This is a genomic window from Streptomyces sp. NPDC048718, assembly GCF_043198875.1.
GTDB lineage: Bacteria > Actinomycetota > Actinomycetes > Streptomycetales > Streptomycetaceae > Streptomyces.
Genome location: NZ_JBICVG010000009.1, coordinates 249,213 through 306,492 on the forward strand (window position 1 = coordinate 249,213; position 57,280 = coordinate 306,492).

49 protein-coding genes (1 of these 49 running past the window's edge) are annotated in these 57,280 nt (G+C 71.5%); 24 read left to right on the top strand and 25 right to left on the bottom strand.

The window, feature by feature from the left end; translation table 11 throughout:
• Window positions 1-683, bottom strand: partial view of an MFS transporter gene (locus tag ACGFRB_RS19390; RefSeq protein ID WP_393244438.1) — the 5' end (the start) only. The gene continues 1,279 nt to the left of window position 1, outside the view; the window shows 683 of its 1,962 coding nt (coding positions 1-683); its start codon is at window positions 681-683; the stop codon falls past the left edge of the window.
• A 136-nt stretch (window positions 684-819) separates the two neighbouring features.
• Entirely contained in the window at window positions 820-3,312 is a 2,493-nt protein-coding gene (locus ACGFRB_RS19395; protein WP_393244440.1) for a D-alanyl-D-alanine carboxypeptidase, read from the bottom strand.
• A gap of 219 nt (window positions 3,313-3,531) precedes the next feature.
• On the opposite strand from ACGFRB_RS19395, the gene ACGFRB_RS19400 reads away from it, so the two are divergent.
• From ACGFRB_RS19400 to ACGFRB_RS19410, 3 genes are all read left to right on the top strand, one after another.
• A complete protein-coding gene (locus ACGFRB_RS19400) occupies window positions 3,532-4,239 on the top strand; it encodes a GPP34 family phosphoprotein (RefSeq protein WP_363002834.1) in 708 nt (235 codons plus the stop codon).
• Between the two features lie 448 nt (window positions 4,240-4,687).
• Entirely contained in the window at window positions 4,688-5,560 is an 873-nt protein-coding gene (locus ACGFRB_RS19405) for a helix-turn-helix transcriptional regulator (RefSeq protein WP_363002832.1), read from the top strand.
• Between the two features lie 232 nt (window positions 5,561-5,792).
• A complete protein-coding gene (locus tag ACGFRB_RS19410) occupies window positions 5,793-5,993 on the top strand; it encodes a DUF397 domain-containing protein (RefSeq protein WP_363002830.1) in 201 nt (66 codons plus the stop codon).
• 303 nt (window positions 5,994-6,296) lie between these two features.
• Here ACGFRB_RS19410 and ACGFRB_RS19415 read toward each other — a convergent pair whose 3' ends face one another.
• Both ACGFRB_RS19415 and ACGFRB_RS19420 read right to left on the bottom strand, forming a co-directional pair.
• On the bottom strand, window positions 6,297-7,415 hold the full coding sequence (locus tag ACGFRB_RS19415; protein ID WP_363002828.1) for an ADP-ribosylglycohydrolase family protein: 1,119 nt from the start codon (window positions 7,413-7,415) through the stop codon (window positions 6,297-6,299).
• Between the two features lie 408 nt (window positions 7,416-7,823).
• The gene (locus tag ACGFRB_RS19420) at window positions 7,824-11,645 is read right to left on the bottom strand and encodes a S8 family peptidase (RefSeq protein ID WP_393244442.1); all 3,822 of its coding nucleotides are present in this window, start codon (window positions 11,643-11,645) and stop codon (window positions 7,824-7,826) included.
• Between the two features lie 270 nt (window positions 11,646-11,915).
• Here ACGFRB_RS19420 and ACGFRB_RS19425 point away from each other — a divergent pair, with 270 nt between their 5' ends.
• A complete protein-coding gene (locus ACGFRB_RS19425; RefSeq protein ID WP_393244637.1) occupies window positions 11,916-13,052 on the top strand; it encodes a helix-turn-helix domain-containing protein in 1,137 nt (378 codons plus the stop codon).
• Between the two features lie 169 nt (window positions 13,053-13,221).
• Here the strand turns inward: ACGFRB_RS19425 and ACGFRB_RS19430 are convergent, their stop codons facing one another.
• From ACGFRB_RS19430 to ACGFRB_RS19440, 3 genes are all read right to left on the bottom strand, one after another.
• Window positions 13,222-15,873 carry a bifunctional FO biosynthesis protein CofGH gene (locus tag ACGFRB_RS19430; RefSeq protein WP_393244444.1) on the bottom strand — a complete coding sequence of 884 codons (2,652 nt, stop codon included), beginning with the start codon at window positions 15,871-15,873 and terminating at the stop codon, window positions 13,222-13,224.
• A 128-nt stretch (window positions 15,874-16,001) separates the two neighbouring features.
• Entirely contained in the window at window positions 16,002-16,832 is an 831-nt protein-coding gene (locus tag ACGFRB_RS19435) for an LLM class F420-dependent oxidoreductase (protein WP_393244446.1), read from the bottom strand.
• 135 nt (window positions 16,833-16,967) lie between these two features.
• A complete protein-coding gene (locus ACGFRB_RS19440; RefSeq protein WP_393244448.1) occupies window positions 16,968-17,564 on the bottom strand; it encodes a hypothetical protein in 597 nt (198 codons plus the stop codon).
• A gap of 97 nt (window positions 17,565-17,661) precedes the next feature.
• Between ACGFRB_RS19440 and ACGFRB_RS19445 the strand changes: the two genes are divergently transcribed.
• Window positions 17,662-18,405: a GNAT family N-acetyltransferase gene (locus ACGFRB_RS19445; protein WP_393244450.1), complete on the top strand. Its 744-nt coding sequence runs from the start codon at window positions 17,662-17,664 to the stop codon at window positions 18,403-18,405.
• Between the two features lie 643 nt (window positions 18,406-19,048).
• Here ACGFRB_RS19445 and ACGFRB_RS19450 read toward each other — a convergent pair.
• The 6 genes from ACGFRB_RS19450 to ACGFRB_RS19475 form a co-directional block, all read right to left on the bottom strand.
• Window positions 19,049-20,614 (bottom strand): APC family permease, encoded by a 1,566-nt coding sequence (locus ACGFRB_RS19450; RefSeq protein ID WP_393244452.1) that lies wholly within the window; start codon window positions 20,612-20,614, stop codon window positions 19,049-19,051.
• Between the two features lie 287 nt (window positions 20,615-20,901).
• Window positions 20,902-22,392 carry an aldehyde dehydrogenase family protein gene (locus ACGFRB_RS19455; protein ID WP_393244454.1) on the bottom strand — a complete coding sequence of 497 codons (1,491 nt, stop codon included), beginning with the start codon at window positions 22,390-22,392 and terminating at the stop codon, window positions 20,902-20,904.
• A complete protein-coding gene (locus ACGFRB_RS19460) occupies window positions 22,389-24,134 on the bottom strand; it encodes an amidohydrolase family protein (protein ID WP_393244455.1) in 1,746 nt (581 codons plus the stop codon). Before ACGFRB_RS19460 ends, ACGFRB_RS19455 begins: the two co-directional genes overlap by 4 nt.
• A gap of 470 nt (window positions 24,135-24,604) precedes the next feature.
• Entirely contained in the window at window positions 24,605-25,729 is a 1,125-nt protein-coding gene (locus ACGFRB_RS19465; RefSeq protein ID WP_363002808.1) for an LLM class flavin-dependent oxidoreductase, read from the bottom strand.
• Window positions 25,730-25,879: 150 nt separating this feature from the next.
• Complete coding sequence (locus tag ACGFRB_RS19470; RefSeq protein ID WP_363002806.1) at window positions 25,880-26,641, bottom strand: SDR family NAD(P)-dependent oxidoreductase; 762 nt, start codon at window positions 26,639-26,641, stop codon at window positions 25,880-25,882.
• A gap of 13 nt (window positions 26,642-26,654) precedes the next feature.
• Window positions 26,655-27,575, bottom strand: a complete 921-nt coding sequence (locus ACGFRB_RS19475; protein ID WP_393244457.1) for an LLM class F420-dependent oxidoreductase — start codon at window positions 27,573-27,575, stop codon at window positions 26,655-26,657.
• 560 nt (window positions 27,576-28,135) lie between these two features.
• Between ACGFRB_RS19475 and ACGFRB_RS19480 the strand changes: the two genes are divergently transcribed.
• Complete coding sequence (locus ACGFRB_RS19480; RefSeq protein WP_393244459.1) at window positions 28,136-28,786, top strand: hypothetical protein; 651 nt, start codon at window positions 28,136-28,138, stop codon at window positions 28,784-28,786.
• Between the two features lie 22 nt (window positions 28,787-28,808).
• Here ACGFRB_RS19480 and ACGFRB_RS19485 read toward each other — a convergent pair whose 3' ends face one another.
• Window positions 28,809-30,026 carry an amidohydrolase family protein gene (locus tag ACGFRB_RS19485; RefSeq protein ID WP_393244461.1) on the bottom strand — a complete coding sequence of 406 codons (1,218 nt, stop codon included), beginning with the start codon at window positions 30,024-30,026 and terminating at the stop codon, window positions 28,809-28,811.
• A gap of 282 nt (window positions 30,027-30,308) precedes the next feature.
• Between ACGFRB_RS19485 and ACGFRB_RS19490 the strand changes: the two genes are divergently transcribed.
• The 3 genes from ACGFRB_RS19490 to ACGFRB_RS19500 all read left to right on the top strand — a co-directional run bounded on the left by ACGFRB_RS19490 (window position 30,309) and on the right by ACGFRB_RS19500 (window position 34,740).
• Window positions 30,309-33,479, top strand: a complete 3,171-nt coding sequence (locus ACGFRB_RS19490; RefSeq protein ID WP_393244463.1) for a BTAD domain-containing putative transcriptional regulator — start codon at window positions 30,309-30,311, stop codon at window positions 33,477-33,479.
• Between the two features lie 358 nt (window positions 33,480-33,837).
• Complete coding sequence (locus ACGFRB_RS19495; RefSeq protein ID WP_393244465.1) at window positions 33,838-34,131, top strand: hypothetical protein; 294 nt, start codon at window positions 33,838-33,840, stop codon at window positions 34,129-34,131.
• A 447-nt stretch (window positions 34,132-34,578) separates the two neighbouring features.
• Window positions 34,579-34,740 carry a hypothetical protein gene (locus ACGFRB_RS19500; RefSeq protein ID WP_363002792.1) on the top strand — a complete coding sequence of 54 codons (162 nt, stop codon included), beginning with the start codon at window positions 34,579-34,581 and terminating at the stop codon, window positions 34,738-34,740.
• 276 nt (window positions 34,741-35,016) lie between these two features.
• Here the strand turns inward: ACGFRB_RS19500 and ACGFRB_RS19505 are convergent, their stop codons facing one another.
• Genes ACGFRB_RS19505 through ACGFRB_RS19515 form a run of 3 tightly spaced genes read right to left on the bottom strand, consistent with a single transcriptional unit; the run spans window position 35,017 to window position 37,309 of the window.
• A complete protein-coding gene (locus ACGFRB_RS19505; protein ID WP_393244467.1) occupies window positions 35,017-35,412 on the bottom strand; it encodes a type II toxin-antitoxin system VapC family toxin in 396 nt (131 codons plus the stop codon).
• On the bottom strand, window positions 35,409-35,717 hold the full coding sequence (locus ACGFRB_RS19510) for a hypothetical protein (protein ID WP_393244469.1): 309 nt from the start codon (window positions 35,715-35,717) through the stop codon (window positions 35,409-35,411). Before ACGFRB_RS19510 ends, ACGFRB_RS19505 begins: the two co-directional genes overlap by 4 nt.
• Before the next feature lie 44 nt (window positions 35,718-35,761).
• Window positions 35,762-37,309, bottom strand: coding sequence for a FadD3 family acyl-CoA ligase (locus ACGFRB_RS19515; RefSeq protein ID WP_393244471.1), 1,548 nt, complete (start codon window positions 37,307-37,309; stop codon window positions 35,762-35,764).
• A gap of 145 nt (window positions 37,310-37,454) precedes the next feature.
• Between ACGFRB_RS19515 and ACGFRB_RS19520 the strand changes: the two genes are divergently transcribed.
• The 3 genes from ACGFRB_RS19520 (at window position 37,455) to ACGFRB_RS19530 (ending at window position 39,979) form a co-directional block, all read left to right on the top strand.
• Window positions 37,455-38,609 carry a lipid-transfer protein gene (locus ACGFRB_RS19520; protein ID WP_393244473.1) on the top strand — a complete coding sequence of 385 codons (1,155 nt, stop codon included), beginning with the start codon at window positions 37,455-37,457 and terminating at the stop codon, window positions 38,607-38,609.
• A gap of 117 nt (window positions 38,610-38,726) precedes the next feature.
• Window positions 38,727-39,152, top strand: coding sequence for a Zn-ribbon domain-containing OB-fold protein (locus ACGFRB_RS19525; RefSeq protein WP_393244475.1), 426 nt, complete (start codon window positions 38,727-38,729; stop codon window positions 39,150-39,152).
• Window positions 39,149-39,979, top strand: a complete 831-nt coding sequence (locus ACGFRB_RS19530; protein ID WP_393244477.1) for an enoyl-CoA hydratase/isomerase family protein — start codon at window positions 39,149-39,151, stop codon at window positions 39,977-39,979. Before ACGFRB_RS19525 ends, ACGFRB_RS19530 begins: the two co-directional genes overlap by 4 nt.
• Here the strand turns inward: ACGFRB_RS19530 and ACGFRB_RS19535 are convergent.
• Window positions 39,976-40,611, bottom strand: coding sequence for a hypothetical protein (locus ACGFRB_RS19535; protein WP_393244479.1), 636 nt, complete (start codon window positions 40,609-40,611; stop codon window positions 39,976-39,978). The two genes, ACGFRB_RS19530 and ACGFRB_RS19535, sit on opposite strands and share 4 nt — an antisense overlap.
• Window positions 40,612-40,739: 128 nt before the next feature.
• On the opposite strand from ACGFRB_RS19535, the gene ACGFRB_RS19540 reads away from it, so the two are divergent.
• The 5 genes from ACGFRB_RS19540 (at window position 40,740) to ACGFRB_RS19560 (ending at window position 44,577) form a co-directional block, all read left to right on the top strand.
• Window positions 40,740-41,306 (top strand): hypothetical protein, encoded by a 567-nt coding sequence (locus tag ACGFRB_RS19540; RefSeq protein ID WP_393244481.1) that lies wholly within the window; start codon window positions 40,740-40,742, stop codon window positions 41,304-41,306.
• Between the two features lie 66 nt (window positions 41,307-41,372).
• Window positions 41,373-41,951, top strand: coding sequence for an RNA polymerase sigma factor (locus tag ACGFRB_RS19545; RefSeq protein ID WP_393244483.1), 579 nt, complete (start codon window positions 41,373-41,375; stop codon window positions 41,949-41,951).
• Entirely contained in the window at window positions 41,948-42,667 is a 720-nt protein-coding gene (locus ACGFRB_RS19550; RefSeq protein ID WP_393244485.1) for a hypothetical protein, read from the top strand. Before ACGFRB_RS19545 ends, ACGFRB_RS19550 begins: the two co-directional genes overlap by 4 nt.
• A 363-nt stretch (window positions 42,668-43,030) precedes the next feature.
• Complete coding sequence (locus ACGFRB_RS19555) at window positions 43,031-43,993, top strand: helix-turn-helix domain-containing protein (protein WP_393244487.1); 963 nt, start codon at window positions 43,031-43,033, stop codon at window positions 43,991-43,993.
• Between the two features lie 224 nt (window positions 43,994-44,217).
• The gene (locus ACGFRB_RS19560) at window positions 44,218-44,577 is read left to right on the top strand and encodes a hypothetical protein (protein ID WP_393244488.1); all 360 of its coding nucleotides are present in this window, start codon (window positions 44,218-44,220) and stop codon (window positions 44,575-44,577) included.
• Between the two features lie 177 nt (window positions 44,578-44,754).
• On the opposite strand, the gene ACGFRB_RS19565 is transcribed toward ACGFRB_RS19560, so the two are convergent.
• On the bottom strand, window positions 44,755-45,117 hold the full coding sequence (locus ACGFRB_RS19565; RefSeq protein ID WP_393244490.1) for a hypothetical protein: 363 nt from the start codon (window positions 45,115-45,117) through the stop codon (window positions 44,755-44,757).
• 892 nt (window positions 45,118-46,009) lie between these two features.
• Between ACGFRB_RS19565 and ACGFRB_RS19570 the strand changes: the two genes are divergently transcribed.
• The 4 genes from ACGFRB_RS19570 to ACGFRB_RS19585 all read left to right on the top strand — a co-directional run bounded on the left by ACGFRB_RS19570 (window position 46,010) and on the right by ACGFRB_RS19585 (window position 49,873).
• Window positions 46,010-46,438: a hypothetical protein gene (locus ACGFRB_RS19570; protein WP_393244492.1), complete on the top strand. Its 429-nt coding sequence runs from the start codon at window positions 46,010-46,012 to the stop codon at window positions 46,436-46,438.
• A gap of 67 nt (window positions 46,439-46,505) precedes the next feature.
• Window positions 46,506-48,764 (top strand): hypothetical protein, encoded by a 2,259-nt coding sequence (locus ACGFRB_RS19575; RefSeq protein WP_393244494.1) that lies wholly within the window; start codon window positions 46,506-46,508, stop codon window positions 48,762-48,764.
• Window positions 48,764-49,288 carry a hypothetical protein gene (locus ACGFRB_RS19580; protein WP_393244496.1) on the top strand — a complete coding sequence of 175 codons (525 nt, stop codon included), beginning with the start codon at window positions 48,764-48,766 and terminating at the stop codon, window positions 49,286-49,288. The genes ACGFRB_RS19575 and ACGFRB_RS19580 overlap by 1 nt, the downstream gene beginning before the upstream one ends.
• A gap of 60 nt (window positions 49,289-49,348) precedes the next feature.
• Complete coding sequence (locus ACGFRB_RS19585) at window positions 49,349-49,873, top strand: hypothetical protein (RefSeq protein ID WP_393244498.1); 525 nt, start codon at window positions 49,349-49,351, stop codon at window positions 49,871-49,873.
• Between the two features lie 26 nt (window positions 49,874-49,899).
• Here the strand turns inward: ACGFRB_RS19585 and ACGFRB_RS19590 are convergent, their stop codons facing one another.
• The 4 genes from ACGFRB_RS19590 to ACGFRB_RS19605 all read right to left on the bottom strand — a co-directional run bounded on the left by ACGFRB_RS19590 (window position 49,900) and on the right by ACGFRB_RS19605 (window position 51,622).
• Window positions 49,900-50,100, bottom strand: a complete 201-nt coding sequence (locus tag ACGFRB_RS19590; RefSeq protein WP_393244500.1) for a DUF397 domain-containing protein — start codon at window positions 50,098-50,100, stop codon at window positions 49,900-49,902.
• Window positions 50,097-50,351: a DUF397 domain-containing protein gene (locus tag ACGFRB_RS19595; RefSeq protein WP_393244502.1), complete on the bottom strand. Its 255-nt coding sequence runs from the start codon at window positions 50,349-50,351 to the stop codon at window positions 50,097-50,099. Before ACGFRB_RS19595 ends, ACGFRB_RS19590 begins: the two co-directional genes overlap by 4 nt.
• A gap of 165 nt (window positions 50,352-50,516) precedes the next feature.
• A complete protein-coding gene (locus tag ACGFRB_RS19600) occupies window positions 50,517-50,717 on the bottom strand; it encodes a DUF397 domain-containing protein (protein WP_393244504.1) in 201 nt (66 codons plus the stop codon).
• Entirely contained in the window at window positions 50,714-51,622 is a 909-nt protein-coding gene (locus ACGFRB_RS19605) for a helix-turn-helix domain-containing protein (RefSeq protein ID WP_393244506.1), read from the bottom strand. Before ACGFRB_RS19605 ends, ACGFRB_RS19600 begins: the two co-directional genes overlap by 4 nt.
• 287 nt (window positions 51,623-51,909) lie before the next feature.
• Here ACGFRB_RS19605 and ACGFRB_RS19610 point away from each other — a divergent pair, with 287 nt between their 5' ends.
• From ACGFRB_RS19610 to ACGFRB_RS19620, 3 genes are all read left to right on the top strand, one after another.
• Complete coding sequence (locus ACGFRB_RS19610; RefSeq protein WP_393244508.1) at window positions 51,910-52,449, top strand: hypothetical protein; 540 nt, start codon at window positions 51,910-51,912, stop codon at window positions 52,447-52,449.
• Window positions 52,446-53,042, top strand: a complete 597-nt coding sequence (locus ACGFRB_RS19615; protein WP_393244510.1) for a hypothetical protein — start codon at window positions 52,446-52,448, stop codon at window positions 53,040-53,042. The genes ACGFRB_RS19610 and ACGFRB_RS19615 overlap by 4 nt, the downstream gene beginning before the upstream one ends.
• Before the next feature lie 79 nt (window positions 53,043-53,121).
• Entirely contained in the window at window positions 53,122-53,595 is a 474-nt protein-coding gene (locus ACGFRB_RS19620) for an ATP-binding protein (protein ID WP_393244512.1), read from the top strand.
• A 16-nt stretch (window positions 53,596-53,611) separates the two neighbouring features.
• On the opposite strand, the gene ACGFRB_RS19625 is transcribed toward ACGFRB_RS19620, so the two are convergent.
• Both ACGFRB_RS19625 and ACGFRB_RS19630 read right to left on the bottom strand, forming a co-directional pair.
• A complete protein-coding gene (locus ACGFRB_RS19625; protein WP_393244514.1) occupies window positions 53,612-56,257 on the bottom strand; it encodes a PQQ-binding-like beta-propeller repeat protein in 2,646 nt (881 codons plus the stop codon).
• 125 nt (window positions 56,258-56,382) lie between these two features.
• Entirely contained in the window at window positions 56,383-57,216 is an 834-nt protein-coding gene (locus ACGFRB_RS19630) for a class II glutamine amidotransferase (protein WP_393244516.1), read from the bottom strand.
• Window positions 57,217-57,280: the final 64 nt, after the last annotated feature.

The window sequence follows — 57,280 nt, forward strand, 5'->3', positions numbered from 1 at the left end:
TGCGGCCAGCAGAAGACGGCCGCGACCGCGCCGAGCGCGAACATCATGCCGAGGCCGAAGGTGACCCGCCCCGACACCGCGTTGCAGAGGAAGGCGAACACCCCGGCGAGCGCGCACATCAGCGGATTGCGTACGGCCCGTACCCGCACCAGGATCAGCGCGGTCAGTCCGGCGGACAGCGTCCCGGCGATCATCATCGTCGTGCGGACGCCGAGCACCGACATGAGGTACGGGGACACCACGCTGTACGAGACGGGGTGCATCCCGCCGTACCAGGCGAGGTTGTATGCCGAGTCCGGGTGCCGGCCGACGAACTCCGCCCAGGCGTCCTGCGCCGCCAGGTCCCCGCCGCTGTTGGCGAGGAAGAGGACCCACAGGAGGTGGGTGAGGGCGGCCACGGCCGTCGCGACGATGACCGGGTAGCGGCGGGTGCGCCGCCAGTCGCGGCGCGCGCCCGCGCGGGAGGGCTCGACGGGCGGCCTCGGCGCCGGAAGCTCTACCGGAAGATCTATTCGCGAAGGCGAAGAAGAGGGAGAGGAAGAGGCAGACGGAGGAGCGCCCACGGACGCGGCCCCGGACCCGGAAGCGGACCCGGCCCCTGCCTCGGGAATGGCCCCAGACCCGGAAGTGGACGCGGACGTGGACGCGGCCTCGGCGGCGCGTGTCGGCTCGACGGTGGTCACTGCGGCCCTTTCCCGTGCTGCCTTCTCGTGCTGCCTTCTCATGTTCTGCGGCTGCCCCGCGGGGCCTTCCCCGCCTACCCGTACCCCCGGGAACGCTAACAGCGGGCGCCCGGGGATCCCCCGGGCGCCCGCCGGATCAGCCCAGTCGGGTCAGCTTCTTGCCGATGCCGGGCTGCGCCATGTCCGTCTGCAGCGCGACCGGCGCGGTGACGGGGGCGGCGCCGGGGCCGGTGCCGACCGCGACCACGCCGACGATGTCACCGGCCTTGCCGGCGTGCGGCAGGTCCTTGTCGCCGGCGCCCAGCTTCAGGCCGACCTTGAGGCCCGGCCAGCCGACGGCCTTGATGTCCTTGGTCGCGACGACCGGCGTACGGCCGTCGAAGCCGTCGTCCACGTAGCCGAGGACCTGCCCCTTCTTCACCACGGTGGCGGAGGTGACCACGTCCTGGGCCTCCTTGATCACCGTGTAGCTGTTGGTGATGGCGAGGTCCAGCTTGTCCGCGAGGATCTGCGCGTCCTGGGCGCCCATCACTATGCCGAGGATCCGGCGCTTCTCGCCGTCGACGACGGTGTAGGCCGCCCACAGCAGGTTGCCGCCGGCCGGCGTCGACGAACCGGTCTTGATGCCCGCGACACCCGGCTTCAGCAGGATCGTGTTGTTGTTCTCGATGCGGTTCGGGATGCCGTCGACGGTCACGTTCGGCATGTCGACGACCTCGCGGAACACCTCGTACTGCATGACCGCCTTCGCCAGCTTCAGCTGGTCGAGCGGGGTCGACACGGTCGACGACTTCAGACCGGACGGGTCCGTGTACGTCGAGCCGGTCATGCCGAGGTCCTTGGCGGCGGCGTTCATCTTGTCGATGAAGGCCGACTCCGAACCGGCGTCCCAGCGGGCCAGCAGCCGCGCCACGTTGTTGCCGGACGGGATCATCAGGAGCTCGATCAGCTCCTTCTCGGTGAAGCTCTGGCCCTCCTGGATCGGGGCCGTCGACTCGTCCGGGGACTTCGCCTGCTCGGCGGCGATCTTGTCGACCTTGATCCGCGGACCCTCGCCGTCCCCCTTGATGGGGTGGTCGCGCAGGATCACGTACGCGGTCATCGTCTTGGCGACGCTCGCGATCGGGGCCGGCTTCTGCGGTCCGTACGTCCCCATCGAGCCGACGCCCTCGACCTCGACCGCGCCCTGGCCCTCGCCCGGCCACGGCAGCTTCAGCTCGCCGCCCTCGAAGGTGTACGAGGGCTCGGCGGAGAGCACTATCCGGGGGGCCGGAAGCGGGCGGACGAACTGTGCGACCGCGAAGACGATCAGGAGCAGCAGGACCAGCGGGGTCCAGATCTTCACCCGTCGCGCGGTCGTGCGCAGGGCCGTGTCCGGGGGCGGCGGGGTGTTGGTGAGTTCGGCGAGTATCTCCAGCGGGGGGCGGGGCGGCAGCGGCTGCTGCCGGGTCCGCTCGGGCTCGACGAGCGACGCCGGTACGGGGACCGGGGCGGTGAAGTCGCCGGCGCCGGCCTGAGCCGGGACGGAGGCCGGGGCCTTGGCCTGAGCCGGGGCCGGGACCGTCTTGGCACCCTTCGGCTCCCGTTGCTCCCGTTGCTCCCGCGACGGCTTCGGCTGCTCCTGGGTGATGTCGCCCTGGAGCGGGCGGAAGGTGGACGCCGGGGGCAGCTTCAGGGCGGTCGTCGGCTGGTCGACGGGCTGCGGCTTGATGGCCTTGAAGACCGTGGTCGGGTGGTCGACCGGCTCGTCCGCGGGCGCGGGCTTATTCCCGGCCTCGGGGGCGGACGCGGGCGCGGGCACAGACACGGCGGCGGCCTCGGGAGCCGGCTTCGACTCCGGCTGCGACTCCGGCTCGGGTGCGGTCTCGGACTGTACGGGCTTGCGCACGGCGAACCAGGACTCACCGGTGCCGGGCTTCTCCGAGGCCTCCGGCTTCGGCCCCGGCGCGGGCTCCGCCGTCGGCTCGGACTCCGACTCCGACTCCGACTCGGACTTCGACTCGGCCTCGGCCCGCACGGCGGTCTCGGCGGCCCACGTGGGCTTCCGGGCGCCCTCGGAGGCGGCCTTGGCGGCCTCGGGAGCCTTCCCGGGCCCCACGGGCTCCACGGGCTCCGACGGGCCGTCAGCGGGCTCCGCGGCGTTCTCGCCACGCGCGTCGGTACCGGCACCGGCACCATCGGCGGCAACGGTCGTCTCCGGCCCGTCGGCAGCGCCCGACGCCCCCTCAGACGCCTTGCCGGCCTTGCCGGTCACCCCGGTCGCCCCGGGCGCCTCGCGCCGCTCCCCGGCCTCCCCGGCCTCCCGGGGGTCCCGGGGGTCCGACGGCTCGTCCTCCGGAGCCGTGCGCGGGGTCGGGGCCCTGAAGACCGCCGTCTTCTGATCCACGCGGTCAGCGTGATCGGCCTCGTCCTGATCGGCGTGATCAGCACGGTTCTCACGGTCGACGCGGTCCTCACGGTCCTCGCGGTCTTCGCGATCGACGCGGTCCGCCTCCGCCTGGTCCACGTGGTCAACGCGGGTCACGTGGACCGCGCCCTCGCCGCCGCGATCCTCGGTGTTCTCGACGACCGACAGCCGCGGGTCCTGGCTCTCGCCCTGCTCCGCCTTGTCGGGGGACTCGCCCGCCACCGTGCCTCCTCCATGCCGCATGCCGTAAACGGCCCAACAAAAAAACGCCCGGACTCGTCCGGACGTCCGAACCATGTACCAGTGTCCTGTGTGACCCCTTGGCCCCCGTGCTAGACGAGAACGACATACCGAGAGGTTCCCGTACGAACCACCCAGGCACTCTCGACAGATGAATGTGAGAGGGGTCACCCTGTCATTCATCCACGCGGGGAGGCATGGATGGGCAGGAGCCGCAGAACACTTCCGGAGGAGCTTCTGTTGCTCGCTCTGGACCCGGCCACGGGTACCACAGCGCAGCCGCAGTCGCTCGACCTCGGCCTTGCCGGAGCACAGCTAGTGGAGCTGGCTCTGGCAGGTCGGATAGCCCCTGACGGGGATCGTATCGCCGTGGTGATGCCACGGCCGACCGGAGATCCGACGCTGGACTCCGCACTGGAGCTGCTGCGCAGACGCGGCTCTCCGGTACGGGCCGTGCACTGGATCGGCGGGCCCCGGCTGGGGCTGCGCCAGACGTATCTTTCGCATCTGGAACGCTGCGGCATGGTCCATGCCGTGGAGGGCCAGATGTGCGGGGTGCTGCCGACGACTCGCTACCAGGCGACGGAGACGGCGATCAGCCGGGAGATCAGGGCCCGGCTGGACAGCGCGATCCGCACCGGCGTCCCGCCGGACCCGCGGACCGCGGCGCTCGCCGCGCTGGCCCACGCGGTCGGTCTCGGCAAGCATCTGTACCCCGGCAACGAGGGACGGTCGTCGCGGTCGCGACTGCGCGACCTGATCCGGCACGACCCGATGGGCGGCCTCGTGGCGCATGCCGTCCTCGACGTGCAGAACGGCGCGGGCGCGCAGCCGCGCCGGAGTACGACCGCGGGCGGCGCCGTGCCGTCCCAGCCACGTCGCGGGAGCATGGCGCGCGCCGCCATGTGACGGGACCGCGCGCACCCGGCCCGCGCCGGGTCCGCCGGTTCCTCTCACGACGCTCGCACCACCCGACGCACCACCCGCACCACCTCGCGCGACCCCATGGACCCCATGAACCCCATGCGGCCTCGCGCGATCCGTTACGACCCGCGCGACCCCGTACACCCCCGTACGGCCTCGCGCGGTCTCGTACACCCGGCACGCCGTACATCCGGCACGCCGTACGCCCCTCGCGGCCATACGGCCGCGCAGGGCCCGTACGTTCTCGCACCACCCGGCGCCATCCCGATCACTCACACCGGGAGCCGCATGCGTGTGCGGGACGGTCGTCCTCATGACCGTCCCGTAACCGCATCTCTCGCCGTTTTCCAGCGCACACAGCACTTTTGGTGGCAGTCTGCCAAGCAGTAGATACTCACAGCTACGCAGGCCGACAGCCGGAGGTGCAGTTTCCGTGGCGTCCAGTGTCAACCCCACCGTCAGGCGACGCCGTTTGGGTCAGGAGCTGCGCCGGCTCCGGGAGGCGAAGAACATGACGGCCGAGCAGGTCGCCGAGCGACTTCTCGTCTCCCAGTCGAAGATCAGCCGCCTTGAGAACGGCCGTCGTTCGATCAGCCAGCGCGACGTCCGTGACCTCTGCGGTGTGTACGAGGTCGAGGACGAGCGACTGGTCGATTCGCTCATGCAGATGGCCAAGGACTCGCGCCAGCAGGGCTGGTGGCACGCCTTCGGCGACATCCCGTACAGCGTCTACATCGGCCTGGAGACGGACGCGGAGAGTCTGCGGGTGTACGAGCCGCAGATCATCCCGGGCCTGCTCCAGACCCACGCGTACGCCGAGGCCGTGATCGCGGGCGCGCTGCCCGAGTCGACGCCGTCCGACATCGAGAAACGGGTCCAGGTCCGCACCCGCCGCCAGGAACGGATCCGCAACAACGAACGCCCGCTCCGCCTCTGGGTGGTCATCGACGAGGCCGCGCTGCACCGCCAGATCGGCAGCCGGCGGCTGATGGCCGAGCAGCTGGAGCATCTGGCGGAGCAGTCCAGCCTGCCCCATGTGACCGTCCAGGTACTGCCGTTCCACATGGGCGCGCATCCCGGCATCAGCGGGCATTACGCGATTCTGGAATTCCCGGACACCTCCGACTCCAGTGTGGTCTACATCGAGGGCGTGACGAGCGACCTCTATCTGGAGAAGGCGCAGGATGTCGGCAAGTACAGCGTGATGTACGAGCACTTGAGGGCACAGGCCATGAATGCGGATGACACCCGGGTGTTCATCATGAATATGGCGAAGCAGTACGCCGACGGGGAACCGGACGTTTAAGGGCGACCCGGTCCGGAATGCCGTCAATCGGCGGCGAGTCGGGGAGAAGGCCCGCACGGTACACCCCCGACTCGCCCCGGTGTAAGGACAGTTGGAATATGGCATCCGGTCGAGTGAACGACGGTCCCACTGGACGGGGCCGGACGGGTAGCGTCCCTCACGCCAAGGGAAAGACATTGGCACGTTCCCGTTCGCAGACCCCCTCCTATGCAAAGAACCGGAGTTGAGCATCATGGCCATCATTCAGGGCGCGACCGACACCTGGACGAAGTCCTCCTATTCCGGAGGCAACGGCGCCTGTGTCGAGGTCAAGTCGCCGCTCGTGAACGCGATCGCGGTGCGCGACTCGAAGGCGCCCGAGGGCCCCTCGATCTCCTTCGGACCGGAGTCGTGGAACGCGTTCGTGGGAGACGTGAGCGCCCGGGGCCTGTGACCCCCGGCCGCGCGCCCCGCGCCGCCTGAAGCAGAACCCGCAGAACCCTGAAGCACCGGCAACACCGGTAACACCAGCAGAACCCGGCAACACCAGCGGCACCGGATACACGGGCAGCGCTGGAGACACCGGAGACGTACGAAGCAACGGAGCCCTCTCGACCGGTCCGCCGTCCTGGCCGAGGGGGCTCGGCTTTTCCCCGAAGCCACCTCGGACCCCCGGCCCCCGGACCCCCGGACCCCGACCCTCCTGCGCTCGCACTCGGCTCTCCGGCCATCCGGCGCTCTCAGCCCCCGGACGCGCTCAGTCCCTCGGGTAGCGGGCCAGCCACCCCGGCGACGGATTCGCCGGACCGTGCAGCGCGGGCCCCTGGGTCATCTCCATCGCGAAGTCGTCGGCCAGCTCCAGCACCGTGCCCCGGCCCTCCAGTTCGGCGAGCCAGGCGGGCGGCAGGGCCGTCTCCCCGTGCAGGACGCCGAGCAAGGCGCCGGTGAGCGCGCCGGTCGCCGCCGACGGGCCGTCGTGGTTGACCGCGAGCCGCAGCCCGTGCCGGACGTCCTCGCCGACCAGCACTCCGTACACGGCCGCCGCCAACTGCCCCTCCGCCCGGTCCTCGCCGGCCCCGAGCGCCGTCACCCGCTCCGCGTCCGGCACACCTTCCCGTACGGCAGCCGACGCGGCCCGCAGGGCCTCGGTCACCGGCTCGTGGCCCGGGCGCGGGGTGATCTGGGCCAGGGCCGTCTCCACCGCGCCCTCCACGCTGTCGCCGCGGGCCAGGCCGTGCACGACGACGGCGAAGGCGCCGGCCGCGAGGTACGCGGCGGGCGCTCCGTGGGTCTGTGCCGCGCACTCCACGGCGAGCCGGCAGACCAGTTGCGGTTCCCAGCCGACGAGCAGCCCGAAGGGCGCCGAGCGCACCAGCGCGCCGCAGTCGGCGGCGTCCGGGTTCTTGGGCCGGTCCAGGGTGCCGAGGACGTCGTCGCCGAGGCCGGTCAGACAGGCTCGGGCCGGGTCGCGGCGGGCGTACAGCCACTCCTCGCGGGCCAGCCAGCCGAGATCTGGGCGCCGTTCGTCGGGGCCCCAGTCGCGCTGGGTGGCGGCCCAGCGCAGATGGGCCCGGTGCACGTCGGTGGGCGGGTGCCAGACGCCGGTGTCGCGGCGGACCTGGGCGCGGATCAGGCCGTCGACGGTGAAGAGGGACATCTGGGTGGCGGCCGTGACGGCGCCCCGGCGGCCGTACGCGGGGACCAGGTCGGTCAGCCCCTCGGGGCCGTGGGTCTCGCGCAGGGCGGCCAGGGTGCGGCCGTGCGCGCCGGCGCCGAGCGCGTCGCCGAGTGCGCCACCGAGGAGACAGCCCCGTACCCGCGCGCGGAAGTCCTGCTGTTCGGCGCGGCCCCACACGGCCGCGGCTGTGGTGGTCACGACGTGCCCTCCCCCTGCGAGCTGCCCGAACGCCTGTGCTGTCTGTCGTTCGTCCAGCACTGTAGTGGACCGGGGGCGTCCCTTCAGGGCCCGGATCGTCATGGGAGGGGGCCATTCCGGTGAAGCCGTGGCGAGGTGACGCCACGTCGGAACAAAGCGGCGACGCGAACCAGCGGGACGACAGGAACCGGTGGTGGGCGATCGCGCGCCCGCCACCACGCACGAAGCCGGGGCACCCGCGTACGGGTGCCCCGGCCGGTGCCGCCGAGCCGAGCCGAGTCGAATCAATTCGAATCGAATCGGGCCGAGCGGAGCCGAGTCGAGTCGAACCGTCTCAGCGGCGGACTCTCATCGACGTCATCACGTCGACGACGACATCGAGATCACCGACGACATCGAGATCAGACGTCACCGCCGGACGACCCGGTAGGCCCGCGTCACCGTCTGGTCGACGGAGTTCCCGTCCGCGTCGGTGGCGCTGACCCGCAGCGAGACGAAGCCCGCGGCCGCCGGGTTGGCGATGGTGCCACTCAGGGAGCCGCCCGGGGAGCCACTCGGCTTGCCGTCCAGGCGGACCTCCCGCCAGGACGCGCCGTCGTCGTACGACGCCCACAGCTTCACGCCGGTGACCTTCGGGCCGTCCGTCAGGCCCTTGGGGTGGCGCAGGCCCAGTGCGATCGTGGTCCGGGAGCCGGTGCCCGCGCTGTTGGCCAGGTCGGTGCCGAGCCGGTAGTCGACCGACAGGACCGGAAGAAGGGCCGACGACTGTCCCTGGCCCTGGACGGAGTGGAAGCGCCAGTCGGTGTGGACCTTCGGGGAGGTGGTCCAGCCGGCGGCGTCCCGCTGGACGTCCGTGACCAGGCGGTACTCGGCGCGCTCCGGGCTCATCGGGAAGGCGACGGCCGTGGCGGCCGCGGTGCCGAGCGGCTGCCCGTCCCGGTAGACGGTGGTGGACTCCTTGTCGGTGGCGTGGTTCCCGCCGGCGATCCACTGGTCGCTGCCGCTGTCGAGCAGACCGACGTTCCGCACCACACCGACCGTGCCGACCCGTACGGCCGACTGCTCCATCCCACTCGTCAGAGCGGTGCGGACCACGGCCTTGTTCCAGTCACGGCCGAGCCGCTGTCCGGCGGTGAGCTTGCCCTCCTCCGTCATCAGCGAGGCACCCTCGGCCGTCCACACCGGCCCGACCCGCACGGTCTCGGCGGTGCGCACGCCCGCGGTGACGTACTCGGTGAGGGTGCTCGGCATCGTCCTGCGCTTCAGGGAGAAGTACGCGACCGACTGCATAGGCGTGCGCGTCAGCCGGCTGTACCCGCCCTCGGTGGCGGCGGCGGCGGCGTGGAAGCGGTGGTCGACGGTGGCCAGTTCCCCGGCCCGGACGCGGTAGCGCTGGTCGGCGGGGATGCCGCCATTGCCGTACTTCACCAGCTCGTAGGAGTACGGGCTGACCGCCGTGCCGGTGAAGGTGATCCGGGGATCGCGCAGGGCCAGCATCCGCTCGCCGTCGGTGCCGGAGGCCGTCATCGCGGGGATGCGGGTCTCCTTCGGGCTCCAGTTGCCGGCGATCCAGCCGCCGGGGGTGTCGTTGTAGACGAGGACGGCGAGCGCGCCGGCGTCGGCGGCCGCGTCGACCTGCGCGTACGTCGTGCTCGACGGGTCCCGCTTGACCAGCGCGAGCTTGCCGCGGACGTCCTCGCCGGGCTTGGCCACGCGCAGTGTCTTCGTGCCGTCGAAGCGGGCGGAGCCGGTCCAGCCGTCGAAGTAGGTGACGTCCAGGTCGCGGGTGCCCTGCCCCTTGGCGGCGAGCCGGGCCGAGAGCGCGGGCGCGCTCATCGACCAGCCGACGCGCGACTCGAAGAGGCTGTCGTCGACGGTCGGGGACGGGACCGAGTAGACGGCCGTCGCGCCGCCCAGCCAGGTCTCGCGGCCGTGTATCGCGTCCGCCGTGGGAGAGCGGTCGGCCAGGCCGACGCGGACGAGGTTCGCCTCCGCCGGCAGGGGGGTCCGCATGGTGACCGGGCCGGCCTTGGAGCCGTCGAAGGTGAAGGTGCGGTCCGCGTCGATCACGGTGACCGGCTGGGCCGCGTAGGTGTACTCGTGGAGCATGCTCCAGTCGGGGCTGTAGTGGTAGATCTCCGCGAGGAACGCGTGCTCGCCGCCCGGTATCCGCACCACGGCGGTCCCGTTCTCGTCGACCGGGTAGGTCTCCGGCAGCTCCATCTTGTCCACGGCGGTGACGCTGACCGCGGCGACGCCGTCGGTGGGCTTGCCGTCGCGGTCGAGGACCTTCAGCGTGACGTCGTACTTCCGTACGTCCCGGCCGAAGCCGATCGCGGTCACCGCCGTCGTCCCGCCGTCACCGCGCGCGGTGACGTGCGCGCCGTGCGAGCCGGTCGTGACGCCGGCGGTGTCGAGGGTGACGGCGACGGCGGCGGTGCCGTGCGCCGGGACGGTCACCGAGTCGGCGCCCAGGGCGAGTACGCCGGCGGGCAGCTTCCCACCCGCCTCACCCGCCTCGCCGAGCGAGAGCGCAAGGGTGAGGGGCGCGTCGCCGTCGTTGACGTACGAGATCTCCTTCGTGACCGGCGCCGTGTCGTCCCAGCCGCGCAGCCCGAAGTCGACCGTGCCGCTCGCCGACACCGTCTGCCGGACCGCGCGCGCCACGTCGACGCGACCAGCGCCCTGGGCGTACACGGAGGTGTCGGCGGTCGTCTTCGCGGCGCTGATCAGGGCGTCCTTCAGACGGGCGGCCGTCCAGTCGGGGTGACGCTGGGCGAGGATCGCGGCCGCGCCGGCCACGTGCGGCGTCGCCATGGAGGTGCCGCTCGCCCGGGTGTAGAGGTCGCCGACCGGGGTGCCCATCGTCGTACCGGCCGCGCGGGCCGCGACGATCCCGGCGCCCGGGGCGGTGATCTCCGGCTTGAGTCCGCCGTCGCCGCGCGGGCCCCTGCTGGAGAAGTCGGTGACGGCGTCGTGCGCGTCCACGGCGCCGACCGTCAGGGCCGCGGCGGCCGCGCCGGGGCTGCCGACGGTCTTCGCGCCGGGACCGCTGTTGCCCGCCGCGATGGTGAACAACACACCGGTCTCGGCAGTCAGTTCGTCGACGGCGAGGGCCATGGGGTCGGTGCCGTCGGCGCCGTCCCCGCCACCCAGGCTCATGGAGACGACCTTCGCGCCGGAGTGCGCGGCCCAGTCCATGCCCTCGATGATCGAGGACTCCGAGCCGGAGCCGTCGTCGCCGAGGACCTTGCCCACCATCAGCTTGGCGCCGGGGGCCACACCCTTGTACGTGCCGCCGGAGGCGGCGCCGCTGCCGACGATCGTGGACGCCACATGCGTACCGTGGCCGTGGCCGTCGCGCGCGGTCTCGCCGGGCACGAAGCTGCGGCTCTCCTCGATCCGTCCGGCGAGATCGGGGTGGCCGGCGTCGACGCCGGTGTCCAGCACCGCGACCTTGACGCCGGTGCCGTCGTATCCGGCGGCCCACGCCTCGGGGGCGCCGATCTGCGGGACGCTCTTGTCGAGCAGCGCCTCGACCCTGCCGTCCAGCCAGACGCGCTGAATGCCGCCCGCCAGACGGGACTTGGCGGTGCCGGCCCGGGCGCTGTCGTCGTCGACGGCCTCCCAGAACGTGTCACCCTTGCCCTTGTCGGCACTGACGGCCGCACCGTGCACGCCGGGGAGCTTCCGGACCAGCCGGGCACCGTCGGGGACTGCGGTCCGCCGGCCGTCGCCGTCGCCGTCGTAGCGGACGATCAGCGGGGTCGCCGTGCTGTGGGCGTCGTCGAGGCCCTGGGCGATCAGCCGCGTCACGTTGAACAGCCGTTTGTCCACACGGCCGTTGTGGATCAGCGGCTCGACGTCCCGGGGGATCACGTACACGTCGGTGCCGACGGTGTACGTCCGCAGCCCCGCGGCGCTCTTGCGGTACGGCTGGACGTCGACCCCGACGGTCTTCCCGGCCCGGGTGGCCACCGTGACCCGGTCGCCGGTCACCAGGGTGACCGTCGTGGTGCGGACGGCGTCCCGGGACGCGGGCGCGGCGGTCACCCGGTCCTTCCCGGCCGGTCCGCCACCGGCCGGTCCGCCACCGGCCGATCCGCCACCGGCCGATCCGCCGCCGCCCTCCGCGGGGAGCGTGGCGGCGCCGTACGCGTGGCCGCCGGCGGCCATCGTGGCGGCCAGGGCGAAGCCGAGCAGCGCGGTCGTCCGTCTGCGTCGTCGCATGCTGAAGCACTCCTTCCGCCGGGCGGCGGGGGTTCCGGCCCGGCGGAACCAAGAGTCGACAGAAACGAACACTTCCGCCACGGCCCGTGTCTGACGAAGAAGCGACATGTCCACTCGCCGCCAACTTGCCAGGACGACCGGGCCTTTGAGGGCACCCCTGTGGTATGCGGCGCTCTCGTTTCCGGTGGGTCCCCTGTGCTTTGATCACGCCGTGCTCTTCAGGCATACGCGCAGGCCGGGCCGGGTGGAGGCATCGTGGGGACAGAGAACATGCTGGAGGGCGCGGGGGTCGGCGCCGGGGAGGAGCGGGTGTACCGCTTCCTCGTCGGAGCGCGCGAGGCCGACGCAGCCACCGTCGCGGAACGGCTGGGGCTCGACGAGGCCCGGGCCGACGGGCTGCTCTCGGCGCTCCACGACAAGGGTCTGGTGGGCCGGGTCGCCGAACCGCCGGGACGCACCTCGCCAGGGCGTGCCGCGCCGGGTGGCGACCCGGCGCGCTACGTCCCGGTGGCGCCCGACGCGGCGCTGCGTCCGCTGCTGCTGCGCGGGCACGAGGCCCTGGAGTGGGCGCGGCGGGGCGTGGACCAACTCGCCGAGGAGTACCGGGCCGGGGGCCGGCGGCACGCCGCCGACGAGCTGGTCGAGATCATCACCGGGGCGGGCGTGATCCGCCAGCGGCTGCGCCATCTCGCCTACGGGGCCCGGGAGATGCGCTGGCTGTGCAAGGCCAACCCGGTCGCCCTGGCCGCGGAGGAGAACGACGAGGAGTGGGAGCTGCTGGCCCGGGGCGTGCGGTACCGGACGATCTACGAGCGTGAACTCCTCGAACAGCCGGGCATGGTGGACAACGTCGAGCGGAGCATCCGCGCGGGCGAGCAGGCCCGGGCGACGGAGACGCTGCCGGTGCGGCTGGTGATCGCGGACAGCTCGATCGCCATCTGCCCGCTGGTGTACGGGAGTACGGACGGGGGCGGGGGCGGGTCTGGGGGTGGGGGTTATGGCGGCGACGGTGACGGTGACGCGGGCCGGGGCGCCGCGGGCGGCCGGGCCCCGGCGAGCCGGACGGGCGAGCCGACGGCCGCCGTGGTCCACAGCAGCAGCCTGCTGGACGCGCTGATCGCCCTGTTCGAAAGCCAGTGGGCGGCGGCGTCCCCGCTGCATGTCACGGACTCCGGCGAGCTGGCCGATTCCGGGGACAGTCCCCTGCCGACCGTGCACCTCGCCGAGGACGAACGGTATCTGCTGTCGCTGATCGTCGCCGGGGTCGCGGACAAGGCGATCGCCTCCCAACTGTGGGTCAGCCAGCGCACGGTGCAGCGTCGGATCCAGGCCCTGATGCAGCGCGCGGGGGCCCTGACCCGGACGCAGCTGGTGTGGCAGGCGGCGCAGCGGGGGTGGCTGGCGTAGGGGTGGGGGCGAAGGCGGGGCGGGGAGGCCGACGCACGTACGCACGCACGTAGCCCCGCGCCGGCCCGGACCGGGGAGGCCGGGGCCCGACGTGCGTACGAGGGCGCGCCCCACGCCGGGGAAGCCGGGTCCTCGGCCTCAGCCCCGGCAGCCCGCCCCCTCCTCCGCCTCAGGCCCGGTCGCCCGCGCCCTCCACCGGCAGGACCGGCAGCAGCTCCGGCAGATGCCCGTCCGAGGCCTTCGCCGCCCGCTGCCGCTCTTCCGGCACCTCCCCGTAGAGGGTCGTGCGCAGCCGGGACGGCCGGCCCGCCGCGTCGGCGATGGCGGCGAGGTCGCGGATCGAGCGGTACGACCCGTAACTCGATCCGGCCATACGGGAGATGGTCTCCTCCATCAGCGTGCCGCCGAGGTCGTTGGCGCCCGAGCGCAGCATCTCGGCGGCGCCCTCCGTACCGAGCTTCACCCAACTGGTCTGGATGTTGGGGATATACGGGTGGAGCAGCAGCCGGGCCATCGCGGTGACGGCGCGGTTGTCGCGGATGGTCGGCCCGGGCCGGGCGATGCCGGCGAGGTAGACGGGCGCGTTGGTGTGAACGAACGGCAGGGTGACGAACTCCGTGAAGCCACCGGTCCGTTGCTGGATGCGGGCGAGGGTGCGCAGATGCCCGAGCCAGTGCCGGGGCTGGTCCACATGCCCGTACATCATCGTCGAGGAGGACCGCAGACCCAGCTCGTGGGCGGTGGTGATCACCTCGATCCAGGTGGCGGCGGGCAGCTTGCCCTTGGTGAGCACCCAGCGGACCTCGTCGTCGAGAATCTCGGCGGCGGTGCCCGGGATCGAGTCGAGTCCGGCCTCCTTGGCGGCGGTCAGCCACTCGCGGATCGAAAGCCCGGTGCGGGAAGCGCCGTTGACGACCTCCATCGGCGAGAAGGCGTGCACATGGATGCCGGGGACGCGTTCCTTGACGGCCCGCGCGATGTCGAAGTAGGCGGTGCCGGGCAGATCGGGGTGGATGCCGCCCTGCATGCAGACCTCGACGGCGCCGACGTCCCAGGCCTGCGCGGCCCGGTCGGCGACCTGGTCCAGGGAGAGGGTGTACGCGTCGGCGTCGGTGCGCCGCTGGGCGAAGGCGCAGAACCGGCAGCCGGTGTAACAGACGTTGGTGAAGTTGATGTTGCGGGTGACCAGGTACGTCACCTCGTCGCCGACGGCCGACTTCCGCACGTCGTCGGCGACCGAGCACAGCGCGTCCAGGGCCGGGCCGTCGGCGTGCAGCAGGGCGAGGGCCTGAGCGTCGGTGAGCCGGGTCGGGTCGTCGGCGGCGACGGCGAGCGCCTCGCGCGCGTCGGCGTCGATCCGTTCGGGCGCGGACGCGAGCGCGTCGGGGGTCATCCCCGGCGCGGCGGCCTCGCGCAGCGCGTCCCAGTCCCCGTAGACGTGGTCGAAGTCCTCGCGCCGGTCGGCGGTGCGGCCGGTGGTGTCGATGGTGCGGTGCAGGTCGGTCCGGCCGGCGGCGAGCGCGGTGAACGACTCGTCGGGCTCCTGCCAGGGCAGCCCGCGCACCACCGCGGCGGGGTCGGCGAGCCCGGTGCCGGGGTCGGCGAGGGCGCGGACGTGCGGCAGCACCCGCGGGTCCAGCCACGGCTCGCCGCGCCGCACGAACTCCGGGTACACACAGAGCCGTTCGCGCAGCTCGAAGCCGGCGGCGGCGGACCGCCGGGCCAGTTCCTCGATGGCGGGCCAGGGACGCTCGGGGTTCACATGGTCGACGGTGACGGGCGACACCCCGCCCCAGTCGTCGATCCCGGCGGCGATCAGCCGCTCGTAGGCGGAGTCGACGAGGTTCGGCGGGGCCTGGAGGCAGGCCGAGGGCCCCATGATGAGCCGGGCGACGGCGACGGTGGCGACCAGGTCGTCGATCTCCGCGTCCGGCGCGGCGCGCATGGCCGTGTCCGGCTTGGCGCGGAAGTTCTGGATGATGAGTTCCTGGACGCCGTGGTAGGCGCGGGCGATCCGGCGCAGCGCGAACAGCGAGTCGGCGCGCTCCTCGTACGTCTCGCCGATGCCGATCAGGAGCCCGCTGGTGAAGGGGACGGAGGAGCGTCCCGCGTCCTCCAGGACCCGCAGCCGGACGGCCGGTTCCTTGTCGGGCGAACCGTAGTGCGGCTGCCCGGGCTCCTCCCACAGCCGCCGCGAGGTCGTCTCCAGCATCATCCCCATGCTGGGCGCGACGGGCTTGAGCCGCTGGAAGTCGGTCCAGGACAGCACCCCGGGGTTGAGGTGCGGCAGCAGCCCGGTCTCCTCCAGGATCCGGATCGCCATGGCCCGTACGTACGCGATCGTGTCGTCGTACCCGTGCGCGTCCAGCCACTCCCGCGCCTCGGGCCAGCGGTCCTCGGGCTTGTCGCCGAGGGTGATCAGGGCTTCCTTGCAACCGAGTGCGGCACCCTTGCGGGCGATCTCCAGGACCTCGTCCGGCGACATGAACGCCTGGTGCCCGTCGCGCCGCAGCCGGCCCGGGACGGTGACGAAGGTGCAGTAGTGGCACTTGTCCCGGCAGAGCCGGGTGAGCGGTATGAACACGCTCTTCGAGTACGTGACGACCCCGGGCCGCCCGGCCTCGGCGAGCCCCGCGTCCCGCACCCGCCCGGCCGTGGCGACCAGGTCGGCCAGATCCTCCCCGCGCGCCCGCAACAGCACGGCTGCTTCCCCCGCGTCCAGCGCCACCCCGTCCCGGGCCCGGCGCAGGGCCCGGCGCATGGCGTTCCCGGTGGGGCGGGAGGGGCCGGAGGGCGCGTGTGATGCCTGGTGATCCGTCATGAACCGAGCATACGAGCCGGGTGCGGGGCGGACCGAGAACGGGCGGGAGGGGACGGGACGGGCAGCGGCGAGAGCAGGACAGTGCGGGAGCGGCGGGGACGGGGCGGGCGGGACACGGGGAGGGGGTCTCACACGTACTGGACGTAGTCGTCCAGAACACCCAGTACCGTGCCCTCGTCGCCGGGCGGGAGTTGGAGAATGACCTCCTCGCAGCCAAGTTCGGCGTAGCGGGCGAGCTTGCCGGGGCTCGGATGGACGGCGTACGGGACGACCTGGAGGGCCTTCGGGTCGCGGCCGGCCTCCTCCCAGGCCGTACGGAGTACCGGCAGGGTCTCGGCAAGCCCGCTGCCTCCGATGGGGAGCCAGCCGTCGGCGCGGGCGGCGATCTCGGCGAAGAGCCGGGGGCCCGCCGCACCGCCGATCAGGATGCGCGGGGCGCCGCCGGCCGGCTTGGGCCAGGCCTCCGAGGGGCCGATGGAATGGCCGAAACGGCCTTCGTGAGCGGTGGGATCGGGTGCCCACAGGGCACGCATCAGATCGAGTCGGTCGGAGACGAGAGAGCGCCGGGTGGACCAGTCGACTCCGTGCCCGGCGGCTTCCTCGCGGTTCCAGCCGAGGCCGACGCCGAGAGTGAACCGGCCGCCGGAAAGGTGGTCGAGGGTGGCGATCTGTTTGGCGAGATCGATCGGGTCGTGCTGGGCGACCAGGGTGATGCCGGTGCCGAGCCGGAGGTGTTCGGTGACGGCGGCGACCTGGGCGAGGGCCACGAACGGGTCGAGCGTCCGGGCGTACTCGCGGGGCAGCGGGCCGCCCGCCGGATAGGGGCTCTCGCGGGAGAGCGGGATATGGGTGTGCTCGGGCAGATAGAGGCCGCCGAAGCCGCGCTCTTCGAGCGCGCGGGCCAGCCGCACCGGGGTGATGGTCTCGTCGGTCAGGAAGATCGTGGTCGAGATCCGCATAACGGAACGGTAGGGCGTACGGCGCGGTTTGCCGAGGGCGCGTGGAGTACCGGGGTGGCGGAATCCCTCTCACCCACTCCCCCGCCCCCATGCGCCTCTTTCACCCCGCACACGCGGGCCCGCACCCGTCAGCCGTCAGCCGATAGCCGGCTGTGAATCCGCCAGATCGCCGTAACCGCCCGCCTCCCACACCCGCTGCCGGAACTCCTGGAGCGTGAGCGGCCGGATGTCCCCCTGGGGGTCGTCGGCGAGGTGGACGGTGCCGCAGCGGTGGCAGTACCAGCCGCGCCCCCACAGCTCCTCCGCCCGGGCCCGGCGCCGGGTCTTGTGGACGAAGGCGTTCCGGCGCCGGACGAGTGCGACGGCCACCAGGGCGGTGACGCACAGGGCGACCAGGGAGACCCAGCCCAGGAAGGCCAGATCGGGGCCGAGGTGGTGCGCGTGATCCACAGCGTACGGGTCAGTGACGTCGCCCACCGGCCCGGGGTCGGGGACCTGATCGGCGGACGAGAAGGCGCTCCCCGCGAAGACCCAGCCCATGAACGATCCAACGGTCACGAACCCGGCGAGGACGCCGAGGCAGCCGAGGGCGTAGCCCGGCTCCTTCGGTACGGGCGCCAGCGCCTCGGCCAGGGCGGTGGTCACCGGCCGGGCGACCGTCCGTGTGTCGCCGTCGGCGTCCCGTTCGCGGCTGGTGACGGTGGTCCGGCCGGCGAGGTACACGGCGGGCACCGCCTGCGTCCGGTCGTCCCGCCCGCACCTCGGACATCTGTGGCCGTTCGCCGAAATCATGTTTCCCCCCGTGCTCGGATCTTCATACGGTGGCCGCATGCTGACACGCCTTGAGACCTTCTACGACTCCATCCCCCGGACCGGTTCCCGCGCCGAGGACTTCGGTCCGCTCACGCTCTTCGTACGGGAGGGCGCCGGCTGGCCCTATTACGCGCGGCCCACGCTCGGGCACGCCGGCGAGGTGCCGGTCGCGGCGGTGGAACGGGTCCGGGCCCGGCAGCGGGAGCTGGGGGTGCCCGAGGCGTTCGAGTGGGTCGCCGAGGCGACCCCGGGGCTGCGGGCGGCCGTGGAGGCGACCGGGCTCCCGGTACACGAGCACCCGCTGATGGTCCTGGAGCCGGCCGAGGAGCGGCGGCTCCCCCGGCCCGAAGGCGTGGTCATACGGGTCGTGGAGCCGGCCGACCCCGCGCTGGAGAGCGCGCTCGCGGCCCAGTGCGCGGCGTTCGGCGCGCCGCTCGCGCCGGATGCCGTCGCGGCCACGGCGGCCCGGATCGAAGCGGGCCTCACCCGCCTGGTGGCGGCCGTCGACGCGAACGGCACGGCGCTCGCCGCCGGTCAGCTCCAGTCGGCGGGGCCGGTCACCGAGGTCGTCGGCATCGGCACCCGCCCGGCGGCCCGCCGCCGCGGCCTGGGCCTCGCGGTGACGGCCGCCCTGGTCGAGGACGCCCGCGCCCGCGGCGCCGAAACGATCTTCCTGTCGGCCACGGACGCCTCGGTGGCCCGCCTCTACGCCCGCCTCGGCTTCCGCACGATCGCGACGGCGCTGATCGCGGAGGCCTAGGTTCCGGAGAACCGATAGCGGGAAATTCTCTACGAGGTGTCACATTTCCGGGGGTTCGGCGCGTCATGGAAGTGAGAGCGAACGGGATCGAGAGACACGGAGAACCGACCATGACGCACGAGATCACACCCCTGCCTCTCCTCCACTTCCCCACCCCCACCCCACTCCTGCAACCCGCCCCTCACCGTCTCCCCCACCCACCTCACCCCACCCACACGCGGCACCCCTCCCCACACCTCTCACTCAAGCGGGAGGGGTGCGGGGCGGTGCGCCACGACGCGGACGGGAGCGGGGGCCGGGGAGGGGGTCGTGTTCGAAACGTAAAGCGTGATTTGTGGCGCGGAAACAGCAACGCCTCGCGCACAAGTCAGGGTCCCGCGCCGTAAATCATGCAGTGCAGAACACGACCCCCGGACCGGCCCCCGCGCACCCACCACGAACCCCAGCGCACCGCCCCAGCACCCCGAACGCGCCCCCACGCCCCGCACCACCACGCCACGCCCACCCGCACAGCACAGCGCACCCGCACCACCGCCCCGCCCAGCAGCGCGCAGCGCCCCGCCCCGCCCCGCCGAAAACGACAACGCGGCGGGACCCCCCACGGGCCCGCCGCCTTGCCTTCCTTCGCCGTTCGCCCGTCGAGTCAGTCCTCGACGATGAGCGAAGGGGTCTCCTTGGTGAGGACCAGGCCCCGGAAGAAGTCGGGGCTCCGGCGCTGCATCACCAGCATGATGACGAGTCCGAGGAGGAGGAGTCCGACGCCGATGACGAACACGGATCCGACGCCGAGGACGGCCGATCCGGAGCCGTAGGCGGGGTCCCACATGTCGTACATGGTCTTGCAGAAGACCGCGGTCAGGAGCACGCCGCCGAGCAGCGGGAACAGGCCCTTGAAGACGACGTCACGGAAGGAGGCGGTCAGCTCGCGGCGGAAGTACCAGACGCAGGCGAACGCCGTCAGCGCGTAGTAGAAGCAGATCATCAGGCCGAGCGCGTAGATCGTGTCGACGAGGACGTGTTCGCTGACGAGGGTCATCACCGTGTAGAAGACGCCGGTGGCGACGCCGGCGACGACGGTGGCCTTGCCGGGGGTCTTGAAGCGCGGGTGGACGCGGGCGTAGGAGGCGGGCAGCGCCTCGTACGTGGACATCGCGAGCACGGTGCGGGCCACGGGGATGAACGTCGTCTGCAGGCTGGCGGCGGCCGACGCGAGGACGGCGACGAACAACAGAAGACCGAGGACGGGGCCCATGACGGGGCCGGCGAGCGCGGCGAAGACGTTGTCGGAGGTCTCCGGGTTGGCGAGGCCGAGGCCCGTGTCGCCGGAGCCGACGGCCATCTGCGCGGCGATGCCGGTGGCGAGGTAGGAGCCGACCAGGACGAGCATCGCGATGAGGGCGGCGCGGCCGGGGGTCTTCGCGGAGCCGGTGGTCTCCTCGTTGGCCGTCAGGCAGGCGTCCCAGCCCCAGTACATGAAGATCGACAGCGAGAGTCCGGCGGTGAACGCGGCGAAGGACTGCACCGCGAAGGGGTTCATCCAGGACCAGGAGAAGTCGACCGAGGTCTCAAGGGTGCCGGCCTTCGACAGCGCCATGGCCACGAAGACGGCCAGGACGAGGAGCTGGAGGCCGACGAGCGCGTACTGCACGCCCTTGGTGGCGGTCATGCCGCGGTAGCTGATGGCGGTGGCGGCGGCGATGAGACCGAGGCAGGTGACGATGTGGACGGCTTTGTTGCCGTCGAGCGCGGCGACCGAGGGACTGTTGGTGATCTCCCCGGCCAGCAGCCAGAAGTACGAGGTCGCGACACCGGCCAGGTTGGACAGGACGATGATCGTCGCGATGACGAGGCCCCAGCCGCACATCCAGCCGACGCGGGGGCCGAAGGCCTTCACCGTCCAGGTGAAGGAGGTGCCGCAGTCCGGCATGACCTTGTTGAGCTCGCGGTACGCGAATGCGACGAGCAGCATCGGGAGGAAGCCCGCGAGGAAGACGGCGGGCATCTGGAGGCCGACCTCGCCGGCGGTGGAGCCGAGGGTCGACGTCAGACAGTAGACGGGGGCGACGGTGGAGACGCCGATGACGGCGCTGCCGAGCAGGCCGACGGAATTGCCACCGAGGCCCTTGGTGCGTACGCCGTTGTTGTCGCCCGGTGCGGCGACGCCCCTTACCGTGTCTCCGGCCTGGGGCCGCGCGTCCAGCTGAGTCATGAACAGGACGTTAAATGCTGCGGTTTCCACATCCGGAAGATCAAGTTCCGGTCAACGGTTCGGCGAGCGCCTTGCATTGAGAGGGTCGAATCGACTAGGCGCCAATGATTGAAAGATCCACCACCGGACCGACCGACCAACTGGTAGGTAGGTCGAGGGGCGTCCGATATGCGGGAACCGCAGCACCATCCCATATGTCCGTTTCCAAAATTTCCCGTGGAATTTTCGGGAACGCCCGCCACCCCCCGTTTCCCGGCCTTGACGACCCCTCCCACCGCGGCCCTTCCTCAGCCGCCGGGCCAGACCAGCGCCTGAAGTTCGCTGTACGCGTGCAGCGCGTACGAGCCCACGTCCCGCCCGATCCCGCTCCGCTTGAACCCACCGAAAGGGGCCTCCATGTTCCGGCCGATCGTGTTGATCCCGACCCCGCCCGAACGCAGCCGTCCCGCCACCCGAAAGGCGCGGGCCATATCGCCGGACCACACGTAGTCGATCAGCCCGTAGTCGGTGTCGTTCGCGAGCGCGACGGCCTCGTCCTCGTCGTCGAAGGGCAGCACCACGACCACCGGGCCGAAGATCTCCTCCCGCACCACCCGCATCCCGGGCGCGCAGTCCACGAGGAGGGTCGGCGCCACATAGAAACCGCGCTCCAGGCCGGGCCCGTCAGGCCGTTCGCCGCCCGCGACGACGCGCGCGCCCTCGTCGCGGCCGAGCGACACATACCCCTCCACCCGGTCGCGATGGGCCGCCGAGACGACCGGCCCCACCATCGTGCCCCGGTCCGCCGGGTGTCCGACCGTCAACGCCCCCGCGTAGCCGGCCAGCCCCGCCACCAGCCGATCGTGGATCGCGCGCTGGACGAGGACCCGGGTCGGAGCCGTACAGATCTGCCCGCTGTAGAAGGAGAACGTCGTGCCGATCCCGCGGACCGCCGCGGCGAGACCCCGCTCGTCCAGGTCGTCGAAGACCAGCGCCGCGCCCTTGCCGCCGAGTTCCATCAACTGCCGCTTCAACATGCCCCCGCACACCGCGCCGATCGCCTGCCCGACGGCCGTGGAACCCGTGAAGGAGACCATGTCGACCTCAGGCGAGCCGACGACCGCCTCGCCGACGGCGGGCGAGGAGCCGGTGACCACGTTCACCACACCGTCCGGGACACCCGCCTCCGCCAGGGCGCGGGCCATCGCGTACACCGACAGCGGGTCCTGTGGGGCAGGCTTCACCACGACCGTGTTGCCGAGCGCGAGCGCGGGGGCGATCTTGCCGGCCGGGTTGGCCCAGGGGTTGTTGTACGAGGTGACACAGGCGACCACGCCCACCGGGCGCCGTACCGCCAGCGCGCCCAGCACACTGGACGGGCCCATCGGACCGGCCTCGTTGATCTGCGGGGGCAGCGCCCGCTCCACCGGCTCCAGGGCACCGCGCGCGTACCGCCGGAAGCGGGCGGCGGCGACGGCTACCTGCATACCGCGCGCGGTCGCGGTGGTCGCGCCGCTCTCCCGGCGGGCGAGCCGGGTGTGCGCCTCGGCGTCGCGGGCGATGAGGGCGGCGGCCCGGTCGAGGATCGCGGCGCGTTCCTCCGGCTTCGTGCGGGACCACACGGCGAAGGCGGTGCGGGCCGCGTCCGCCGCCGCGTCCACCTGGGCCCGGGAGGCCTCGGGGGCGAGGCCGACGATCTCCTCGGTGGCGGGGTCGACGACCTCGTAGTACCCGCCGTCGGGCTCGACCCGTTCCCCTGCGATGAAGAGGAGTTCGGGCCCGGGGTCTTCCTGGCTCATCGGGTGCTCACCGTCCTCGTGTCGCGGCCCGAGCGCAGCACCCGGCCGGGGACGGCCCCGGTCAGCCGGTCGTCGCGGACGGTCTCCACACCGTTGACGCGGACCGACACGACGCCGAGGGCCCGCGAGTCCAGTCGGGGGCTCGCGCCCGGCAGGTCGTGGACGAGGGTCGCGGGGCCCGCGTCGATCCGTTCGGGGTCGAAGAGCACCAGGTCGGCATGGTGGCCGACGGCGATCCGGCCGCGGTCGCGCAGTCCGAACAGCCGGGCCGGGTCGTCGCTGAGCATCCGCACGGCCCGCTCCAGCGGCACCAGTCTCCGCCCGCGCAGACAGTCGCCGAGGAAGCGGGTGGTGTACGGGGCTCCGCACATCCGGTCCAGATGGGCGCCCGCGTCGGAGCCGCCGAGCAGGACGTCCTCGTGCCGCCAGGTCTCGCGGCGCAGGGCCCAGGACGCCGGGTCGTTGTCGGTGGGCATCGGCCACAGCACGGTGCGCAGTCCGTCGGCGGCGCAGATCTCGACGAGGCAGTGGAAGGGGTCCTGGCCGCGTTCGGCGGCGATGTCCTCGACGACACGGCCGGTCAGGCCGTCGTTGGCGGCGCTGTAGGTGTCGCCGACGACGTAGCGGCCGAAGTCGGTGAGGCGCCGGAAGACACCGGCCTTGGGGGAGACGGCGTGGCGCAGCAGTTCCGCGCGGACGGCGGGGTCGCGCAGACGCGCGATCCGTTCGGGGACGGGCAGCCCGAGGATCCCGCCCCACCCCGGGATCAGGTTGAGGGCGCAGAAGGTGCCGAGCGACATGTTCATGGGAGTGAGGATCGGCATGGTGAGAGCGACGATCCGGCCACCGGACGCGCGGGCCCGTTCGGAGGCGAGGAGCTGGCGGGGGACGCGTTCGGGGACGGCGGAGTCGATGGTGAGGACGTTCCAGTTGAGGGGGCGTCCGGCGGCCGCGCTCATCTCGACGAGCAGGTCGATCTCGGCGTCCGAGAACCGGTCGAGGCAGCCGGCCACGATGGCCTCGATCTGGGTGCCCTCGTGTCTCCCGACGGCGCGGGCGAGGACGAGCAGTTCGGCGGGGGTGGCGTGCCGGGAGGCGACGGGGGCGCCGTCGCCGTCGGAGTGGGTGGCGGACCGGGTGGTGGACAGCCCCCACGCGCCGGCGGCCATGGCCTCTTCGAGGAGCGCGGTCATCCGCTCCAGCTGGGCGGGGGTGGCCCGGCCGCCGATCGCGTCCGGGCCCATCACGTACCGGCGCAGGGCGCAATGGCCCACCATGAAACCGGCGTTGACGGCGATCCGGCCGTCGAGGGCGTCGAGGTACTCGGCGAAGGACGACCAGGCCCAGTCGACCCCCTCCTCCAGGGCGGTCAGGGACATGCCCTCGACCTTGGCCATCATCCGGCGCGTGTAGTCGGCGTCCTCGGGGCGGCCGGGGTGCAATGGGGCGAGGGTGAAGCCGCAGTTGCCGCCGACGACGGTGGTGACGCCGTGGTGCAGGGAGGGGGTGGCGTACGGGTCCCAGAAGAGCTGGGCGTCGTAGTGGGTGTGCGGGTCGACGAAGCCGGGAGTGAGGACGAGCCCGCGTGCGTCCTCCTCGGTGCGGGCCGCCACGTCGCCGGTGGCGGCGCCGGGTTCCGCGACGAGCGCGATCCGGCCGGCTCGGATGCCGACGTCGGCGGTACGGGCGGGGGCACCGGTGCCGTCGACGACGGTGGCGCCCTTGACCAGGTGATCGAGCATGGCGTGCCGTTCCCTTCCCTTCGGATCCCGTCGGTCCGGATCCCGTTGGTTCGAGCCCCCGCCCCCTTCGCGGACCGCCCCCGCGCATCCCCGTGCTCCTGGGGTCCGCCCGCTCGCGTCCCGTACTCCCGCGTCCCGTACTCCCGAGGTACGGCCCTTCCGAGCCGGCCCCGACTGCTCCCGCCCCTCCGCCCCCGTCCTTCCGGGGCCCTGGCCACGCGGGGTGTGCCCCGGACCGGCGGTCGCCGCGGAACGGCCGCCGGCCGGGGCGGTGACGGGACGGCGGTCCGGGAAGACACCGCCCCGCGCTGGATGACCGGACGAGCCCCGGAGCCCTCGCGCCCCGGGGCCGGCCCGGAACACCGGGACAACGGGACACCGGAACTCTCGAAACCCCCGGCCCCGAAGCCCCGGAGCGAGAACCCGGCCCCCGGATCTCAGCCCCGAGCCCCCGGGCCCCGGCCCGTCGCTCAGCTTCCGGCGGACTGCCGGAAGCGGGAGGTCCGGTGGACGGGGTCGGTGTCGATCCGCGGGATCACGTGCTCGCCGATCAGCTTGATGGTGTTCATCGTGTCCTCGCTGGAGATGCCGATCGGCAGACCGAAGGAGAGCTGGTCGGCGCCCGCCTCTTCCCAGCGCCGGCACTGGGCGAGCACCTCGCCCGGGTCGCCGCAGATCATCAGCTCCTCCTGGATGAGGAGTTCGATGATCTCGGCGGAGTACTCGGGCAGCAGCTCGGGCCACTCGGGGATGCCCTCGGGGCGCGGGAAGGTGTCGTGGTAGCGGAAGAGCAGCGACTGGAGGTAGTTGAGCCCGCCGCCGACGGCGATCTCGACGGCCTTCTCGTGGGTCTCGGCGCAGATCGCGGTCGAGGTGACCATGACGTTGTCGTTGACGAAGTCGCCGACCGCCCGCGCCTCCTTGATCGCGGTCTTGTACGACTCCAGGACCCACTCCATGTCGGAGACCTTCTGCACGCTGAAGCCGAGGACGCCGAGGCCCTTCTTGCCCGCCATGGCGTACGAGGAGGGGGAGCCGGCCGCGTACCACATGGCCGGGTGCGACTTCCCGTACGGCTTGGGCAGCACCTTGCGCGGCGGGAGCGACCAGTGCTTGCCCTGGAACCCCTCGTACTCGTCCTGGAGCCACATCTTGGGGAATTCGGCGATCGTCTCCTCCCAGATCTCCTTGGTGTGGTTCATGTCGGTGATGCCCGGCATGAACCCGAGGATCTCGTGGGAGCCGGCGCCCCGGCCGGTGCCGAACTCGAAGCGCCCGCCCGAGAGATGGTCGAGCATGGCGACCTTCTCGGCTACCTTCACCGGGTGGTTGACCGGAGCGAGCGGGTTGAAGATGCCGGATCCGAGGTGGATGCGGTCGGTGGCGTGGGCGAGGTAACCCAGGAAGACGTCGTTGGCGGAGAGGTGGGAGTACTCCTCCAGGAAGTGGTGCTCGGAGGCCCAGGCGTACTTGAAGCCGGACGCGTCGGCCTGGATGACGTACTCGGTCTCCTCCATCAGGGCCTTGTGCTCGGCCTCGGGATCGCTCTCGGCTCGCTTGCCGACGTATCCCTGAACGAAGATCCCGAATTCCAAGGAAGTTCACCACCCTCGCAGCTTTCTGACGCTTCGTCAGATTCATTGATGTGCCCGACTCTCGCACCGCGCCCCGGACCCGTCAATAGCCGATGGACCGTCAGGTCAGCGGCCCCCGGCCCGCACACCGGCAGCACCCGGTGGCGGCGCTCAGACCAGACTGACACCCGCGAGCCAGCCGCCGTCGATCACGAACGGCTGTCCGGTGATGTACGAGGAGTCCTCCGAGGTCAGGAACAGCGCGAGCGCGGCCACCTCCTCGGGCTGCCCGATCCGCCGCAACGGCACCTTCGTGCGGTAGAGATCGGTCACCACCGCCGGGTCCACGCCCTCCGGGTGGCTCATCGCGGTGTCGATGGCGCCCGGGCAGATCGCGTTGACGCGGATGCCGCCCGCCGCCAGTTCGATGGCCGCGACCCGGGTGAGCCCGAGCACCGCGTGTTTGGTCGCGGTGTAGGCGCCGGCCCCCGCCATCCCCGTCATCCCGGTGTACGACGAGGTGTTGACGATCGTGCCGCCGCCGGCCGCCGTGATCTCGGGCGCGACCGCGCGGATGCCCAGGAAGCAGCCCGTCTGGTTGACCTGGACCATCGACTGGAACTCCTCCAGCGGCGTCTCCACCAGCGCGTTGAACCGCACGATCCCGGCGTTGTTGATCAGCCCGTCGATCCGGCCGAAGCGCTCCTTCGTGGCCGCGACCGCCGCCGACCAGTCGTCCTCCCGCGTCACGTCCAGGTGGACGTACACCGCCCGCTCCGCCCCCAGCTCCTTCGCCACCGCCCGGCCGGGCTCGTCCAGCACGTCCCCCAGAACCACCCGGGCGCCCTCGGCGGCGAACAGCCGCGCCTCCTGCTCACCCTGTCCGCGCGCCGCACCCGTGATCACGACGACACGCCCGTCCAGCTTGCCCATGAAGCCACACTCCTCAGTTCAGGTGGGGAGCGACCTCGGCGGCGAACGCCGCCATCTGGTCGGTGAGTTCGGTGCGGCTCCGGCTGCGGAACCGCACCTGGATCTGTTCCACGCCCATCTCGCCGTACGCGCGCAGGGACGCGGCGAGTGCCCGCGGGTCCCCGCTCAGGGCCCGCCGGCCGATGTCCCAGCCGGGCACCCCGACGTACAGCGGCTCGGTGAGGGCACCGATGGTGACCGGCTCCTCGATCCCGGCCTTCTCGCGCAGCCCCTTCAACTTCCCGATCAGCTCCGGCAGTCGGTCGCGCGGATCACCCTGCGGCAGCCAGCCGTCTCCCTTGAGCGCGGCGCGGCGCAACGCGGCGGGCGAGGAACCGCCGATCCAGAGAGGGATCCGCTCCTGGACGGGCCGGGGCGCGAGGGCGAGATCCCGGAAGGCGAACCGCGCGCCGGTGTGTTCCGGGCATTCGTCCGGCCCGAGTGCGGCCCGCAGCGCGTCGACGCTCTCGTCGAGCACGGCGCCTCGGCCGGCGAAATCGGCCCCGACCGCCGCGAATTCCTCCGCCACATGCCCGGCCCCGACCCCGAGGACCAGCCGGCCCCCGGAGAGCCGGTCCAGGGTCGCGCAGGCCTTGGCGGTGAGCAGCGGATGCCGCAGCCCGACGACGGCGACATGGGTGAGGAGCCGCACCCGCTCGGTGGTGGCGGCGAGGAAGGAGAGGGTGGCGACCGGGTCGTACCAGACGGTCCCCATCGCGTCGGCGAGCCGCCGCGGGATGGCGACATGGTCGCAACAGGCGATGTAGTCGAACCCGCAGGTGTCGGCGGTCCGCGCGACCGCGACCAGATCGCCGGGCCCGGCGGCGGCCTCCCAGGGTTCGGCGTAGAGGGTGCTCTGCGACTGCACGGGCAGTTGTATCCCGTAGACCACCATGGGACTCCCCCTTATCTGACGTCACGTCATATACCCCGGCGGGTCATGCTCGTACCTGACGTTCCATCAGACAAGGGGCGGGGTGCGGCGGCCCATGCGGCGAGGGCTCGCGCGAGGAGCTGTGATGACATGTGACTCTATGTACCCATGGGAGTCACGGAGAGACGTGGCGTGACATGGCTGTGACATAGATCGACATCGGCGGTGACACGGGGCGCCAGGCGCGCACGGAGCGCGAGGCGCGCCCCCGTCTTCACTTCGAGCGCGCGCGGGCATGGGGAACCGCCCGGCGGCCTCGCACGCCCGGCACCCGAGCCGCCCGGCACCCGAGCCGCCCGGCGGGCTGTCGGGCCGCCGGGCGGGCTGTCGGGCCGCCGGGCGGGCTGTCGGGCCGCCGGGCCGTCGCCGGGCACCACCCCGCGTGGGACAGCCGGCCGCTGAACCATTCGAGCGGTATACCGCTCTCGATTCCCCCGCGGCGGTTTAGCGCGTTCGAGGTACCGGAATCCTGCACTTCGGGCGGATCTCGCCCCTTTCGAACAGAGAAGGGACTCGATGCCATGAAGGGCCTCGCACAGAGGGTCCTGGCGCTTGCCGCTGTCGCCACCACGGCGATCACGATCGGCGCCGTTCCGGCTTCGCACGCCCAGGCCCGCGCCCATCAACCCATTTCCCCGGAACTCGGCATCCAGTTCAACCCCGACGGCGACCCTGGCCAGTGCGGTGGGCGAACAGGCGAACAGTGGAAGCCCGAAGGGATCGCGACCGACCCGATCCGCTTCGACACCGACTCCCGACCGGGCGGCTGCCGGCTCGCCTTCGGTATCTTCGACCCGGACAATCGGCTGGCGGGTGAGCACATCACCTACACGTTCCGGGCCACCCCCGGCGCGGACCACGCCCAGTGCGGAAACGAGGGTGTCCATCAGATGCCGATCCAGACGGGGTCCCGGGGCTTCGGTCCCAGCATCCGGATCGACACCGACAACCGGCCAGGCGGGTGCGATCTCACCTTCGACTTGTCGAGCTCTGCCACCACGACGTCGCTCTTCGTCGGCTACTCCTCGGACGGCGACCGCGCCCAGTGCGGCAACGCCTCACCGTTCCCGGGTAGCTTCAGCCCCGTGGACAACGACCGCTCGGTGACCGTCCGTATCGACACCGACGACCGGCCCGGCGGCTGCCGGCTCCAACTGCGACTGGGTTCCTAGGGCTGTCCGGCGGGGCCTTTGGTCAACGGCGCCAGAGGCCCTCCGCCGTCAGGCCCAGCAGCTCGATGGCGTTGCCGCGGACGATCCGTTCCACGACGTCCGGGGCCAGGTGGGCCATCTGCGCCTCGGCGACTTCGCGGGACTTCGGCCAGGTGGAGTCGGAGTGCGGGTAGTCCGTCTCGTACAGCACGTTTCCGGCCCCGATCGCGTCCAGATTGCGCAGGCCGAAGGCGTCGTCGAAGAAGCAGCCGTACACATGCCCGGCGAAGAGTTCGGACGGCGGGCGCAGCACCTTGTCCGCCACCCCGCCCCAGCCCCGGTTCTCCTCCCAGACGAGGTCGGCGCGTTCCAGGATGTACGGGATCCAGCCGATCTGGCCCTCCGCATACATGATCCGCAGGTTCGGGAAGCGCTCGAACGCGCCGCTCATCAGCCAGTCGACCATCGAGAAGCAGCAGTTGGCGAAGGTGATGGTGGAGCCGACAGCGGGCGGCGCGTCGGCGGAGGTGGACGGCATCCGGCTGGAGGAGCCGATGTGCATGGCGATCACGGTGCCCGTCTCGTCGCACGCGCGCAGGAACGGGTCCCAGTGGTCGGTGTGCACGGACGGAAGCCCCAGGTGCGGCGGTATCTCGGAGAACGCGACCGCGCGCACCCCGCGTGCCGCGTTGCGCCGGACCTCGGCCGCCGCCAGGTCCGGATCCCACAGCGGGACGAGGGTGAGCGGGATCAGCCGGCCGCGCGCCTCGGGGCCGCACCACTCCTCGACCATCCAGTCGTTGTAGGCCCGGACGCACAGCAGCCCGAGTTCACGGTCGGCGGATTCAGTGAAGGTCTGTCCGCAGAAACGGGGAAAAGTAGGGAAGCAAAGGGCGGACTGGACGTGATTGACGTCCATGTCGGCGAGACGCTCGGGCACCGAGTGGGAGCCGGGGCGCATCTGCTCGTAAGTGATGACCTCCAGCCGGATCTCGTCCCTGGCGCAGCCGACGGCGGTGTCCAGTCGGGTGAGCGGGCGGCGCAGTTCCTCGTAGACCCACCAGTCGCCTATGGGGCCTTCATCCCCCTTCGCACCCATCACGGGGGCGAACTTTCCTCCCAGAAAGGTCATTTCCTTCAGCGGCGCCCGGACGATCCGGGGTCCGGTCGCGCGATAGCGGGTCGGGAGCCGGTCCTGCCAGACGCGCGGGGGCTCCACGGTGTGGTCGTCCACCGAGATGATCGCGGGGAAGCTCTCCATGTGTTTCACGGTAGCGCCGATCTGACGGCTCGTCAGTAAACGGGTTCGCATCGGTCCGGAGAACGCCCACGGAACGGCTCGACCCGATGCTGACGCATGCCCTCCGGACAAGGCAGACTGTCCAGGGCGAAACCAGCGGTACGGGCAGGGGGAGCTATGGACCGTGAGGACGGGCCGCGAGTTCCGGGACAGCGGACTCCGAAGAAGGACTCCGGCGGGTACGCGGGCCGCCACGCGGGCAAACGCGTGAGCGGCCCCTCAGGCACGGCCGCCACGCCGGGCATGAACACGACCACGGACACGACCACGGACAGGGGAACGGACACGGAAGCGGCGACGGACACCGGCACGGGCACGACCGCGGGTACGACCGCGGGTACGGCCACGGGTACGACGGCGGGCACCGCCACGGCCACCTCCGCCGGGACGGCCGCGAACGCGCCCGCCACCGCGGCAGCCCCCGACACGGCGGACCGCACCACGGCGGACGGCGACCCGGCAGGCGGCAGCACGTCGGGCACCGTCACGACGGCCGACGGCCAGGACATCGTCGCCACGCTGCGCTTCCGTGTACTCGGCCCCGTCCGGGCCTCCCTCGGCGACCAGGCCCTGCCCACCGGCTCCCCGCAGCAGCGCGCCCTGCTCGCCGCCCTGCTGCTGCGCGACGGCCGCACCGCCACCGCCTCCGAACTCATCGACGCCATCTGGGGCGAGGACCCGCCGTCCCAGGCGCTCGCCGCCGTCCGCACGTACGCCTCCCGGCTGCGCAAGGTCCTCGGCGCCTGGGTACTGACCAGCGAATCCGGCGGCTACGCCCTGCGCGCCGGCGCCGGTGCCACCGCCCTCGACCTCGCCGAGGCCCAGAACCTGGCCGCCGAGGCCGACAAACTGCGCGCCGCGGGCCGCCGCGGCGTGTCCCGCGACCGGCTGAACGCCGCCCTCGCCCTGTGGGACGGCGAGGCGCTGGCGTCCGTACCGGGGCCGTACGCCGAAACCCAGCGCACCCGCCTGGAGGAATGGCGGCTCCAGCTCCTGGAGACCCGGCTCGACCTCGATCTGGAGGTCGGCGCGCACGCCGAAGCCGTCTCCGAACTGACCGCGCTGACCGCCGCGCACCCGCTGCGCGAGCGGCTGCGCGAGCTGCTGATGCTGGCCCTGTACCGGTCCGGCCGGCAGGCCGAGGCGCTGGCCGTGTACGCCGACACCCGGCGACTGCTCGCCGACGAACTGGGCGTCGACCCGAACCCCGAACTCTCCCGCCTCCAGCAGCGCATCCTCCAGGCCGACGCCGAACTGGCCCGGCCGGTGGAGGAGTCCACCCCGGCCGCCGCACCGACCGCCCGGCCCGCCCAGCTCCCGGCGACCGTCCCCGACTTCACCGGACGCGACGCCTTCGTCCGCGAACTCGGCGACCAACTCGCCACCGCCGAGGGCTCCGTCATGGCGGTCTCGGCCGTCGCGGGCATCGGCGGCGTCGGCAAGACGACCCTCGCCGTACACGTGGCGCACGCGGCGCGCCCGCACTTCCCGGACGGCCAGCTGTACGTCGACCTCCAGGGCGCGGGCGCGCGGGCGGCGGCGCCGGAGACGGTGCTCGGCGCGTTCCTGCGCGCGCTCGGCACCCCGGACTCCGCCATTCCGGACACCCTGGACGAGCGCGCCGCGCTCTACCGCTCCACCCTCGACGGCCGCCGCGTCCTGGTGCTCCTGGACAACGCCCGCGACGCCGCCCAGATCCGGCCGCTGCTGCCCGGCACCGCCGGCTGCGCCGCCCTCGTCACCAGCCGTATCCGCATGCTCGACCTGGCCGGCGCGCACCTGGTGGACCTGGACGTCATGTCCCCCGAGGAGGCGCTCCAGCTCTTCACCCGGATCGTCGGCGAGGAGCGGGTGGGCGCCGAACGGGAGGCCGCGCTCGACGTGGTCGCGGCCTGCGGCTTCCTGCCGCTGGCCATCCGTATCGCCGCGTCCCGGCTTGCCGCGCGCCGCACCTGGACGGTCTCCGTCCTGGCCGCCAAGCTCGCCGACGAGCGCCGCCGCCTCGACGAACTCCAGGCGGGCGACCTGGCCGTCAAGGCCACTTTCGAGCTCGGTTACGGCCAGCTGGAGCCGGCCCAGGCCCGCGCCTTCCGCCTCCTCGGCCTCGCCGACGGCCCCGACATCTCCCTCGCCGCCGCGGCGGCGATCCTCGGTCTGCCCGAGTGGGAGACCGAGGACCTGCTCGAAGCCCTCGTCGACACCAGCCTCCTGGAATCCGCCGCCCCGGGCCGCTACCGCTACCACGACCTGGTACGGCTCTACGCGCGTGCTTGCGCCGAGCGCGACGAGCAGCCGCCGGTGGAGCGAGAGCATGCGCTGTCCCGGCTGCTCGACTTCTATCTGTCGACAGCCGCGCAGGTGTACGCGATCGAGCGCCCCGGCGACCGGCTCGTCGACCACCTGGAGCCCACCCAGTACCCGGGCCTCGCTTTCACCGACCGCCACGCGGCCCAGGACTGGCTCTACGCCGAGGCCGACTGCCTGCTCGCCTGCGTCCGCCAGTCGGCGGCGGCGCCGACGACGCTGCGCCGCACGGTGGATCTGCTCTGGGCGGCCCTCGACCTGGCGGAATCCGGCGCCAACTCCAAGGAGTACGAGGCGGTCGCGACGACCCTGCGGAACGCGGCGCAGGCGGCGGGGGACGTACGGGCGGAGTGCCGGGCGGCCATCACCCTGGCGTACGTGCACCACGTCTCCGGCCGCTTCGACCAGGCCGACGGCGAGGCCCGGGAGGCCATGCGGCTCGCCCGCGAGGTGAGCGACCGGCTCCCGGTCTGCTGGGCGGCCAACACGCTCGGGGTGATGGCCGTCTACCGCAACCAGTACGAGGAGGGCGAGAACTTCCTCGACCAGGCCATCCAGGCCTTCCGCGACTGCGAGGACGGGCCCGGCGAGGCGAGTGCGCTGTGCAACCTCTCCCGGATCCACCTGCTCACCGGCCGGACGGCCAGCGCGGTCACCTTGGCCCGCCAGGGCGCCGACATGTACGACAGCATGGGCCACGCTCTGAAGGGCGCCAACGGCCGCTACGCCATGGGAGTCGCGCTCACCCAGAGCGGGCAGCTCTTCGAGGCGGCCACGAGCCTCGCGGAGGCTTTGGAGGTGTTCCGGGACAGCCGCCAGCGGCTCTGGGAGGGCATGACCCTGTTCCGCATCGCCGAGGTGGATGTCGCGAGCCGGCGGTACGCCCAGGCGGCCTCCAATGCCGAGATGGCACTCACCGTGCTGCGCGGCATCGGCGGCGGTTGGCGACGGGGAAACGTCCTGACCGTGCTGGGACGGGCTCTGGCCGGCATAGGACAGGAAGGCCGTGCGGAGGTCTGCTGGCGGGAAGCTCTGGGGATCTACGAGGAGCTGGACTCCCCCGAGGCCGCCGAGGTCCGGTCGCTGCTGCAGCCGATCGCTGCCGCCTGAGGGCCCTGCCTGGCAGGCCCTGCCGGGTCGGCCCGGCAGGGCCTGCCAGGCAGGAGCGATCGGCGGTCAGGCGGGGAGCGCCTGAGGGGCCGGCAGGGGTGCCACGAGTCCGGCACGGCCGGTGGGGCACCCCTCCGGTTCGTCCGGGCTCGGCGTTCATCAATCGTTTATCCCGACACGGCATGCTCATCTCATCGATCCGTCGCGTCGGGGGGCAGACGGGTCGCCTGTGAGGCTGTCACACCGGCGAACTAGGGTGAGCGGCCCCGGCACAGGAAGTCCGTCCGGCCGTCCAACGGGGGAACAGCCGGACGGACTACGCCGACCTATCTGACATCGTTACAACGGGAGATCCGCGATGAGCGACGAGTCGACCATCAAGCCGACGAACATCCACGTCACCGGCGAGCCGGCTCTGGCCGACGTCGAGGCGAAGAACATCCACGTCACCGACGAGCCCGTCGCCGACGCCATCGCCGAGAAGATCGGTATCAAGAACATCCACGTGACCGGCGAGCCCGCGACGGCGCAGGCCGCCTCGGCCGATCCGCTCGGCAACATCCACGTGACCAGCGAGCCCGCGACGGCGCAGGCCGCCTCGGACGGCCCGCTCGGCAACATCCACGTGACCAGCGAGCCGGTCACCAAGTAGACCGCACCACACGAGGACGGTTCCGGCGGCGCCATCGGGGGAGTCGCCGGGGCCGTGGTCGTCCGAATGAGCGCGCCGTGTCCCTTACGGGGGATGCCCGAGGGGGTTGGGGGACCTGCCGGGCACGTGGGGCGGGCGCGACCGGGGGACCGTACCGGAGGGGCCGGGCAGCAGCCCGGCCCCTCCGGCCGTGCGCGAGGACGCGGCCGGGCCCGCGCGGGTGTGCGGCCTGCCTCGTACGCCCCGCCCGGCACGATCCTCCCCGCACGACCCACCCGTACGACCCACTCGGCCAACTCGCCCCGTGCGGACTCCCGTACGACCTGCCCGGCCCCCAGGACCTACCGCATCTGTAGGACCTGACAAAGCGGCGCCGATCATCTGGTCTGACGGGCCGCCACGTGCGAGGGTCGCGTGGATACGAGTCACTCGTCCGAGGAGTCCCAGATGACCCGCACCAAGCGCCTTCTGGCCGGCGTCGCCCTGGCCGTCGCCGTCGCGGCCGGCACGGCCACGCCCGCGCTGGCCGACATGCACGCGATGACCGACACGCCCACAGGCAACATCCACGCCACCGTGGTCGTCGTGGGCGGCGGTCAGGGCGTCTGAGATCCGCCCCGCCGCACCCTGCTCCATGTGAAGAGGCCTGGCCCGGTTCGCCGGTCCGGGCCTCTTCGTCTGCGGCGCCCCGGCGACCTGACGGATTCCGCCCGCCCGCTTCGCCGCCCGGCCGGGGCTGCGGCATGATCGGCGCACCTCGGAGGCGGACGGTGGGGGCCGGCCGTAGCCGGGGACGGGGGAAGCCGCACGCATGCGCGCGCTGGGGAGGAGGTCCGGACCGGGCGACCGGTCCGGACCTCCGACATCCCGGCCGGCTCCGGCGTCTCAGACGGGACGCACCACGACCCGCGACGGACAGAGCTTGTTCATGTCGTCCTCGTCGGACGTGAACACCGTCACGATCCCTCGCCTGCGCCCCGCGATCACGGCCAGCGCCGCGTCGATCGCGTACTTGTGGCCATGTAGGCCCGCACCCTTCAGGAGAGTGATCGCCGAGTCCGCGATCTCCTCCGTGACGGGCTCGACCTCGATCCGCGACAGGAACCACTTCCAAGCCGCGTACGGGATCTTGGAGTGGTACGCCTCGATCAACGTCATGGAACTGGTCACGACGCTGACGCCCGCTTTGTGCGCGTCCGCCAGACGCGCCCTCATCTTCATGTCTCCGAGGGCCGCCCTCGACAGCGCCTCACTGTCCAGGACGTAGCAGAGTTCCGTCATGCGGCATCGGCCTGTCGTACCTCGAGAGCTTCGGAGGCCTCGGCCGTGACCCGTTCGCGGGCCATCCGCTCCTCGTACGAGCGGACGATCTCGCGCCGCTCCGCCTCGGCCGCCGCGAGCGCCTCGTCGTCGACCGGGCCGTACTCCTCCTCCATCCAGGTGACCAACTCACCCAGGTGGTCGTGCTTCCTCTTGCGCTGTATGGCGCTGGTTACGTACGCGCTGAAGCCGCCCGGACCCACCTCGCGACGGATCTCCTCCGCCAGCTCCTCGGGCAGGGTGACCGTGTACTTCTTGGTTGCCATACCATCGACCATACCACCGCGTCGAGTGACCCGGATCACACACGCTACCCCGCGCGCCGCGCCCGCAATTCCCCCTTCAGCACCTTCCCGCTCGCGTTCCGCGGCAGCTCGCGGAGAAATTCCACCTGACGGGGGACCTTGTAGTTGGCCATCTCGCGGCGGGACCAGGCGATCAGGTCGTCCGCCGTCACCCGGGCCCCCGGGCGGCGGACCGCGAAGGCCTTGCCGACCTCGCCGAGGCGGGGGTCCGGGATGCCGACGACGGCGATGTCGGCGATGTCGGGGTGGAGGCCGAGGAGCTGTTCGATCTCGGCGGGGTAGGCGTTGAAGCCGCCGACGATGAACATGTCCTTGATCCGGTCGGTGATCTTGAGGTTGCCCGCCTCGTCGAGGACGCCCACGTCGCCGGTGTGCAGCCAGCCGTCCGCGTCGATCGCGGCGGCGGTCGCCTCCGGGTCCTCGAAGTAGCCGCGCATGACGTGCGGGCCGCGCACCAGGACCTCCCCCGACAGGGAGACCCTGAGTTCGGTGCCGGGGATGGCGCGGCCCGAGGTGCGGGCGACGACCTCGGGCGGGTCGCCCCGGCGGCACATGGATACCAGGCCGCTCGCCTCGGAGAGGCCGTACGCGGTGAGGACGGTGCCGACACCCAGCTCGGCGCGCAGCCGCTCGACGAGCCGCGGCGGCACGACCGCCGCGCCGGTCACGACCAAACGCAGGCTGGACAGGTCGTGGGCGGCGCGGGCCGGGTGGTCGAGGAGGGACTGATGGAGGGTGGGCGGGCCGGGCAGGACGGTGACGCGTTCGGCGGCGATGTGCGCGAGCACGGTGTCCACGCTGAACACGGGCTGCGGAATCATCACCGCGCCGCGCAGCAGACAGGCGAGCACCCCCGCCTTGTAACCGAAGGTGTGGAAGAAGGGGTTCACGATCAGATAGCGGTCGCCCTCGCGCAACCCGGCCAGTTCGCTCCACACGGTGGAGCAGCGCAGGGACTGTTCGTGGGTGACGACCACGCCCTTGGGGCGGCCGGTGGTGCCCGAGGTGTAGACAATGTCCGAGGGATCGGTGGGCATCACGGCGTCGGCCCGTGCCCGCACCCGTACGGGGTCCACTCCGCGGCCGGCGTCGAGGAAGGCCCGCCAGGTGGTGTAGCCCGGCTCGTCCGGAACGGTGTCGCTGAACACCACCCGCTCCAGCGCGGGCAGTTCGACACCCGAGCGGCGCAGCGACGCCACATACGAGGTCCCCAGGAAGGCGCCGGTGACGAACAGCAGCCGGGCTCGCGACCTGGCGAGGATGTCGGCCGCCTCGGCCCCCTTGAAGCGGGTGTTGAGAGGGACGAGGACGCCGCCGGCCGTGACCGCGCCGAGCGCGGAGACGATCCAGTCCAGGGAGTTCGGCGCCCAGACGGCGACCCGGTCGCCCGCCCGGATCCCGGTGGCGAGACAGGCGGCCGCCGTGCGTTCGACCCGCGCGGCCAGCTCGGCGTACGTGATCCGGGTGCGGCCCTCGATGACCGCCTCGCGCGGGCCGTACCGCGCCGCCGCCCGGCGTACCAGCTCCCCCACCGATCCAGGTCCCCACTCCACGGCCACCCACCTCCGCCGGTCGTACCCCAGCCCTGCCCCGCACCGAAGCCGAGCACCGGCTCCGAACCCACGCACCCCCGACCACGCACCTGACTACTCGTCAGATTAGCGATAGCCTGACGAGCTGTCAGTAGTCGGGAACACCATGGGGGTTGCCGTGCTCAAGGACCGCACAGCCATCGTCGGGATCGGCCAGACGGCCTTCGCCAAGCGCCTCCCGGAGTCCGAGAAGACGCTCGCCTGCCGGGCGATCCTCGCCGCCCTCGACGACGCCGGCATCGCGCCCGCCGAGGTCGACGCCTTCGCCTCGTACACCATGGAGGAGACCGACGAGGTCGAGGTGGCCAAGGCCATCGGGGCCGGGGACGTCACGTTCTTCGCCAAGGTCGGTTACGGCGGCGGCGGTTCGTGCGCCACCGTCGGGCACCTCGCCGCGGCCGTCGCCACCGGACAGGCCACGGTGGGCGTCGCCTGGCGGTCCCGCAAGCGCGGCTCCGGGCCCCGGCCCTGGACGAACACCACCGCCCAGCTCGCCACCCCGGCGCAGTGGACCCGGCCCTTCGGGCTGCTGCGGCCCGCCGACGAGATCGGCATGCTCGCCCGCCGCTACATGCACGAGTACGGCGCCACCCGCGACCATCTCTTCAATGTCGCCCTCGCCTGCCGCAACCGCGCCAACCAGAACCCGGCCGCGATCATGTACGAACGCCCGCTCACCCGCGAGATGTACATGACCTCCCGCTGGATCAGCGAACCCCTCTGCCTCTTCGACAACTGCCTGGAGACCGATGGCGCCCTCGCCTGCGTGATCGTCTCCGCCGAACGCGCCCGCGACTGCCGCCGCCCGCCGGTCTATGTGCACGCCGCGGCTCAAGGGCTGCCCGCCCAGCACCACGGCATGGTCAACTACTGGACCGACGACCCGCTGACCGGACCGGCCTGGACGGCCGCCCGACACCTGTGGAAACAGGCCGACTTCGGGCCCGCCGACGTCGATGTCGCCCAGATCTACGACGCCTTCACCCCACTCGTCCCGCTCTCCCTGGAGGGCTACGGCTTCTGCGGCCGTGGCGAAGGCGGCGCCTTCACCGAGGGCGGCGCCCTGGAGACCGGCGGCCGGCTGCCCCTCAACACCGGCGGGGGCGGCCTGTCGGAGGCGTACGTCCACGGCTTCAACCTCCTCACCGAGGGCGTCAAGCAGCTCCGCGGCGACTCCACCGCCCAGGTGCCCGGCGCCGCCACCTGCCTCGTCACGGCGGGCGAGGGCGTCCCCACGTCGGCCGTCCTCCTGCGCTCCTGAGACGACGCGGCCGGGGCGGATCCGAGGAGCGCCCGCACACCCCACCGTCAAGCACCTCCCCACACCGCCAAGCGCCGCCAAGCACCGCCAAGTACCCGAAGATTCGAGGAGTTCGCGATGCTCACCCCCGTGATCGACGAGGACGGCGCGCCCTTCTGGGAGTACGCCGCCCGCGGCGAACTGCGCGTCCAGACCTGCGCCGCCTGCGCCGAGCCGCGCTTCCCGCCCCGCCCCTGCTGCCCGCATTGCCAGTCCTTCGACAGCACCTGGCGCCGGCTGTCGGGGCGCGGCCGGATCTGGTCGTTCGTCGTCCCCCACCCGCCCCTGCTGCCCGACTACGCCGCCCAGGCCCCGTACAACGCGGTCCTCGTCGAGCTCGCCGACGCTCCCCGCGTCCGCCTCGCCGGCAATGTCGTCGACTCCCCCGGCGCCCCGCTCGACTCGGTCGCCCCGGCCCGGCTGCGCGTCGGCGCGCCCGTGAAGGTGGCCTTCGCCGAGATCGGCGGCATCACCGTGCCCCGCTGGCTCCTGGAGCGCGGATGACGATCACGGTGGAACGCGACACTGGCACCGGTGTCGCCGTCGTCACCCTCGACCGGCCCGCCCGGCACAACGCCCTCACCCTCACGATGGCCCGCCGACTCGCCGAGGTCTGGCGGGGGTTCCGGTACGAGGACGACATCCGGGCGATCGTGATCACCGGCGCCGGCCAACGGGCCTTCTGCACCGGCGTCGACCGGACTCTGGCGAGCGAACTCCCGCAGCCCACTTCCCCGTTCACGATCGACGATCCGCTCCTCGCCATCGGCCCCAAGTCCAACGACCTGTGGAAGCCGGTCATCGCCGCCGTCGAGGGCATGGCCTGCGGCGGGGCCTTCTATCTGCTCGCCGAGACCGAGTTCCTGATCGCGGGCGAGGGCGCCGAGTTCTTCGACCCGCACACCACCTACGGCATGGTCAGCGCCTTCGAGACGATCCACATGGCACAGCGGATGCCCTACGGGGAAGTCGCGCGGATGGCGCTGATGGGCACCGCCGAACGGCTCTCCGCCGAGCGGGCGCACGCGATCGGCCTCGTGTCCGAACTGACCGTGCGGGGCGGCGCGTTGGCGGCTGCGCAGGAGGCGGCCGCCGTCGTCGCCGCGTACCCGACCGAGGCCGTACAGGGAACCGTACGAGCCCTGTGGTCGGCCCGCGAGGCGGCCAGGGCCCACGCCCTCGCGCATGCCCCGCACCTGATCGCGCTGGGGAACCTGCCGCCGGAGCGGCAGGCCGAGCTGTTCGCGCGACGGGCGCGCGGGGCGAGGGCGGAGGCAGAGAAGGGCCCGGGGGCGGAAAAGGGACCTGCCCCCGGGTTCAGGGTCCGTTAGCGGCGAGGGGTGGCGAGAGGCTCCGTCGGAGACTCGTCGTCCTCCCAGACATTGCCCACGGTGCACAGCTTCACCCGGTCGACGGACTTCGGGTTCTTCATCGGCACGTCGTACCGCTTCTCGCCCGGGCCGTCGATCTTCACCAGGATCTCGCCCCCGTCGACCGGGACGTTCGCGCGCTCCTCGAAGGTGAGGGCGATCCGGTACGTGCCCGTCACCCCCGGCTTCGCGGTCACCCTGACCGTGGCGGTGGTGTCGGCCCTGCCACCCGGCTTACCCTTCCCCGTCCCTGTCCCCGTCCCCTTCTTCCCGGCCGGCTTGACGCAGTCGACCACGACGACGTCGACGTCCGGTTCCTCCGAGACGGCCGGCGAGGGAGACGCACTGGCGGTGTCCCCGGAGTCCGAACCCGAGCCGTAGTCGTCGTCATCGTCGCTGTCGTCGCTGTCGTAGTGGTTCCTCTTCTTCGGCGTCGAACAGCCGCCACCCGAGTCGTCGCTCTTGCCGTGGTCGCTACCGCCCCCGTAACCGCCGTGACTGCCGTGACCGTGTCCCCGGCTGGTCTGGAAGCCGGTCAGCGCGAGAACGACCACTGTGAGTGTCGCCGCGAGTTTCAGCCTGGTGCGGATCATTTCCCGTTCCCCCACCGGTCGGTTGATCGTGTTCGCGTCACCCTAGCGCCGCCGCTCCGCTCGACAGGACACCCCCCGCGACCCGGCGTAGCGTCGTGACCGAGAGCCGACCGAAGGGAGGCCGCACGGTGATCCGCAACATCGTGGGCTCGGTCCTGGCCCTCGCAGGAGCGACGGCCGCCGTATGGAGCCCCTTCCGTGCCTGGTACGACGGCCGTCCCGGCCGCGACTACCGGATCCAGGACCTGTTCGGGGGCATCACCGATGTGCGGGCCCAGGTGATCGGTTCGATCCTGCTCCCGTTCGCCTTCGCCGCCCTGGTCACCCTGGTCGGGCTGCTGCTGCGCTCGCGCGCGGTCGTCGCGGTCGCCGGGCTGATCGTGCTCGGATTCACCGTCCTGTGGATGGTGCGGGTCGCACAGGTGCGAAACGGGCTCTCCTTCGATACCAGTGGGCACGGCCTCGGGACAGGAGTCGCGCTGGCGGTCGGCGGCGGCGTCCTGCTGCTCCTCGGCGCCGCCCTCATGTCCGGCCGCCCGCGCCCGCGCGCCACCCGGGCCGACGGGGGTACGAGCATTCCCGGCGGTACGGGGAACCCTGGCGGCACCGGATACGGCCACGGGTACGGCCCGGGGCACGACGACACCCCGCCCCCGCCTCCTCCACCGCCGGAGAGACCCCAGGGCGGGATGTAACGCTTCCGGGCAGTGCGGCCAAGTAGAGGTGTAAGGCACCACTCGCCCTGCCCCAAGGAGCCCTCCGTGCCGACGGAGCACCCGACAGCACCACCGGCGCGCGACCCCGCCGGGTTCGCCGTCTTCTACGAGCAGCAATTCGACGCGGTGCTCGGGTTCGTCACCCGGCGCGTCGACAGCCCGCATCTGGCCGCCGACCTCACGGCGGACATCTTCGTGACGGCGCTGGAGAACGCGCACACGTACGACGCCCGGCGCGGCACGCCGGTGGCCTGGCTGTACGGCATCGCGCGCAACGTCCTCTCCGCGCACTTCCGGGGCAGCACCCGCGAACTGCGCGCGGTCGCCCGGATCACCGGCCGGCGACTGCTGGACGACGAGGACGTCAGCGCCATCGAGAGCCGTATCGACGCGGCCCGGGCCACCCGGCACATGGCGGCCGCCCACGCGGCACTGTCCGAACCCCTGCGCGACGTGCTCGACCTGGTGGTCCTGGACGGGCTGACCACCCGCGAGGCGGCGCGGGTGCTGGGAATCAGCCCGGCCTCCGCCCGGGTCCGGATGCACCGCGCCCGCAAGGCGCTGCGCGCCACCGGACCGACCCGTACCGACCGTCACGACATCGTTCTGGAGGCCACCCGGTGAACGCCCCTCTGCACTTCAAGCAGCGGCTCGCGAACGAACTCGGCGCCCGCGCGGCCACCCTCGCCGCCGAGGCCGCCGAAGCCGCCGAGACCGGCCCCGTCGTCCCGCTCTTCCCGGGCGGCCACCGTGCCCCGGCCCGTTCCCCGCGCCGCCGGCCAGTCCTCGTCCTGGGCGTTGTCGCGGCGGCCATCGCGGCAACCGTCACCGTCTCCGTCTCCGTCACCGGCTCGGTCGGCAGGGCGGATCCGCAAGGTCCACAAGGTACGCACAGCGTCGGGAGCGGGAGCGGGAACATCGACATCGCCACGGCCGACTACGTGGTGAAGTCCCTCCCGGACGGCATGGTCGCCGTGGAGGTCATGAACCCCCGTGGCATCCCCGGGTTGCAGTCCGCCCTGCGGGAGGCGGGCATTCCGGCGGCGGTGATGACCTACTCGGCCTCGTGCCGGACCAAGGTCCGCTACGACGCCGGCTTCGACTCCTCGAAGGTCTTCCCCGAGACCCGGGAGACGGGCACCGGCATCGACGGGCACTACTCGCTGATCAGGCCGAGCGCCGTCCCCGAGGGAGACCACCTGCTGTTCGTGGCGACGACGGGGCCCCACGGGCAGGTCGGCTCGCTGTCGATGTCGGTGGTACGCGAGGTTCCCACGTGCGTCCCGGAGACCGACAGCGGCATCGGCGCGGGGTACGTCGCGCCGGGCACCAACCCGTAGGGGATCGGTCGAATCACCGCGTCGTGGTTTTCCACGACGCGGTGATCCGCGACGCGCAGACTCACGGCGCGGGAATCGCGACGTGAGAATCGCGACGCGGAGGCCCGGGGCATAAAGACGTAAAAGGACTGGGGAAACGACTCCAACCCCTCCCCCTCCGTCCCCCGTCGGACGCTCTCCCGCCTTCCCGGCAACCTCGGAATGCCTCGTCACTCGCGCGGGTGAATTCAACCAACTGGGCTGGATTTGGGGACGGTTCCCTGCCATATGCTCGCCGCGACAACCCCAGACATGCGTCGGCCCCCGGCCGGGACTCGCAATCCCGATCGGGGGCCTGACCACCGAGGAAGGCACAAACTTCCCGTGGCTTCGAAGCACATTAGCGTGCCCGCGCACGCCTCCGGACTCATTCACGTCAACGTCCGCCACACGAGCCGTTTCACGGTCGTCGGCAACCATCTCGCCCAGCACGACACGCTGTCGCTGCTCGCGATCGGGCTGGCGGTCTACCTCCAGTCGCTGCCCGCCGGAGCGCCGGTGAGCATCAAGGCCGTCGCGTCCCGCTTCCCGGAGAGCGAGATGCGCGTCGGCCGGGCCATGCGCGAGCTGGAGCACCACGGATACTTCCGCCGCACCCGCGAGCGGCTGGCGAACGGCAATTTCGCCCACCATCCGACCTCGTACAACTTCCCGGAGGCTGAGCCCGAGCCCGTGCGCGAGACCGCGCGCGAGGCCGTACCCAAGGCCGTACCCGGGACCCCCGTGCCCCGGCCGGAGCCGGAAGCCGCACCCGTACTGGAGCCGGAGCCGGAGCCGGAAGCCGCACCCACACCGGAGCCCGTGGCGGAGCCCGCACCAGAGCTGGAAGCCCCGCCCGCCCACGCGCCGGAGCCCGCGCCGGAGCGCTCACCGGAGCCCGTGGCGCCCGCCCCGCTCCCGGCGCGCCACCGCCCGGCCGCCGATCTGCTCGCGAACCTCCGCCTGCACGACCCCCGGCTGTTGCTGTCCACCCGCGACATCGAGCGCCTGGCCCCCGGCCTCACCACCTGGCTCGACAACGGCGCCCGCCCGGACGCGGCCTTGCGCACGCTCTCCGCCTGCCTCCCCCACGACCTTCACAGCCCGGCGGCTCTCCTCGCCCATCGCCTCACCGCCCTGCTCCCGCCCCCGCTCCCGCTCCCGGCCGCCCCGGTTTCCCCCGCCCGCGTGCTCGACGACTGGGTGGACTGCGACGGCTGCGACCGCGTCTTCCGCTCCCCCGAACCAGGACTCTGCCGGGACTGCCGCCTCACCGCCGCGTCCGCCGCGTCCGTGTCCGCCGCCTAGCCGACCGCGTCAGGCACGGCAGGCACGGCAGGGCTTGTCACTCGCGCCCGCTTCCTGGTCCGACACCTCGGCCGGACACCCACCGCTTCCCCGGCCCGGCATGAGCCGAGCGGCGCCCGGCCCACCCGCCGGCCGCCGCCCCGACGGCCCTCTTGCCCCCGAGCGGGGCCCGGTGGCAGGTTGTGCGCCGGGGCAATCACTCGCCAACTCCCTTGGAGAAACAGTTGATTGGCAAGCGCACCGCAGTCCGTCTTGGCGCCATCGCCTCCGTCGCCACCCTCGGCCTGGGTCTCAGCACCGGAATGGCGTCGGCCAACAGCGACTTCCAGGTCAGCGTGACCGGCTGTTCCGGAGGCATGGTGGTGACCTTCTACAACGGGCACGACCACGTGCAGGGGTATGTGAGCTCCACCAACGGTGACGCCTGCACGGCGAACCTCCACCAGTCGAACGGCGGCCACTCCGCCGCATCCACCACCGGCGGGAAGGTGTGGACCGCGGAGCTCCTGGACGCCGGAATCACCTCGTACGTCACCGTGTGCAACGTCGACAGGGGCGGCTGCAAGAGCACCCCCTCGTACTGACAGCCGGCCCTCGCGGCCTGCGCGGCCCCCACGGCGGCGCGCCATTGGCCTTGGAAGAGGTGGATGGCGCCGTCGGGGGTGGCGATTTCGAGCGACCCCCACGCCGGAGAAAAATCGGCGAACATGGGGGAGGCCCCGGGCGCCGTCATCGCGCCCGGGGCCTCGTGAGTCCGACGCTCAGTTGAAGACCAGAACGTCGGTGCGCATCGGCAGCGGGCTGTTCCAGCCGATGTTGATCTTGAACGTCACCACGCCGTTGGCGGGGGCGATGCTCGACACCTGGAAGGGCGCCGAGCCGACGAAGCGGTTCCCGTTCGCGTCGATCTCGGAGGCCGTGATGACGACCGTCGAGTTGACCCCGATGACACTCCAGGGGATCTGGAGGTTCCACGTCCCGTTCCCCGGGCCCCACGTCCACCATCCCCGCCAGATGGCGCCGACGTTGCCGCCGATCTGTGCGAGCTTCTGGTCCCGCTCGTCGGCGTGCGAACTGTCCGCGATCTGCGGCTGCCGTACGGCGGGCGTCTCGGCTGCGGCCATGATTGCTCCTCTCGCCGGGAGAGCCTCACGAGCTCCCCGAGTACAACGAGTGTCCGGCCGTGCACGCATCGTCACAATCACTCGTCCGAGTGATCACCCGGCGCGTCGCCGCGTCACTCGCGTGTCACCGTGTACCAGCGCGCCGCCACGCTCCCCGCGCGTTCGCCATGCCACCCGCGCGCACCACCCGCCGACCCTCGACACCCCCTCGCACGGGCACCCAGCTCCGGCCGCGAAGAGCGCGGCGAAGGATGAGGGGGCGGGATCCGGTGCCACCTCCCCGCAGCGGGACACAGGGGGCGCGGGTTGAATTCCGGCCGCGCGCTCGCCGACCCGCGCATTCGAAAGCAACGGATGCCACTGCGGTCAACTTCCGGCCGCCAATGTCCGATTGACGCAGGAATCCAAGCCGCCCAGGCTGGTCGACTTCCGGAACTATCCGACTACTTTCGGCCTTTCCTGTGATTGCAGGGCACGCCGCACGTTGACGAGCCGGACCCCTGGCGGCATATGTTTGCACCGGTCAACGCGTGAACTCTTCCGCACAGGCGTGAGGGATTCAGCCGCGCTGTACGCACGTGGATGACGCGTGCGACTCCAGAAAGGGAACGGTCATGGCCCGCACCGCCACTACGCGCGGTGGCCACGCGACCGGAATCCAAAGCGCCGCCGGAGACGGCCCCGCCGTCGTGGTACCGAGCGCGGCCATCACCAGTCCGGTGGACCACGACCGCCGCCGTCCCCGCCTCCTCGCCCCGGCCACCAGCGCCGCGGCGTCCGGCCCGTCGCGGCGGACGAAGGTCACCGTTCCCTCGGATCCCCGCGTCACCTCGATGCGACTCCTCGCGGCGGACCACAGCACACCACGAACAACGACGAATGCGGGGGAACGATGGCGTGGGACGAGTGGGAGAAGCTCAAAGCCGAGGCCGCCGCGGCACGCCATGACGGCGGCATGCGCCTGAACAGCACGGGGGACGGCGCCGGCCCGGCCGACCTGAAGACGAACGCACAGGGCAAGAGCGGGGCCATCAACGCGCTGCGGAATCACATCGGCCCCGGCGTGGACAAGGCCGGCATCCACGCCGACGAGACCACGGACGCGGCGGAGTTGGAGTTCACGGGCTGGGCGACCGGAGCGGGGCTGAAGGACGCGCATGCCGAATGGGCCCTCCAAGTGAAGAGCCTCAGGGGACGCCTCGCATACGACCAGGAGGCGCTGGGCCGGACGAAGAGCGACTTCCGGTACGTCGACCACGGCGTGAAGAGCTCCTTGGGCGGGATCGTGACGGCGAAGCCGGACCCGCACCCGCACGCCTGAACCGCTCCTCCCTCGGGCCCGGGACGACGGAACGAGCCATCCTCCCCGCAGACTTGAAGGATCACCCATGCTCACCTACCAGGACGTCGTCACCATCCGCTTGGGCCCGCTGACCACCGCGGCCACTTCATGGGACGAAATGGCGCAGGGCTTCGACGAGTTGGGCGCGGCCTACGGAAGAAGCGTCCAAAGCGTCACGACGGACGGCGAATGGGTCGGCGAGAGCGCGGACGCCGCCGAAGCCCGCTTCAAGGGGACCCGCAAGCAGTTCGACTCCGCCGCTGTCGAGGCCCGGGCCATCGCCTCGATCCTGCGGGACATCCATGCCCAGTTCACGGAGCGCATACATGCCGTGAACAAGCTGGTGGAGTCGGCCAAGGAAGCCGACATCCACATCGACACCAAGGGCGAGGCGCATCTCGACACCAGCAAGCACAAGGACCCAAAGGGCGGCGGCTTCGTGGACGAGACCGCGCGTTTCGTCCTGGAAGCCCGCTGGACCGCTGCCGTGGCGCGAGCCGTTCAAGCCGTCGACGACGCGGACGAGGGGGCCAAGCTGGCGCTCCGGGACGCCGCCGGCATCAAGGGACTCTTCGAGAACATCGCGAACGGCATCGTCGGCGGCGGACACGACTTCAACGGCGACGCCGTCGGTGACATCGAAGTGGTCGAAGCCCGCGAGGCGAAGAAGTACGCCGACCAGATCCTGGCGGGAGGAAAGCCCTCCGACCCGGAGGAGTACGCGCGTCTGATGCGCGACAACTCCGGTGACAAGGCGTTCAGTCAGACCTACCTCGACCTGCTCGGTCCCGACAAGGCACTGCGGCTGGCCAACAAGATCGACGATCTGGCGTACTTCGACGACACCAAGCACAAGAGCGCCTATCTGCAGATCAACGGCGGCCTGGCCGACTCACTGGCCACCGCGACCCACGTCCCGGACTTCAAGGACGCCCACGGCAAGCATCTGCGCTTCGGCACCGAGGCGTACAACCAGGCGTTCGGCGACTGGTCGAAGACGGACGACGCGCGCTTCTACAACAAGTGGCGCGCGGGGCTGCGCGAGCACGGCGACGACGCGTACGACTTCAAGGCGGCGGGCGAGAAGCGGCACCTGGCCAAGGGAGAGGGCCAGCAGATCCGCGGCTACCAGAGCCTGGCCACGCTCATGCAGCAGGGCAGCAGCGCCTATTCGCCGCAGTTCGTCGCGGACGTCACCGACGACATGATCGCCATGGAGAAGAAGAACCCCGACATCTGGGACCTGTACGGCGAGTTCACCGGGGAGCACCAGGAGGGCTGGTTCGCGAACGATCCCGTCGACGGCGCTCTCGGGGTCATGTCCCGCGACCCGGAAGGGGCTGCCGGCTATCTCGACCCCGGCACGAGTGCCGGCAAGGAGCGCTTCGACTACCTCGTGGGCGACGGCGACGGAAGCCGCGACTGGGACGTCACCAACACCACCAGTTGGAAGGGCCACGGCGGCAACATCGAGGTGGACGCCGGCGACGTCGAGGACGCCGACGGCCGCAAGGGCCTCGGCGACGCACTGACCGCAGCCGCGACGGGGGTCGACCCCAACGGCTCCGCACCCGAGAAACCCACGACGCACACGGATGCCAACGACCGTATCTTCGAGCGCGCGTTGAAGACCTTCTCCGGCCAGGGCGACGACATGCACGCCTCCCTTCGCGACGACATGGCGAAGATCATGACCAACCACGGTTCCGATGTGTTCGTCGCCATGCACGACCAGAGCGGCACCGAGGGCTCCCTGGATCAGGAGCAAGTGATGGAGGTAACCAAGCAGATCTCCCGGAGCGAGGAATCCTACGGAATGCTCCACGAAGGCATGAACCATGCCATCGTCGCCGGCTTCCACGAAAAGGGCAGCCGCCCGGAGGACACGCTGGACGCGGCCGGCCATGCGGTCGGCTTCATGGAGGAAGCCCGGTACAACGCGCTCAAGGGCGACAAGCACGACTACACCTGGGACAAGACGTGGAGCTACCACGCCTCGGGCGCGGTGCTCAACTTCATCCCCGTCTATGGCGACCTTGCCCAACGTGGGGCCGACGTGGTCACTACTGCCTGGATCTTGGACGAGCAGAAGCGACAGGATGCTGAGATAACCAGTGACAACCAAGCCACCTATAAAAGTCGCCAAAACCAGCTCAACGCACTGGCCGAGCAGTGGTACTCCGTGAACTCCGAATGGGCGGACGGCGAGACGGGATACTCAAAGCAAAGCGGAATCTTCAACAAGATTTATGCGGCGGCGAACGACGGAAATTCCAAGGCAGACGGCCTCGCGGGGGATCAGTAGTGAGGAATGCAATCCGGACGGCACTGAGTATCACCGCGCTGGCCATGCTGGCAAGCGCATGCGGAGAGAGCAACCTCGCTGCCCCCAAGGAACTCTGCGGAGTCCCACTGGAAGAATCCAGCACCTCGCCTCTCATCCCTCAAGGCGAAATACTCAAAACGTGGGCCCCCTACCCAGTGGATGCAGATCCGGCAGACTGCGCCATAAAGGTCGATGGAAGTGTCATTGTGGATATCACCGTCCGATTCACCGACAAGGACCCCGCTCCAGAGGACTGGGAGTACGCAAAATCCGAGTACAAGCTAGGCGCACTACGGAAGACTCCCTTCGCAGGAACTGCCGTCATCGGCACCGACGGCGCACTGATCTCCGCCAAGTGCGACAGCCCTACGAAATATCTTCAATTCGTCACCTATTTCGATGGTGATCGAGTCGATAACTCTCAGGCGGGGGTCGAGAAGCTCCAGAACTTCATCGAGGACTTCGTGACCGGAGCGAAGAAGAAAATCGGCTGCACCGCATAGAGGACCCTCCACTGACTCCGCAGCCCTCTTCACTCCGGCGAAATTAATGGGAGACCGGTAGTGAGACACACGCGCCAGGCAGCGCTGAGCATCGCAGCGCTGGCCCTGTTGGCAAGCGCATGCGGGAAGAACGACCTCGCCGCCCCAAAGGAACTCTGTGGAGTCCCGCTGAAAGAGTCCACCACCTCGCCACTCATCCCTCAAGGCGAAGAGCTGAAAACATGGGAGCCCAAGCCGATAGATACGAACCCGGCATACTGCTATATAAAGGTTGATGGAATTCGTATTATGGACATCACCGTCTGGCTTTTCGATGGGCAGCCCAGACCGGAGGACTGGGCGTATGCCAAATCTGAGTACAAGCTAGGAGCACTGCGCAAGACCCCCTTCGCAGGGACTTCCGTCATCGGCAGTGATGGCGCACTGGTCTCCGCCAAGTGCGATGGGCCGGACAAATACGCGCAATTCAAAATACGTTTCAGCGGGGACCGCGTCGAGGATTCCCCGGCGGGGGTCGAGAAGCTCCAGCACTTCGTCGAGGACTTCGTGACCGGAGCCAAGAAGAAGATCGGCTGCACCGCATAGCGGGGACCTCGCGGCCCCCGCTACGGTCAGCGGCCGGACTTCACCTGCTCGACGAAGCCGGTCCAGGCACCCGCCGAGAACCGGAACGCCGCGCCATGAGGGTCCTTCGAATCCCGGACGGCCATCTCGCCGTTGAGGCAGCGGCCCCCCTGGACGCACTGTCCGCCCTGGTCGTTGCTGTAGCTCGATGAGAACCAGTCCACGGACAGGTCATCGGCGCGGGTCATCCCATCACCTCGCTCGCGATACCACTCGGCTCCCTGATGTCCGCGACGAACACGGCGAACCGCGCCCGGGAGACAAGAAGCACAGGCCCGTTCTCCTGCTTGGAGTCCCGGACCCCGACGGCGGTCCGCGCGTCCGCGATCTCGACGCAGTTGTTGCCGGTGCCGCCGCTGTAGGACGACTTGAACCAGGCGAGATCCGCTGCCGGTTCTTGACGGCCGGCAGGCGCCGCCCGTCCGTGTGCACGAGTCATCGATCCTCCTCTTCCCGCTTCGAAGACGCTGGGGGCAGAACGGGCCGTGCCCCAACTCCGGCCCGTCAACCCCTCGTTCCCTACCCGGCAAGAGCGCCCAGAACGCGGACACGCGAATGCCCCTCCCCGGCTTGCCCGGGAGGGGCATTCGCGGTCACACCAGGTTCAGCGGGCGGACTTCACATGCTCGACGAAGCCGGTCCAGGCACCCGCCGAGAACCGGAACGCCGCACCATGGGGATCCTTCGAATCCCGGACGGCCATATCGCCGTTGACGCAGCGGCCCCCCTGAACACACTGTCCGCCCTGGTTGTTGCTGTAGCTCGATGAGAACCAGTCCACGGACAGGTCATCGGCGCGGGTCATCGCATCTCCTTGCTCGCGGTTTCGATCATGCTCAGGGATTCCTCGTATCCCGGAGCGAGTGCTTGCAGCCCACGGAACGACGCCTCGTACATCTTCAGATCCTGCTCGCGGCGGGAGACTCCCGCGCCGGTCAGGTTCTCCAAGTGGACGATCGGCTTCAAAGCTCCCGGGGACGGAAAGGTCAGGAGGGTGAAGGGCCCGTTCATACCAGGGTGCGCACCGACCGAGAACGGTATGACCTGCACGTTCACATTCGGACGCGAGCCGGCGATCTCCACGATGTGGGCGAGCTGGGCCCTCATCACATCGGGACCACCCACGGGCCGCCGCAGGACCGACTCATTGATGATGGCGACGAACTCCAGCGGCGCCAGGCCCCGGGTCAGTGCCTCCTGCCGCGTCATCCTGACCGCGACCTGCTTGTCGATCTGCTCCGGAGTCAGCCCCGTGTGGGTGTAGACGAGGATCGCGCGGACGTACGCCTCGGTCTGGAGCAGACCCGGCACGAACTCGTTCTCGTAGTTCTGCACCTGCGACGCGACCGCCTCAAGCCCGAGGTACGCCTTGAAGCTGGGCGTGATGACGTCCCGGACGTCCGGCTTCTGCCACCAGTCGCGCTTGGTCTTGGTGACCGTCGCGTACGCCATCAGGACTTCGACGGTCTCCTCGGGAGCGCCGTAGATGGTGCACAGGGCCATCACGTCGGAGGGTTCCACGACTCCGTTGTCCGCGGTCTCCAGGCGCGTGATCTTGGAGCCTGCCCATATGAGCCGCCGCGCGACCTCCGCGGCCTTCATGTTCCGGCCCTCCCGCAGCTTGCGAAGCTCCACACCGAGGTGCAGGCGGCACAAGGCAGGCGTCGCCGACTCGATGGCAGGTGCGTCAGGCGTAGCGGTGTCGGTCATCCCCGCCCTCTCTCCCGTATGACTCACAGTCTGGCGGTGAACATTCAGGCCGCGCAATGCGGCTTCGAGCAAACGGTAGAACATTCAAAGCGTTTCACCAACTCGCTTATTTCGCACGATAGTTCGCGCACAAAAGTTCTCCCGCAGAATTCTGCGAGACGACTTTCCTTGAGGCTATTCCACTGCCATGCTAATTCTGGGCACAACACAGCGCTGCTGTTCCATCACCCGGCGTGATGCCCCTTGCCCAGACGTCCCCTTCGCCCTCCCGTGAGCCGAGGCCGATCATGGCGAACACTCAGACCGGCACCCCTGCCGGTATCCAGACCAGCACCACCCTCAGCCGTCGGCGCCGCTGCGCGCCGCCCTCCCCCGGTGACCGCGAACTCGCGGCCGAACAGTTCGAACGCCGCCGGTTCCGCATGGAGTTGAACGCCAAGGCGCTCGAACCGGCCCGCTGGCAGTGCCCCGACGTCCTGCTCTACGTGAAGACGCTGCCGGACCAGGACCCCGGCGCGCTCTTCCGGAGCCTGCGGAACGCGGCGGAGCGGTGGGGGTGGCGGGTGGCCGACGAGGTCCACGACGACACGGGGATAGTCGACCCGCAGCACCCCGACTCGCGATGGCGCTCCGTCGAGGCGCGCCTGCGGCACGCCGAGGCGGACGGCGTACTCGCCGTACACGAGCGGCACATCAGCATGGACCCGTACTGGTACCGGAGGGCCCTGACGCGCGTGGCCGGCTCCGGCCGGTTCACCGCGCTGCTCTACCCCGAGGACTGGCGCGCGCGGTCCGTGCGCGAGGCGATCACCCTGGAGTCACCGTGATCGTCGCCCCGCACGAGAACGAACACCGCGCCGACGACACCGAGATCGTCATCGACGCCTCCGGCAGGGTCGGTTACCGCGACGAACGGCCCGACGACCGGACGGTGGAGGGAATCCTGCTCCGCAGGTGGACGGGCGAGCGGAGCGGCCCTCCCCAATGGGGCGAGCACCACGCCCACCGCCAGGTCGCCGTCATGGAATCCCTGCGGTGCGCGGGCTGCGCTGGCCCTCCCGACGTGGACCGCCGCGGCACCCTGTGGGTGCTGCCCGCGACCGGCACCCGACTGGCGGGAGACCCGTCCGGCCCCCTCCTCGTCGCCACGCCGCCGCTCTGCCTCGCCGACGCCGCCGAGGTGCTGCACGAGTACCGGCACCTCCGCCACGGTGCCCTCGTCCTGCGGGTGACCGAGGCCGAGGTCGTCGGGGTGCGCGGAACGGTGTACGGACACCACGGGGAGACGCTGCCCGACGAGGTCGTCCTGTTCGGCGACCCCCGCGCCCAACGGGTCGTCGCCGACCAGCTGATACGTGAGATCACCCGCGCCGAGGTCGACGGCACCACCCTGTCGTCCCTCACCGGCCGCCTCACCTGAGCGCCGCCCGCCCGGCGCGGACGGACACCCCTCCCCCGCTCTCCCCCGCCCTCCCGCACCCCAGATCGCCGAGGCGACGATGCACACGAGCCCCAGCACCACCCCCCACGACCACGACCCCGCCCGCACCCCGGTCGCCCCGGCCGCTCCCGCCGCCCTGCCCGGCTACACCACCGCGTATCCCGCCCGCGACACCGCCCCCGCCCAGGCCCGCCGCGATGTCGCCGCCGCCCTCACGGCCTGGGGCCTGGACCAACTGGCCGACACGGCCCGGCTCCTCGTCTCCGAGCTGGTCACCAACGTCGTCACCCACACGCACTCGCGGCAGGTCACCGTGGCCGTCACCCGCGCCACGGAGACCACCGTCCGCATCACCGTTCTGGACACCGACCGGTCGAAGCCAGCCGTGCCCCAACCGGCGAGCTTTCAGCGGGAGTTCGGACGTGGCCTGCTCCTCGTCGACGCCTTGGCCGACCATTGGGCCGTCGAGTACGTCGCCACCGGCAAGCGGATCTGGTGCCAACTGAGCACCAGTACCCCCGGGACAACGTAAGACCGCCACCCCCCGCTCACGCGCCCCGGTTGGTCGCCGTCCCCTTCACCGCGTCCAGCGCGTACACGCAGCGGTCCTTGCTGCACGCGTACACGACCCCGTTCCGGGCCACCGGCGAGCCGGTGATCTCGCCGCCCGTCGCCAGCTTCCAGCGCAGTTGCCCGCCGGCCGCGTCCAGGGTGTAGAGGACGTGGTCTGCCGAGCCGAAGTGGACCCGGCCGTCGGCGACCACCGGGGTGCCGATCAGCTCGCCGCCCGCCGCGAACCGCCACTTCGGGGTGCCGGTGACCGCGTCGAGCGTGTACAGGGCGCTGCCGCTGCCGACATGGACGTGCCCGGCGGTGACAAGCACCGGCTCGGTGGACTGGCGCGGCTCGGTCGCGATCCGCCAGCGGTCCTGGCCGGTGGTCGCGTCGAGCGCGTACACCGTGCCGAGGTGGTCGGCGAGATAGACCCCGCCGCCGGTGACGGCCGGTCCGGGCGCGAAGGCGGGCGGCGAGACGAAGACCGCCGGCGCCTCGAAGTGCCAGCGCACATGCCCGCTCGCGATGTCCATCGACAGCACCCGGGTCCCGGCCGCGACGTACACGCAGCCGTCCTCCGCCGGGGCCAGCCGCAGCGGTACGTGGGCGCAGGAGGCGGCGTCGCCGATCGGGTACGACCAGCGCTCGGCGCCGGTACGGGCGTCGAGCGCCTGGAGGCGGGCCTCGCGCCACACGTACACGGTGTCGCCGTGCACGGCCGGTCCGCCCTCGACCGTCTCGAAGTCGGTCTGCGCGCCGCTCAGTTCCCACAGCTTGGCGCCGTTGGACGCCTCCCACGCCTGGACGCCGCCGCCCCGGGTGCCGGTGACGACGGTGCCCCGGTCGACCTGGAGCGAGTACACCCAGGCGTCGGTGTGCAGCCGCCAGCGCTCGCTGCCGTCGTGGGCGTCGAGCGCGTAGAGCGTGGGCCCGTCGGAGGCGTGGATACGGCCCTGGGCCACCGCCATCGACCAGGCGACGTCCCGGGTCTTGAACTGGCGCCGGCCGCTGGCCGTGTCGAGCGCGTGGACCTCGAAGGAGGTGACGTAGAGCAGGTCGCCGTCGACGACGGGGGTGCCCCACACATCGTTGGACATGCGAAAACGCCAGGGCCGCCAGGGGCCGGGGCCCTGCGGCGCGGCCGTGGCCCCGGCCGCCGGGGCGTGCGCCCCGGGCGCGGACGCGGCGCTCGCACCGGGCCCCGTACCGGGTCCCGCACCCGGTCCCGTACCGGGCAGGGGGCGGGCTCCGGGCGGCGGGCCCGGTTCGGCACCGGGGCCGGTGCCGGGAGCGGCGCCGTGCGTGGTGCCGCCCGGCGGGCGGATCCAGCCGGTGGCGGTGCCCGCGGCGGCGCCGGGGCCGAGGGAGAGCGCGGCGCGGGTGTCGGCCACCCGGGGGCCGGGGCCGATCGGGACGGCGGCGCCCGCGAGCCGTACCGGACCAGGGTCGGCCACGGCGGCGGAAGCGGACACGGGAGCCGATACGGGCGCGGGGGCCGATACGGGCACGGGCCCCGGGCCGGGTACGACCGGCGGCGCGGCCACGGCGGCGGACACGGGCCCCGCCCCGGACACCTGGGCGGACACCTGGGCCGGCGCGGGAGCGGAGTGCGCGGGACCGGCGTGGCGGCCACCCGCCGGGCGGTCGGCCGCACGCGGATCGCCGCCGTCCCACGCGGCCGGCGGTCGCGGCGGGCGCGGCGGCATCGGCGGGGCGGCGGGACGCTGCGGGGGATTCGGCCGCCCGCCGCGGCGCGCCTCGATCAGCTCGGTGGCGGACGCGGGCAGCCAGGCCGCCGCCGTACCGCTGTCGTCGCCGGCCGCGCCGGAGTCGAACAGGTGCGGGGCCAGCATCGCCTGGAGGTCGGCCGGGCTGGGCCGCTGGCCGACCTCCATCCGCATGCACGCGTCGATGAGCGGCCGCAGCTCCTCCGGCAGACCCTCCAGGTCCGGGCCCTCACGCAGCAGCATGAACACCGTCTCGACCGGGTTGGCGCCGTGGAAGGGGGCGTGTCCGGTGGCGGCGAAGACCAGCATCGAACCGAGCGAGAAGACATCGCTGGCGCCGGTGACCCCGCGCGAGTCGCGGGCCTGCTCGGGAGACATGTAGGCGGGGGTGCCGACGGCGACGTTGGTCATGGTCAGACGCGTGTTGGAGACCCCGGACGCGATACCGAAGTCGATCACCCGCGGGCCGTCCTCGACGACGAGGACGTTCGACGGCTTGAGGTCGCGGTGGACGAGACCGGCGCCGTGGATCGACTGCAGGGCCTCGGCGACGCCGGCCGCGAGCCAGCGCACCGCCTGCGCCGGCAGCGGCCCGCACTCGTTCACTATCTCTTCGAGGGAGGGAGCGGGGACGTACGCGGTGGCGAGCCACGGCACCGCGGCGCGCGGATCGGCGTCGACGACGGCGGCCGTGTAGAAGCCGGAGACCGCCCGCGCGGCCTCGACCTCGCGGGTGAAGCGGACCCGGAACAGCTGGTCCTCGGCGAGTTCCGTCCGTACGGTCTTGATCGCCACGCGCCGCCCGGACGCCGAGCGCGCGAGATAGACGAGGCCCATGCCGCCCGCGCCGAGCCGGCCCAGCACCTCGAAGGGCCCGATCCTCCTCGGGTCGTGCTGCGTCAGCTGCTCCACTTGCCTGCCACCTCCCCGTCGGGCCATGACAGTACGGCCCGTGGACCCTGATTGTTCCTGTCCGGGGCGGTGGTTGCGAATCCGGGGGCGGAAGCGGGGTGCCACGCGAGCGGCGGGCGCCGCCCTCAGGCCATCGTGGGAGCGAACCGGTGGATCTCGTCCTCGCCGGGCTGGACCACGCCGTAGGTGTTCTCCGGCACCTCGACCCACGCCTCGGGCAGATCGCCGAGGGGCTCGGAGACGACGAGGCGGGTGTCGTCGGAGATCTCCTTCAGGAAGGCGTTGTCGGGGTGGAGTCTGCGCAGGGCGTCCGGCTGGGCGCTGTAGAAGAGCGAACGCGAGGCCTGCGCGGTGGAATAGCGGAAGGCCCAGACGCGGGTGCCGTCGGTGAGGGCGATCGTCATCTGGAGCGGGAACTCCACCCCGTGCTCGCCGGCGATCCGCTCCACGGCGCCCGCCATCGCGGCGACGGCGGCGGGCGGGTCCCGGTCGAGGCCGTAGGTGAGGGCCAGGTAGAACATCACCTCGGAATCCGTCGTGCCCTCCATGTCGGCGTAGAGCGCGGGGTCGACCAGCATGGTGAGGTCACGGCGCATGAGGGGGTACCCGGCGATGGCGCCGTTGTGCATGAACATCCAGCGGCCGTGCCGGAACGGGTGGCAGTTCGACTGCTGGATGGCCGACCCCGTCGACGCCCGGATGTGGGCGAAGAACAGCGGGGAGCGGACATGGTCCGCCAGCTCCCGGAGATTGCGGTTGCTCCACGCCGGGCCGACGTCCCGCAGCAGCGCCGGGACATTGCTCTCCGGCGAGTACCAGCCGACGCCGAACCCGTCGCCGTTGGTGGTCTCCACGCCGAGTTTGGAGTGCAGGCTCTGGTCGATCAGGGAGTGGGACGGTTTGTACAGGATGTCTTCGAGCAGTACCGGCGTTCCCCAGTACGCGAGCCACCGACACATGGGCGATCACCTGGTTCCCTGCCGGACCCTCGGGTGTCGTACGCACTCGTACGCGCCGTCCGGC

Excerpts from the sequence above, each read along its gene's own strand:
- ACGFRB_RS19475 (WP_393244457.1), bottom strand. The coding sequence starts at position 27,575 with ATGGTGGTCTACGGGATACAACTGCCCGTGCAGTCGCAGAGCACCCTC.
- ACGFRB_RS19490 (WP_393244463.1), top strand. The coding sequence starts at position 30,309 with ATGAACACGACCACGGACACGACCACGGACAGGGGAACGGACACGGAA.
- ACGFRB_RS19620 (WP_393244512.1), top strand. The coding sequence starts at position 53,122 with ATGCACACGAGCCCCAGCACCACCCCCCACGACCACGACCCCGCCCGC.
- ACGFRB_RS19450 (WP_393244452.1), bottom strand. The coding sequence starts at position 20,614 with ATGACTCAGCTGGACGCGCGGCCCCAGGCCGGAGACACGGTAAGGGGC.
- ACGFRB_RS19525 (WP_393244475.1), top strand. The coding sequence starts at position 38,727 with ATGCTCACCCCCGTGATCGACGAGGACGGCGCGCCCTTCTGGGAGTAC.
- ACGFRB_RS19425 (WP_393244637.1), top strand. The coding sequence starts at position 11,916 with ATGCTGGAGGGCGCGGGGGTCGGCGCCGGGGAGGAGCGGGTGTACCGC.
- ACGFRB_RS19565 (WP_393244490.1), bottom strand. The coding sequence starts at position 45,117 with ATGGCCGCAGCCGAGACGCCCGCCGTACGGCAGCCGCAGATCGCGGAC.
- ACGFRB_RS19480 (WP_393244459.1), top strand. The coding sequence starts at position 28,136 with ATGAAGGGCCTCGCACAGAGGGTCCTGGCGCTTGCCGCTGTCGCCACC.
- ACGFRB_RS19445 (WP_393244450.1), top strand. The coding sequence starts at position 17,662 with ATGCTGACACGCCTTGAGACCTTCTACGACTCCATCCCCCGGACCGGT.
- ACGFRB_RS19520 (WP_393244473.1), top strand. The coding sequence starts at position 37,455 with ATGGGGGTTGCCGTGCTCAAGGACCGCACAGCCATCGTCGGGATCGGC.
- ACGFRB_RS19505 (WP_393244467.1), bottom strand. The coding sequence starts at position 35,412 with ATGACGGAACTCTGCTACGTCCTGGACAGTGAGGCGCTGTCGAGGGCG.
- ACGFRB_RS19500 (WP_363002792.1), top strand. The coding sequence starts at position 34,579 with ATGACCCGCACCAAGCGCCTTCTGGCCGGCGTCGCCCTGGCCGTCGCC.
- ACGFRB_RS19410 (WP_363002830.1), top strand. The coding sequence starts at position 5,793 with ATGGCCATCATTCAGGGCGCGACCGACACCTGGACGAAGTCCTCCTAT.
- ACGFRB_RS19495 (WP_393244465.1), top strand. The coding sequence starts at position 33,838 with ATGAGCGACGAGTCGACCATCAAGCCGACGAACATCCACGTCACCGGC.
- ACGFRB_RS19460 (WP_393244455.1), bottom strand. The coding sequence starts at position 24,134 with ATGCTCGATCACCTGGTCAAGGGCGCCACCGTCGTCGACGGCACCGGT.
- ACGFRB_RS19430 (WP_393244444.1), bottom strand. The coding sequence starts at position 15,873 with ATGACGGATCACCAGGCATCACACGCGCCCTCCGGCCCCTCCCGCCCC.
- ACGFRB_RS19510 (WP_393244469.1), bottom strand. The coding sequence starts at position 35,717 with ATGGCAACCAAGAAGTACACGGTCACCCTGCCCGAGGAGCTGGCGGAG.
- ACGFRB_RS19570 (WP_393244492.1), top strand. The coding sequence starts at position 46,010 with ATGGCGTGGGACGAGTGGGAGAAGCTCAAAGCCGAGGCCGCCGCGGCA.
- ACGFRB_RS19600 (WP_393244504.1), bottom strand. The coding sequence starts at position 50,717 with ATGACCCGCGCCGATGACCTGTCCGTGGACTGGTTCTCATCGAGCTAC.
- ACGFRB_RS19420 (WP_393244442.1), bottom strand. The coding sequence starts at position 11,645 with ATGCGACGACGCAGACGGACGACCGCGCTGCTCGGCTTCGCCCTGGCC.
- ACGFRB_RS19435 (WP_393244446.1), bottom strand. The coding sequence starts at position 16,832 with ATGCGGATCTCGACCACGATCTTCCTGACCGACGAGACCATCACCCCG.
- ACGFRB_RS19470 (WP_363002806.1), bottom strand. The coding sequence starts at position 26,641 with ATGGGCAAGCTGGACGGGCGTGTCGTCGTGATCACGGGTGCGGCGCGC.
- ACGFRB_RS19595 (WP_393244502.1), bottom strand. The coding sequence starts at position 50,351 with ATGACTCGTGCACACGGACGGGCGGCGCCTGCCGGCCGTCAAGAACCG.
- ACGFRB_RS19630 (WP_393244516.1), bottom strand. The coding sequence starts at position 57,216 with ATGTGTCGGTGGCTCGCGTACTGGGGAACGCCGGTACTGCTCGAAGAC.
- ACGFRB_RS19485 (WP_393244461.1), bottom strand. The coding sequence starts at position 30,026 with ATGGAGAGCTTCCCCGCGATCATCTCGGTGGACGACCACACCGTGGAG.
- ACGFRB_RS19530 (WP_393244477.1), top strand. The coding sequence starts at position 39,149 with ATGACGATCACGGTGGAACGCGACACTGGCACCGGTGTCGCCGTCGTC.
- ACGFRB_RS19400 (WP_363002834.1), top strand. The coding sequence starts at position 3,532 with ATGGGCAGGAGCCGCAGAACACTTCCGGAGGAGCTTCTGTTGCTCGCT.
- ACGFRB_RS19535 (WP_393244479.1), bottom strand. The coding sequence starts at position 40,611 with ATGATCCGCACCAGGCTGAAACTCGCGGCGACACTCACAGTGGTCGTT.
- ACGFRB_RS19610 (WP_393244508.1), top strand. The coding sequence starts at position 51,910 with ATGGCGAACACTCAGACCGGCACCCCTGCCGGTATCCAGACCAGCACC.
- ACGFRB_RS19575 (WP_393244494.1), top strand. The coding sequence starts at position 46,506 with ATGCTCACCTACCAGGACGTCGTCACCATCCGCTTGGGCCCGCTGACC.
- ACGFRB_RS19605 (WP_393244506.1), bottom strand. The coding sequence starts at position 51,622 with ATGACCGACACCGCTACGCCTGACGCACCTGCCATCGAGTCGGCGACG.
- ACGFRB_RS19455 (WP_393244454.1), bottom strand. The coding sequence starts at position 22,392 with ATGAGCCAGGAAGACCCCGGGCCCGAACTCCTCTTCATCGCAGGGGAA.
- ACGFRB_RS19590 (WP_393244500.1), bottom strand. The coding sequence starts at position 50,100 with ATGACCCGCGCCGATGACCTGTCCGTGGACTGGTTCTCATCGAGCTAC.